Genomic DNA, 57,671 nt, shown 5'->3' on the forward strand with positions numbered 1-57,671 from the left:
TGGACGTACTGGAATTTACGGAAGATGTGCCAGCCGCGTTAGCCCAGATCAAACAGGCCATTGTCGACGGACGTATCAGTCAGGCTTCTATCGACGCCCGTTGCCTGAAAGTATTAAAGGCCAAAGCATGGGTTGGACTGGATCAGTACAAACCCATTGAGATGGAGAATCTGGTTAGTGATCTCAATCCTGTACAGGACGAATTGCTCAACCGGAAGTTCACCGAAAGCAGCCTGACTGTTCTTAAAAATGATAAAGGGTTATTGCCTCTGCAACGGCTCGACACACTCCGAATTGCCTCGGTAGCCGTTGAGAGCGACAAAATCACGGCTTTTCAGCAAATGGCGAGCAACTATACGCAGGTCGATCACTTTAACCTGACATCCCGCACGCCCGATTCCACGCTGGCGATGATCCGCGATTCACTCAAAAACTACAACCTTATTCTGGTTGATGTTCACCTGAACAACATCCGCCCTGCCGTTAAATATGGTCTGCAAGCCAAAACCGCCGGGCTGGTTGGCGAGTTGGTGGCGACCGGAAAAGCCATTGTTACGGTGTTCGGGAATGTGTATGCGCTGGACAAGCTCACCTTCCCGATGGACACGGTCCAACCCAGCCGTAACATTGAACAGGCAAGGGCCATTATCATGCCCTATCAACTCACGAACTACACCGAAGAGTTATCGGCACAGTTGATTTTTGGGGCTATCGGCGCATCAGGCAAACTACCCGTCACCGTTAACCAACGCTTCCGATTGGGCGATGGCTTGCCCGTTAAATCCATCGGTCGGCTCAAATACACCATCCCCGAAGAAGTGGGTATCAACGGTAAATTCTTGGCGCAACAGGTCGACTCCCTTGTCAATGTGGGTATAAGTCAGGGTGCTTTCCCGGGATGCGTGGTGCAGATGGCGAAAGACGGCAAAGTGATTTTCCGGAAAGCGTATGGCAAACATACCTACGATGCTTCGCTGGGGGCCGAACCCCTGCCCGTTCAGCTGGACGACCTCTATGACATGGCATCGGTTACGAAAGTGAGCACGTCGACGCCGGCCCTGATGCACCTCGTTGACGATGGGAAGTTTAACCTCAACGGCAAAATGGCCGATTACCTGCCCGGTTTCAAGAAATCGAATAAAGCGGATTTACTCTGGCGCGATGTGCTCACCCATCAGGCCCGACTAAAAGCATGGATTCCGTTCTGGATGGACACAAAAAATCCCGATGGTACATGGAAACCCAAAACGTTCAAAGCGGAACGCTCCGGTCGTTACCCCATTGAGGTGACGGACAGCCTGTATGAATTCAAAAACTACCCAAAAACGATTTTCGAGCAAATAAAAGACTCGCCCCTGAACGCGAAAAAAGAGTACGTGTATTCTGATTTGTCGTTCATCCTATACCCTCAAATTGTGAAGCGCTTAACGGGAATTGACTTTGAGGATTACCTCAAAACAACGTTCTACAAACCACTCGGGGCCACTACGCTTACGTTTTTACCCCGTCGATATTATTCACTCAGCCGGATTGTACCCACAGAATATGACTCGCTGTTCCGCAAAACACTCATCTGGGGGCGTGTCCATGACGAAGGCGCAGCTATGTTGAACGGGCTTTCGGGACACGCGGGCTTGTTTGGTAATGCCAATGATTTGATGAAGGTGTATGAGATGTATCGCCAGAAGGGCAGCTACGGCGGTCAACAGTTTATTTCGGCCAAAACCATTGCCGAATTCACGCGCTACCAGTTTCCGGAGTTGGGCAACCGGCGCGGACTGGGTTTCGACAAACCCTCGTTTACCTATACCGGCAATGCCCCAAAATCGGCGACCAAAGCCAGCTACGGGCACTCAGGCTACACGGGCACCTTCGTTTGGGTTGAGCCCGATCCGGCCTATAAACTGACATACATATTTTTGTGCAATCGTGTGTATCCTACGAGAAATAACCCTAAACTTGGTAATCTAAATACCCGCACCAATATCGTCGAAGCATTGTATCAGGCAACGAAACGTGGACTGCAATGAAAGACCATTTGATTCAGTTACTGGATTATGAACTCTGGGCCAATCAACGGATAATCGAGTCGCTTGACACCCTCAACAGCCCGCCAGCGCGTGCCATTGCGGTAATGGGCCATATTTTGTCGGCTCAACATGTATGGTTTGGTCGGGTCATGCATGCGACGACCTTTGTTACTATCTGGGAAGACATTCCCGTTAGCTGGATGATCGAAACCGCCGAACGACAGCATCGGCAAATCGTTAGCCACGTACACGCACTCAACGACTCCGAGCTCTTTGAGTTGGTTGAGTATGTGAACACCAAAGACATGCGCTACAAAAGTTCGCTGCTGGATATCCTCACGCACCTGAGTCACCATGCGGCCTATCACCGGGGCCAGGTCGTGCAGCTTATCCGTCCCATGCTGAACGAAGCTCCCGTCACCGATTTTATTGTCTTTACGCGTGAGAATCAACGGGTGAAGTGATAGACTGATTTAGTGTAAACTAAATTTTATGGTATTTACCCCCAACCCCCTGAAGGGGGCTTAAGTTGAGAATAGTCAAGCTTAAGCCCCCTTCAGGGGGTTGGGGGTAAATACCATAAAACTTAGTTTACACTTTACCGACTCAAAGATGGGCTAGTTCATTACACATAGAAGAGCTAAATCTGGAACATACTTTACTGTCTGGAGAGAAGTCCCTTTTGACTGAAGCCCTCACTTCCAGACGTAATCTGGCGCCTAATTACCCCTGTTGACGCCACGATTTCCCAACTTGACGACCGATTTTCAGCACTACGAAAGCTAAATATGTAGGTTTGATGCCATAAACGTATGAGTTCATATACGCTGGTTCATCTAATCTATACCATTATGAGTTTTATCGCCCAACTGCTGTTGTCGTTATTTATCCTGAACATGAGCGTAGCCCTGGGTGCCGGGTTATACGAAGTAAGGATGATTGTCCATCTATGGTTTCCCGGATCAATCAAGTCCGGCTTTCAGATCAATAGCCGGGCTATCCGTGATATAGATTCAGGAAGAAAGTTCTGGGCATTTGTTACTACAGGACCTCTTACACTACTCACGATAGCGAATCTGGTGCTGGCATGGCAGTCTCAACTACCCGGTTGTGAGTGGTGGCTTACCGCAGCGTTGCTAATCCTGATCGAACGAATTAGCACCTTTTCTTTCTTTATTCCCGTCGCTATCAAGTTACAGGCGCCCAACCCGCCCCCCCCTGAACGGGTCAACCGTCTGGCTGCTCTATGGATTGGTTTCAATTACGTACGGAATAGCCTCACCTTGCTGGCCTGGGTGTTCGCGTTGAGAGCATTCGCTTTTGTTGTGTAACTGGTTTTGAAAGAGCCTATCTACTTCAGTTGCAGGAACCTAATAGAATCCATAATTAAACCCTTGACTGTTTTTGTACAAGTAGGTTTACAGTACGTATTCACGAATCAAAACGTCATTCCCATAATCGATTCGCAGCCGTCAGGATGATTGGCTGCTTGTCGGTAATGACAATCGTTTGTTCATGCTGTACAGCAAAACTATCCTTGGCAACTAATGTCCAGCCATCCCCTTTCTCCTGAGCATAGGTGGCTCTGGTGGATAGGAACGTCTCGATAGCCACAACCGAGTTCGTCCGGAAACGCGCTTTATTGGACCGATCATAATAACATAGAATCTCGAGCGGTTCTTCGTGTAAGCTCCGACCTATTCCATGCCCAGCCAGATTCTTAATAACCCGGTAGCCACTTCGCCTGGCCTCATTATCAATCAATCGCCCGATCTCAGCGATTTTCACCCCTCCCCGGATATGACTAATGGCTTTGGCCAGAATTCGCTTTGAGGTTTCCACCAAGTCACTATGCTGATGAATATCCTGCCCTAGAACGAAGGAACCTCCGTTATCTGACCAATAGCCATTCAGTTCGGCCGATACATCAATGTTAACTAAATCCCCTTCCCGAAGAAACCGTTTTGCAGAAGGAATGCCGTGACATACTTCCTCATTTAAACTAATACAGGTCCAACCCGGAAAGCCGTAGGTGAGCTTAGGTGCCGAACGGGCACCGTGCAGTTCCAGCAATTTTCCTCCATACTGATCCAACTCAAGCGTCGACATACCTGGCCGGGCATACTCTTGCATGCGCTTGAGGGTTGAGCCAACAACCTGGCTAATCTGCTGCATACCTGCCAGGTCCTCCTCCGATTTCAATGACATAACGTTGTGGTTTTGGTTTTACGATTGGCCATTAAGCCACTTATGTATGGATTAATAGAAGCACATACCCTAATATAATTCCCTTGGGAGTAAACTAACTAAACCAAATCTATAGACTTTAGTTCTTAAGCAAAAACCGGTTTTCCGGGCTCTTTACTTACTCAACACATAACATGAAAGCAGCCGTATTTCACAAAATAGGCGACATTCAGGTCGATACCGTCGATGATCCGCGCATTGAACAATCCCGGGATGCCATAATTCGGGTAACGTCGACGGCCATCTGCGGGTCAGACCTGCACATCTACGACGGGTTCATCCCCCAGTTAAAAAATGAAGTTCTTGGTCATGAGTTCATGGGCATCGTTGAAGATGTGGGCTCTGAAGTGACCAATCTAAAAAAAGGCGATCGGGTCGTAGTGCCGTTCACCGTAGCCTGCGGCAAATGCTACTTCTGCGAGAAGAATCTGCAAATGCACTGCGAGAATTCTAACCCCGAACATTACGGCCCCGATGGTGGCCTGCTTACCGAAAAAGGGGGTGGCCTGTTTGGCTACACCGATTTATATGGCGGCTACAACGGTGGTCAGGCAGAGTTTGTCCGGGTACCCTATGCTGATTATGGCCTGCATACAGTGCCCGAATCACTCAAAGATGAACAGGTTCTGTTTCTGACCGATATTTTCCCTACTGGCTGGAGTGCTATTGAATGGGGGGAATTGAAAGGGGGCGAAACCGTCGCCATTTTTGGCTCGGGCCCGGTTGGGCTGATGGCCCAAAAATCGGCATGGATTCAGGGGGCTGCCCGCGTTATTGCTATCGACCCGGTAAACTACCGGCTGGCCAAAGCCAAACGCGTTAATAATGTAGAAACCCTTAACCCCAACGAAGTCGATGTTGTCGAGGCCATTCGACAGATGACCAACGGACGCGGGGCCGACTTGTGCGTCGATGCGGTTGGGATGGAGGCAGACCGGTCATTTCTGGAGAAGGCAAAGGCCGTTATCAACCTCGAAAAAGGTACGCCCAAGGTACTGGAATTGTGTTTTCAGGCCGTTCGGCGGGGTGGCATCGTATCGGTCGTTGGGGTATATGGTACGCCCTTCGACAACATTTCCATTGGCCGCATGTTTGATAAAGGCATCACCGTTCGGTTCGGGCAGTCATTTGTCCATAAGAACATGAGCCATTTGCTGGATCTGGTGGTGCAGGGCAAAGTCGTACTGGACGATATTATCTCGCATACCCTGCCCCTTGCCGATGCAGCAAAGGCGTATGATATGTTCAAAAAGAAAGAAGACGATTGCACCAAAGTAGTATTAAAACCCTAGAAATCAACCTGCGTTTCTCAGGAATAAACTAGTACCTCAACGAGAAAATGGAACAGCCAATTTCACGAAAACAGCACGGAATAGCCGACTATAGTTATGTTCCTCTGGTAGCAGCAGCCCCTTTTCTGGTCGGTTTCGAGAACGAGCCAACCGCTACCCAGCTGGCGCGAGTTATAAGCGGAGGGGTATTGGCAACCAGCTTATTAACCCGCTACGAATGGGGCTTTTGGAAGGTTATACCCTTTAAAGCACACTTAGCGGCTGATGCGGCAGTAAGCGCTTTTATGTTAACAGCCCCCTGGCTCTTTGGCTTTGGCAATAATAAACGCGCCCGCAATACCTTTTTATCCATCGGTGCGTTCGGAGTCATTATCAGCTTACTGACAAAGCCAGATAATATGGATTAAACCAGGTTGGCTAAACACGTCAACCATTACTTATTGATTTACCAACTCAACTATGGAAAATACAACCGAAAAAACAGTTCTTATCACAGGCGCTACCAGCGGTATCGGCCGCGAATTGACAAATCTTTTTGCCAAAGAGGGGTACAATCTGGTATTGGTAGCCCGTTCGGGCGACAGCCTCCGGCTTATTGCGGATGAATATGAACAGCAGTTTGGCATTAAGGCAACGACGATAGCGCAGGACCTTGCCGACCCAAAAGCGGCAGACCTCATTTACGAACAGACTCAGCAACAGGGCATCACGGTGAATATACTGGTCAATGATGCCGGTATGGGCGAGTACGGCAAGTTTGCTACCGAAACCGATTTACAAAAAGAACTGGACATCGTTCAGATCAACGCCGTGTCGCTTATGCACCTGACCAAGCTTTATTTGAAAGATATGGTGAGCCGCAACGAAGGCAAGATTCTGATGCTTGGCTCAGAGGTATCAGTCGTACCAAACCCAATGATGGCGGTTTATGGCGCTACGAAAGCATTCATCAAATCGTTTTCGGAGGCAATCCGCAATGAGTTGAACGACACCAACATAACCGTAACGGTGTTGATGCCGGGTGCCACCAACACCGACTTTTTCAACAAGGCCGGTGCCGCTCACGTGAAAGGAGCCGATCCGTCAAAAACCGCTGATCCTGCCGATGTGGCGAAAGAAGGGTACGAAGCCCTGATGAAAGGAAAAGATCATGTGGTAGCGGGCTGGATGAATAAAGCCAGAGTCGCTATGGCACACGTCCTGCCCGATCCCATCATTGCGGCCAACGCCCGGAAAGACATGATGCCCAAAGATGAATCGGAGGATCAGACGCAGCAATTCACCAACATTGTTGTCACGGTAAGCGTGATTGCGGGAATCGCTGCCGGACTTTATCTGGCCTTCCGCCAGAGTAACCCGGTCGACCGCGCGGTTTATCGGTACAAGGCGGATAAGGCGCTTAGTTCGGCTAAAAAAACGTCGAAATCTCTTGGCAATTCCATTAAAGAGTCGGCAAAAAAAGCACAGGAAACGCTGGAAGACGCACTGGCGTAGATTGGTGGAGTAGTTAAATGGTGAGTGGTGGAGTGGTTTACTTTACGCGAGTTGATAAACCATTTAACCACTCCACCAATTAACTATTTCACCAATCCACCAACAGTCTTTATCTTCGTGTTGACTTTCCATTTATACAGATGGTTCAGTTCTCTACCCTGACAAGTCGACTCAGTATGAAATACACCTTATTACTTTTTTTCGCTTTCTCACTCCACTCATTCGCTCAGGTCCGGCTGCCAACCAATGAAGTAGGTCAGGTTCAGTATCAGGAGCTTGTCAAGCTACCGGATAGCAAACGGCCGGCCCGTCAGATTATGGAGCAAACACAGGCTTGGTCTGAGCAGCATTTTTCTGATGTACCAACTACGGAACAACAGCACGATCAGCAGAATAACATTTTATTTATTAAGTCGTCGTACCCAATAAATAGCCAGACAGTACGCTATACGCTCACTATTGAAGCCAAATTCGGGCGATATCGGGCAACCATAACTGATCTCATAGCCGAAGGTGACGGACTCACGCTACCTGTTCAGGCCAGCAGCAGCACGGCGAACGAAATAAACCGGTCGGCGGGGGGAGCCACTGCGAGCAAGACCCTTGTTGAGCAAACAGCCAAACAGCAAGCCGACCTGTATCGACAAATTGACAAGTCCTGCCGCGATACGCTGGCCAGCCTGAAACAAACACTTACAGGGAAGTAATTACCGGTGCCGCTCCACCCCTACCTGCTCGCACCAGGCCAGCACCGGGCACGTTGAGCAGTGCGGCAGTGTACCGGTGCAGATGTGTTTACCGAACGGCATGAGGAGCCGGTTGATGTTTACCCACTGCTCATGAGGCACCTGAGTTTCCAGCACTTTCAGGGTTTGTTCGGGTTGTTTGGTATGCACATACCCCCACCGATTGACAACCCGATGCACATGAACATCGACGCTTATAGCGGCCTGTCCCGTTGCCACCCCCAACGCCAGATTTGCACACTTCGGCCCAACTCCTTTCAGGGAGGTCAATGTTTCATAGTTGGCGGGTAACTCCCCATTGAATTCATTCACAATCCGTTCGGCAATGCCCAGCATGGTATAGGCTTTCTGGTCGGGGTATGTTGTGCCATACAGCAATTGGGTCAGTGTGGCAACATCGAGGGCAAGGAGCTGTTCGGGTGTTCGGGCGCGTTCGAACAGGCGCAGTGATACCGGAATGGTCGTTTCATCGAGCGTTCGGATCGACACGATGCACGAAATCAGTTGCTCGAACAGGGTATTATAGCCGCGTTCAAACAAATCGAACATAGCCGCTTTTGGGTAAGGCCGAATGGCTTCGTCGATATGGGCCAGAACAACGTTAAGGTCGAAGTTGGGTTTCATATTGTGTAAACACAGAGATAACGGAGTTGTCACGGAGAACACAGAAATTTCTTCATGCACTCCGTGACAACTTCGTTATCTCCGTGTTTAAAAACGTTTATACCTTCACAATCACCATTTCCACCCGCCGGTTTTCCGGGCGTTCTTTCAGGCTTTTGTTAGTATTGATGGGCCTTGACGGGCCATAGCCGACGGTCTCTATCCGACCGGCACTGATCCCTTTATCGACCAGATACCGTTTCACGGCGTTGACCCGATTGCGGGACAGTTCAACATTGGCGTCGAATTCACCAACGGTATCGGTATGGCCTTCGAGCCGGATTTGCATGGTCGGATTGGCGCGCATCACCGTTACCAGTCGATCCAGTTCGGGGAACGACTCGGCTTTGAGATCGTATTTCGAAGCATTGAAATAGATATTCTTCAGCGTAATTTTTGCACCGGCTTCTATTGGTACCAGATCAAAATCGCGAACGACATCCACCCGATTCGTCGCCAGCGTATCACTCTGACTGAAATACCCTTTTGCTGAGGCTGTTACGGCATATACCCCCCGCCGGTCAATAGACACCTTGTATTTACCGGTCGGGCTGACACTCCGTACCGAATCGGCTGGTTCATCGCCGGAGGCTTCGGCACCCGATATCAGACGATAGGTAATTGTTGCGACAATCGGCTCTTTCGTTTTCGCATCGCGCGTGACTCCGTTAATGGCAACGGCAACGGGCATCTCTTTCGGCTGAACAGGAACAGGCGTTGCTTCTGGCGGTGTAGTCGATTCGGCAGGCGGTTCGCCAGCACCCGGTTTTGTTCGGGGCGTGTATCGGGGTTGCTGCGGTTTGGGTGGTACAGGGGTTCTGGGCGTACGCTGCGAATACCTGTCTTTTCGAACTGGGTTGTTGATGTGAACGCCCCAGAAATTGAAACAGATAAACCCCCGACCGTCTCTGCATTCAAACAAATCGAAGGTTGTATAACCAGGGTCAATGCGCTCAAAGTAGGCGACAAAATCAACGCGTTCACCGGGCTGCACTTTCCTGCGCACCTCAAGCGGAATGTTTTCGGCCCGAATAAACTTATACGACCGCTCCCCCTGATTCACATATAGCCGCGATGATGGTTGGAACCCGATGTTATTTGTTGATTCGAGTTCCCCCCTTTGCCCTCTGGGCATAGGAATCTGAAACGGTAACTGCCGACCATTGATCCCTTCTTTTCGGGCCTGAAATTTCATATACACAATGGTGTATTGCGCCGTTAATTCAACGCGCTGTATGCTCACATCGGTGTCGTTAACGTCATCTACACGCGGACTTTCGGTCGTAAACTGTACCTGAGCCTGTAAACCCGAAGCCAGCAGCAATGAAAATAGACAGGCAAGAAATAGGGGTTTCATAGTCGTTTTTTTCACTTGGTATTCAGTGTATAAACGTTTGACTATGCTGAGTAGTTTAAGGTTTAATAAATAGCGATAGAACAAGCCACTTACTTTCTTAAGACTGTAAATTTGTAAGGTCTCTCAGACCTTACAGGTTTATGATACCATTATAGGGCAAAACAAGAATAGCCCGAACAAGTATGTCCGGGCTATTCTTAATTGTTATATCGCCCTAATACCCGGCATTCTGTATCAATGCCGAATTGGTTGTTATTTCCCGTAAGGGAATTGGCAGTATCAGTTTGGGCGAATTGTAGGCTAGCGTGCCAACGTTGGTTTTTGTCCGCTTCAGGTCGTGGATGTACGTTCCTTCAAAAGCAAGTTCAAGCCGACGCTCTTTCAGAATATTGGCCAGCGTTACCTGAGTTGCAGTCAGGGCCGTTGCACCAGCGCGGGCACGAATGAGGTTGATGTCATTCAATGGCGAATCGCCAACCGATGTGCCTGCGCGGAAGTTGGCTTCGGCACGGGTCAGATACATTTCTGCCAGTCGCAGCACCTGGATATTGCCGTACTGATTCACGAATTTAATCGTCCGAATTGGGCCGCCATCATCATAAAATAACGTTGCCCGCTGGTCATTGGCGGCAAATTGATTCAGAAACGTTTCGGTAATTTCGATATCACCCCGGCCACCCGTATCCGTCGAACCGTAAAATGTATTCAAGTCATTTATACCGTCCTGATCTGTGATTTGAACCGCAAAAATTGTTTCGGCAGTATTGGCTCCGTTCACAAATTCACGTGTATCGAATACACTCTCAATAGGTACCAGCTGATACGCTTTACTGGTTATAACCCGGTTAGCCGCATTGGCCGCGTTTGGGTAATCGGCTTTTTGCAGATACACGCGTGAAAGCTGCGCACCGGCGGCACCCTTCGTGGCAAAGAAGCTATTCGAGGCAGGCAGTTTAGCTTCGGCATCCGTCAAATCAGTCAGCACCTGTGTATAAACAGCCGCTACAGTACTTCGGGGTATATTCGAGTTCGCATCCAACACTGCCGTTGGCGTCGTTACCAGCGGCACGCCAGGGTTGGCATTTGGATCGCCATCACTATAATCTTTGGCAAAGAATCGTACCAGTTCAAAATACAGCGATGCCCGAATAAACTTCGCTTCGCCTTCAATCCGGGGTTGATCGGCAGTAGAGACCAGACTTAAATTTGCCAGTACCGTGTTGCAGATGTTAATTGTGCGATAGGCATCTGTCCAGGTAACATCGGCCTGTCCATTATTAACCAATATATTTTTGGTATAAATCTGCTGCGGAGCTACGAACGTTCCTGTCCAGAGCACATCGCCCGTTGCGGGTACCGTACCCAGTAGTTCGCTATCCCTGATGATGTCCCCACCATACAGATTTACACTGCTCAGGCCATCATAGGCACCTACCAGAAGCGCCTTCAGGTCATCGGACGTCGTAAGGGCCTGGCTGGTTGCCACGCTGTTAACCGGCTTAATATCTAATTGGTTGTTGCAGGCCGTCAGCCACAAGCTAACCGTCATTGCCGACGCCAGTATGATTGATTTATTCGTTTTCATAAGTTGTGTGTCGTCGCTTAAAAACCAATTTGTAAACCACCAATGATCGTGCGCGGCTGTGGCGCTGAGTAGAAGTCGATACCAAGGTTGACCGGATTCGAGGAGTAAGCGTCCGAGTTGACTTCGGGGTCCCAACCGGTGTATTTGGTGAATGTCAGCAAATTCTGTCCCGTAGCAAAAACTCTGACTCTCGTCAGGTGAATACGATTCAGCAAGGCTTTTGGCAATGTATAGCCAAGTGTAATGGTCCGAAGGCGCACATAATCCCCTTTTTGCAGATAGCGGGACGATTCGCCGGTACCATTTCCGCCCAGCAAACGAGCCTGGGGCACGTTGGTAATGTCACCTGGTTTCTTCCAGCGATTCAATTGGTCGACCGACTGGTTATCGAAATAATCACCGTTGGCCGACTGGAATTTACCGCCCCCATTGTAGATGTAGTAATCAAACTGACCGTTGAACAACACGCTCAGGTCGATACCAGCAAAGCTGAAGGTGTTGGTAATACCGCCAATGAACTTGGGCGTTGGGCTTCCCAGCGGCACATAAGCCGCACTGTTATAGTCGTTTGTGGTTGTGCGATCTAGTGTACCATCGGCATTTGTCGAGTTTTTGTAATAAAGCGCATCACCATTCTGTACATCAACACCCGCATATTCAGGGCCAACAAACACCCCTATCGGCTGGCCTTCCTGCGCCCGGTTCAGGAAGCTACCCGTAATGGTAGTACCGCCCAGATCGGTAATTTTATTTTTGTTATAGGCGATGTTGAGCGAGGTCGTCCACTTAAATGGTCCGGTGAAGTTATTCGAGTTGAAAACGAATTCGAATCCTTTGTTCTCCAGTCTACCCACGTTGCGCAATTGCGTCCGGAATCCCGACGAGCCCGGCACGTTTACGTTGAGCAGCAAACCACTCGTGTTTTTCTGATAGTAGTCAATTTCGCCGGTAAAACGGTTGTTAAGGAAACCAAACTCCAGCCCAACGTCGGTTTGGAGCGTTTTCTCCCAGGTCAGGTCGGGGTTGGGAATCTGCGAAGGAGCCTGCCCCGGCACGCCGGCATACCCAGCCGATGTACCCGCATTGTTCGTGGCCGCATACAGTGCCAGCGAGCTAAAATTACCGATTTCAGCATTTCCGGTTAAGCCATAACTGGCCCGCAACTTTAGAAGGCTCAGTGCCTTGACATTTTTCAGGAATGGTTCTTCGGTAAGAATCCAGCCTGCTGATGCTGCCGGGAAAAAGCCATATCTGTCATTGGCACCAAACCGTGACGACCCATCAATCCGTGCCGATGCTCCCAGTAAATAGCGGTTATTGAATCGGTAATTGACCCTGGCAAAGTACGACAGGAAGCTGAAACGGGTTTCCTGCCCGTCGCCCGCCGTGATTTTGGCGGCTGATGTAACTTGCTTATAGGCACTACTTGGAAACTGCTGACCCGTTACCGAATTGTAGTTGTTCCGCGACTCCTGATACGACATACCCAAGGTAGCATCGACATCGTGTTTTTCGGCAAAGGTCCGCCCAAACGAGAAATAGTTGTTAGTGGTGTAGTTGGATACCTGACGGAATGTATTCGAACCCAGACCGTTGGGTGCGCCGGTATTAGCCCGCGTTTCACGACCATAATATTCTTCTTCCTGCTGGCTCAACAGGTCGGTTCCAAACTCGGTGCGGAACGACAAACCCGGCAGCAGTTTATAATCGGCATATACGTTCCCGATCACACGGTACACCCGCGCCTGCAACGCGGCATAATCGCGGTTGATCAGCGGATTATAATACAGCGGATAACTTGGAAACAAATCAGGATCGGCACCACTAAGGCGATTGGTGCGCGGGTCGATAACCGGTGACATCGGCGACAGGGCCACAATCTGCATCGGTGTCGAGAAGGCGTTGTCGTTTGAAACACGGTCGTTGATCGAGTGCGAGATGTTCATGTTTACGCCCAAAGTCAGTTTTTCGGTGGCCGTATGGTCCAGATTGACCCGACCGCTCAACCGGCGAAAACGGTTCTTGATGATAATTCCGCTCTGGTCGAAATACTGTCCCGAAATAAAGAACCGAGTTTTGGCATCACCACCCCGTGCACTGAGGTCGTATTGTTGCGAAGGTGCTTTTTGAAAGGCCTCCTGCTGCCAATCAGTATTGTATTTTGGGTTGGCACCCTGCCAGCCCGTTGCGTCACCAGCGGCATAGCGGGTAAATCGGTTGGCCAGTGAAGTGGCCGAAGTAGCGCCTGTATTTTCCCGCGCTTCCTGCAACAGTTCCACATATTGCTGCGTGTTGAGCCACTGACGCAGGTGCGTAGGATTGCTGGCGCCCATCTGTGCCGACGCGTCGAACGTCGTTTTGGCCGCACGTCCTTTTTTAGTCGTGATCAGCACCACGCCATTCGACGCCCGCGACCCATAAATAGCCGCCGATGAAGCATCTTTCAGGATTTCCATCGACTCGATGTCATTGGGATTCAAATCGGCGATGGGGTTGGTTGGCGCTGTTGTCGACGACTGATCGGCCGATGTCATGGGAATACCGTCGATAACATACAACGGCTGACTACTGGCCGTGAGCGACGACGCACCCCGCACCCGAATTTGCAGCCCCTGCCCCACTTTACCATTCAGAGATGTAATTTGAACCCCTGCCACCTTCCCCTGCAGAGCTTGTTCAACACTCGGAACCGGAATATTTTCAATATCGCGGGCACCCACTTTGGCAATATTGCCAGTCAGGTTTCGCTTCGATTGTGCGCCGTAACCCGTTACGATGACTTCATCGAGCGAACGGGTATCGTTGCTCAGTGTCACATTCACAACCGAGCGGTTGCCGATGGATACTTCCTGCGTAACAACGCCCACGAAGCTATACACCAACGTACCAATGTTGACAGGAACAGACAATTCATAGTTCCCATCGGCATCCGTCTGCGTACCTCGGCTTGTGCCTTTCGCCACAATCGACACACCCGGCAAAGCGGTGCCGTCCTCAGCTGAAATGACCTTTCCTGTCACCCTTCGATCCTGCTGCGCACTGACGCTCGTGCTCAATGCACTGCAACAGACTACCCACAGAAGTAGTAGAAAATTTTTCATTTGTTGAATATTAAATTTATAAAACATCAAAAATACAAATCAATATTTTGCAATATCAATCGTAAACTTAAAAATTATAAAATATAACTTAAAAATACAAGCTTTAATGGAGGTTTTACTATCCATTGGTTAACCTTCACGCTAACCTATATGTATGTAGATGAATCAATATCTTATCTAGTAGCAATAGTAACAAAACAAGCGTTAGGTAAGGAGCCAATTGGCTCCTTACCTAACGCTTGTTTTGTTACTATTGCTGTTAAGTGGGACTGTACTACTTACTGCTTCACCACCCGTTTCCTAAACACATCCTCCCCTAGCCTAATCTCGACAAAATATACACCCGTTGGGGCATATTTAATGTCGAGTGTTTGCTGGAAGGTATCGCTTGTTTTTTGATGACTTTGCTTCATTAGTTCAACGCCGGTAATGCTACGAACGCCCAGGGTGAGGGCACCCCGCTGCGGGCCGCTGAAGAGCACCATCATCTGCCCATCGCTGGGGTTAGGCGTTACTTGAAGCGCCTGTTCGGCCAGTGGCGTTGATGCCGTTACGGTGCCAGCCCGAACGTTAACCGTAACGACCGCTGTGGTACTGCACAAATCCAGTCCTGATCCTACCACAGTATACGAAGCGGTTTGGGTTGGCTGGGCAATCACCTGCGGCCCCAGGGTCGTATTCAAACCGTTGCCCACCCAGGTAAAGACGCTGGCTCCACGGGCATCCAGCGTAACGGTTTCGCCGGGGTTTATAAAGATTGACGATGCCGCTACCTGCACCGATGGCTTCTGACCCACGCGGGCCACAATATTGTGCGCTACATTCAGCCCCAGACTATCGGCATACCGAAGCCAGTTGCCCTGCGAATTTCTCCGCCAGGATGTTGCGTCCAGCGATTCCCCGTTTTTCGTGGTCACTACCGCAACAGTATCGCCCGAGGCATAGGGGAAGGCCACGCCCACATGGTAAGCCAGACCGCTTACCGGTACGTTCTTATCGAAGGTAACGGTGGTTGGGCGGTTGGCGGCCACGTCGGCCAGAATAACCCGCAGCGGCACATCTTTCTCGCCCAGAATCGCACCGGGACCACCCTGAAAACCACGTCCGTTCCAGACAGTAACCGTCACAACCGATTCGCTGGTGGCGCCTTTAGCGGCTTTGGCAACACCAAACTTGATAGATGCCCCGGCCAGATTGGTATAGGCCAGTTTATTGGCAAAAAACTCCGACACAGCCTGACTCCGATGACTATTTTGACCCGCTACATAACCCGTGCCGTTTACTTCCCGCAACACGCTGGGAGTTCCGTTGAAGTTGGTGATCTCGTTGCAGAGTCCCTGATTCAGTACTTCAATGTATTTTGTACGAACCAATGGCGTCGACTGGCCGATGGCATTGGTGGTGACCAGCGTTACAGAAAATATACCCGGCTGATTATAGGTAACCGTAGGATTTTGCGCGGTTGACGTAGCTGGCGTGCCGCCCTCAAATGTCCATGACCAACTCGTCGGGAATCCGTCTGACAGGTCCGTAAACTTGATCTGTCCGCCCAATAAAACCTGTTGATTATCAGCCCGGAAGTTTGATACCGGGCGGGTAGCCACCTGCGTGCCGCATACGTTGGATGATAACAGACTGAGCCGTCGGGGACTAAGCGCCATAACAGCCCGGATACGGTCTTTCTGATTCAGGGTAAAGATATTCATGCAGGCATCGTTGGAGTAGTCCATGTAATTCTGCACCATGTTAGTGGACCCGCAACTCACCCGCCCCAGGGGGCAACCGCTGCTGGCCGATGCCTGCGGGGGCGTATCAGCACAGAAATCATCACCACAGTTGGCATCGCCCCAAATATGACGCAGACCCAGCCAGTGACCGGTTTCGTGCGATAGTGTGCGCCCCAGGTTATAGGTAGCCCGCATGGTTGGAAAGTTGCCTTTTTCGGCATTACCAAACGAACGATAGTCGATCACAACACCATCTGTACTGGCCGGACTGTCGGTTGGAATACCCGCCAGATTTGACTGGCTCGGAAACTGTGCATAGCCCAGCAACTGCCCGCCACCCGACACAACATCATTGAGATCTACTACCCAGATGTTGTAGTATTTGTCGGGATTCCAGTAGGTACTGGGCTTCAGTACGCCTTCAATATTGTTCTGGTTCCAGTTGGCCTGGTTCCCATTGTACCGGTCAATACCCGGCTCGGCCATTGCCTGTCCCTGTGGGTTGACCACCGCCGAGCAAAATTCGATTTCTATATCAGCTCCAAGCGGGTTGTCATTAAACCCCCGCGTACCGGCTTTACGGCGATAATCTTCATTGAGTGTTACCAGTTGCGCCTGCACTTGTGCCTGACTGATATTTCGCCCTGAACCTACAGCTTCGCCGTTATGCACCACGTGAACGACAACGGGAATGGTGATAACGGTAGCCAAACCCGTTCGACCATTCGCCATTTGTTTTTTGAGGTCAACCATTTTCTTCTGCAAGGCCCGCTCAAAATCGGCGAGAGTGCCCAGTTCAGGATGCCGGGCACGCAACACGCTATCCATTTGCATGGTTGCGCACTGCTGAGGTGTCTGCGCCTGTAGCTGCGAAGTCAACAGAACGAGCAATGTAAGGCTGAGTAGTAGTCGAAACATACGCCTATTTGGTAGTAGTCGAGTTGAACGTAAACTGGTAGCTGGCATCAATATCCGGGAAGTAATACTGAACGGTCATCGTTGTAGCCGTCAGGTTTTTAATTGTCCACGGGTATACGCCATTCAAAAGTGGAATATAAAATTGCAGTGTTGCATTGGCATTGACGAGTACCCAGGTATCGGTCACATAGAGATCAGGTTCACCCGAGTAACAAATACTTGCGCCCTGGCTAGCCTCAAACTTATGCTCAGCATTCGCATAAAATGTAAGCACATCATCTGTACTGCAATCATTAAGCTGCGAGACAGGAATTACGCCTGATGCCGTACCCTTATCAATAATCTGAATGGATACCATTTTCCAGGATTTCTTTTCCGTACCTGTCAGCAGTTGCGAGTAGGTTGCGGGCTTAGGCTCTATCTTTTCAGAACAGCCCCCAAGCAGCCACCCTACAACACCCGTAATAAACAATAAACGTATAAAATGTCGCATGATCGAAGTTTGTCAACTAGTTACCTAGCTATAAAATTGTCGGTTAACTGATTTCTGATAACGAATAATTCAATAACCAGTAACTAACAACCAATTACTGAGGTGTATATGTTTGCGTGTAAGTTACAGTCGTGTCTTTAGTTGCACTCAGCGCCAGTTTGAATTGAAGCGTTAGCGAAATTTTCCGGTTCGTGGGATTCCAGGCCCCCCTCCCCGTCACGGTATCTGTAGAGCCAAGGTCTGCACTACCCTGCGATGGAACGGTTAGCGAGTTATCGCCATTATCAATGAAGGTAAGTGTAGGCGTAATAGCGTCGAATGAGAAAAAGGGAATACCAATATTCCAGTTGCTGAGTATATACTGCTTACAATCGGTACTGGTAATTTCTACATCGGGCACCGAATACGTCCGCGTCCCTATTTGCCCGCTACCCGTATATAGGCCCCCAAGCAGGCAATCATCCTGAATAGTCACTTTCACCTGTTTCCCAACAACTCCCTCCTGCCCAAACCCTACCTGTAGCGTACTGGGTTGAACCCCGGTCAGGGTGAACGTGAGCGATGTCGACTCCAGAATGTTATTGGCGTTGTTGATAAGTTGCAGCATAATAGTACCGGTGCTCGCTTTTGCCGGGATAATTACGGTGCCTTTTGTGCCGACAATGCTGTAGTCTTTCCCCTCACGAGCGGTTCCGGTAACGATATAGTTGACTGTGATGGGTTGGTCCAGAATTGGGCCAGCATTGTGAACCTGAATAGCAATCGGTTTGCTACGACTTTCCTTGTAAGTCAGTGTGGTATCTGTAAACCGCACGAAGTAGGGACCGTCAAAAGTGCGGTCCAAATCCTGTGGTTCGCAGGCACTTGTTCCCCAACCAACAAGCGCAACAGCCAGCAGGCCAAACAACCAGCGACCAATTGTACTCGTATAATTCTGTATAATCTGGTTTTTCATGATAACCAATAACTAGTTAATAGCCAGGATTTTGCGTGAGGGCCGTATTTTGTTGAATTTCCCGCTGTGGTATTGGCCAGAGTTCATAGCGACTATTCCAGTTGGCAGTAAACGCCGACATAACCGCCTGTGCCCGCCCGGTCCGAACCAGGTCATACCAGCGTTGCCCTTCAAAAGCCAGTTCATATACGCGCTCCCGCTCAACGGCCAATAGTACATCAGCCTGAGCGGCTGCTGTGATGGCCGGAGCCTTTGCCCGTGTACGCAAAACATTTAAATCGGCAATTGCACCGGTTGTACCCGTCAGTTTGCCCTGTTGCGCCCGGGCCTCTGCCCGAATCAGGTACATTTCGGCCAGGCGTATAAGAACGATGTTGTTATTATCTTCCGATGCCGTACCATATTTGCGTACCGTCCAGCCGTTGTCATTGCCACGTTGTTGCTGTGCGTTGAAGGTAATGGTAGTATTGCGCGTGCCCGCTTCGGCAGAGGTCAACAAGACAATCAATTGGTTCGATGGAATCACCTCCCGACGGCCAACCAGTAAATTGTTCAGGCTATAGGCCGTTGTACCCGGATCATCTGTCAGGTTATAGCCAACTTCAAGAATGGCCTCATGCGTAAAATCTTTCGAAACAAGGTCCGAGTAGTTAGCCTCCAGCGTATAAACGCCGGAGTTGATCACCACTGTAGCGAGGGCTTCGGCTTGTACCCAGTTTTTCTGATACAGGTAATACCGGGCTAAAGCGGCCTGACAATTTACCTTGTTCATAAAAGACGCATTGGTTATAGCGTTGGTCGAGGCAGATGTCACCGCCGGAAGATCGGCCAGAGCCGCCTGATAGTCAGCCAACACAGATGCCAGCATATCGGCTTTGGCGGTGCGTGCAATCGTCGTATTGGCTACCTGATTTGTGGACGTAACCTTGGGTATATCGCCGAAGGTGTAAACACCAATAAAATTGGCCCATCCCCTCAGAAAGTGCGCTTCGGCCAACACCTGCTTGCGGGTAGCTTCGGGCACTGTAGTTAGTAAAGGCAAACGCTCCATGATAAAATTGGCTACGTATACCGTATTATAGATAGTAGCCCAGAGCGCATCCACAGCGCCGTTGGTGGCTGTAATGCGCTTCGTCCCAAGTTCAATATTGTCGGTAAACGTGCCGTTTGCCTGGATGTAATCGGCCGTAAAATCGCCGGCAATAATGTTAGGCGAAGCCATTCCCCGAAACGCACTATAGAGTCCAATCCGAACCGGCTGCACATCATTGGGTTCGTTGAGCACCAGCTCATCTACCAGCAGGGTAACGGGTTTAGGCTCCAATACCTCCTGACAGGCTGCCAGGCTAACCAGTGTTATCAATATACTATATCGGAAGAAACGAATCATAGTAAAGCGAATTAAAAACTAAGCGTTGCCCCTACAACTACGGTTTTCACCTGAGGAAACGTAAAAAAGTCAATGCCCTGCGAAGTCGTCGAACCATCAAGGGTACTCACTTCAGGATCTGCCCCTGAGTAACGGGTCCACGTCAGGATATTCGTAGCCGATACATACAGACGGGCATTGGCAACCTTGTATTTGTTGATCCATTTTTTAGGGAAGTTGTAGCCAAGTGATACGTTCTTCAGCCGTAAATAGGATCCATCTTCCACGAATCGGCTACTGGTATAGTTGTTATACGTATTCTGATACACATAGCGGGGCACGCTTGTGATATCACCTTCTTTTCTCCAGCGTTTGAGGGCCTGCCGTACCTGATTATTCTGAATATCAGCACCGGAATTAAGTAACGTCTGGTTAGAGAAGTTCAGGATGCTATTGCCGTATGAGAATTGAAGCAATGTACTGAGGTCAATGCCTTTCCAGGAGACTTTGTTCGTTAAGCCGCCATAGAGTTTAGGCTGTGCATTGCCAATCACCTGTCCATCGGCAGGCGTAATACGCCCATCCCCGTTTTTGTCGTCGTAGATGGCATCGCCGGTGGCCGGGTCAACGCCCAGAAACTTCAAGCCCCAGAACGTTCCCAACGGCTGGCCGGGTAGTACAACATTGGTTCTAAATACGCCATTTCCCTGATACCCCCGAAATACCGGTTCGGTACTGGCCAGTTCCACCACTTTATTACTATTGTGCGACAGGTTCAAATCGGTACTCCAGCGTACAGCCTTATTTACATTCACCGTCGAAATAGTGAGTTCAATACCTTTGTTCGATACTTTCCCGATATTTCCCTGCACAGTGCTGAAGCCTGTCGTTTGCGGAATGGGTTGTGCAAACAGGAGTTTGTCAGTGAGGTTGTCATAGGCATCCAGAATTATATTAAGCCGCCCGTTGAAAAAGGAAGCATCCAGGCCGATATTGGATTCTCGGGTGCGTTCCCATTGCAGATTGGCATTGGCCAGTGCCTGCGGAGCAACACCCGTTGAACCGCTGTAAGTAGCTGATGCCCAAGTACCCAGAAATTGAAAATCCCCGATGCGTTCATTCCCGGTAAAGCCATAACTCGCCCGTAGTTTCAGGTCGCTCAGGAAACGAAACTGCTCCATGAACTTTTCGCTCGAAATGCGCCAGGCCAACGATGCCGATGGAAAAACACCAAACCGGCGGCTCTGTCCAAAGCGGGATGAACCGTCGTAACGCGCGGTTATCGTGGCCAGGTATTTCTCCTCATAGCTGTAGCGGGCTTCGCCGAAGGTAGATAACAGTCCACTATTCACGACACTGGAACCGCCCTGGTCAACCACACCGGCTGAACTTATGTATGTAAAATCGTCACTGGGAAACAACCGACCCTGAACATTACCACTCCGCTGTGTACGCTGCAAGGCTTCAAAACCGGCCAGCACATTAAACTGGTGTTTTTCTGCGAGCTGAAAATTATACGTCAGTGTATTGGTGTTGACAAACGTAGAATACGACTGATTGATGAAAACACCATATCCCTGTCCGCCTACACTGGGCAAAAAGCCGCCAATAGCCGTTGTCGATGGTTCAAACTGGTCTTCGGTTACGTTGTTATAGTCGATGTTCACTTTCGACCGAAAGCGCAGATTTTGCAGAATTTCATACTCAGCATACAAACCGGCCAGAATCTTAACCGTATACGCATTGAAACGGGGCAACAGAGCCTGCGCTACCGGATTGAAGTTAGGGAAACCTGCATATTCCGTATCGGCCGGACCATAAAGACGGCCCTGTTCGTTGTAAGGCGAATAATAAGGTAAGCTTTTGATTGCGCCGGAGTAAACGCCATCCAGAAAGTTATCGCCTTTGACGCGCTTGTTCAACGCCCTCGACAATGTGATGTTCGTGCCAAACGAAAGCTTATCCGTAGCCTTATGGTCCAGCTTCATCTGGCCTGTTAGACGGGTAAATTGATTGTTCAGCTGAACGCCCTGTTCATCGCGGTAACTGCCACTCAGGTAAAATTGCGTGCGGTCGTTGCCGCCCTGCGTCGATAACTGATATTGCTGATAAACCCCCTTTCGAAGTACAGCATCAATCCAGTCGGTATTTTGTCCATCGGTAACGCCTTTGATCAGGCCCAGTTTATCGGGGTCCAGTCCGGCATTGGTAACGGCTTCCCGCTGTAGCTCCAGCAACTCCGTTGAGTTGAGCAGATTTGGCCGACGAACAACGTCTGTTATACCCCGTTGCACATCGGCCGTAAAGGTCGTTTTCTGTGCTTTCCCCCGTTTGGTGGTGATGAGCACGACACCATTCGCAGCCCTCGATCCATAAATTGCTTTTGCCGAAGCATCTTTCAATACCTGAATGGATTCAATGTCGTTCGGGTTAAAGAGCGCGAACGCATTATCCGTTTGTCCGCCAAAATCGCGACTTGACAAGCCATCTGTCCCCCCATCTTCCACGGGTACGCCATCGACAATAAACAACGGTTTATTACTGGCCGTAATGGACGTATTGCCCCGAATCCGAACGGTAAGCCCACCACCGGGTGTACCCGATGACTGCGTTACCTGCACACCAGCCGCCTGCCCTTGCAGGGCCTGATCGAAACTGGCAACGGGAATATCCTTGAATTTGTCGGGCGAAATGGACGCAATAGAGCCGGTAATGTCTTTTCGCTGGGTCGTATTATACCCTGTAACAACAACCTGGGTCAACTCGTTGACCGCTTCCTTCATCTGCACATTAACAACCGAGCGATTACCAATGGCCACTTCCTGCGAAACCAGTCCTATCGAGGTAAGCAACAGAATAGCCGAACTACCAGGCACCGTGATGCTGTAATTACCATTGGCATCGGTACTAACGCCATTGGTTGTTCCTTTCACTACGATGTTGACTCCGGGGATTGGCAGTCCATCCTGCGTCGATGTGACCCTACCGGTTATACGCTGGCCTTGAGCAAGCAAATAGCCGGGCAACATGACCAGCAACGCTAGCCAACTAATTATACCGCAATATTTTCTCATGTATAGGTTATACGCTAGGCAAAAGTTTTTGAGGTAAATACACTATTGAAGGAAACAAACGATTAGTCAACGTAGCAAGCTACTATTTTTTCAAACGAAAAATCAACCTTCATCGTATAAATGTATTGTCTGGCCAACTGGCTCAAATTAGCCTTTTTTCTGTCAGAACAAGAAATTTAACCGGCGAAAAAAGTTCTCCATCTATTTTTAATGCTGAAGCTGTTTAAACTTTTACGTAGCAGTTTACCTTTTTGCCAGCAGTTTCAGATTTTACAGAGACTAAATACCATAAAAAGAGGCTCCCCGTATGTACGGGGAGCCTCACTGACTGGATTTGGCAGGATTAGAAACCTGGTGTGGCCTTAAAAATTAGGGTTTTTAATGGCAGCACCGGTTGTTGGGTTCAACACTGTTTCATCAGCAGGAACATCCCAATAATCCATGAAGTTGTAGTCGATCGTTACATTCTTGTTAATCAAAGCCCCGGCATTCGTGATAACCGTATTGCCATAGCTACCGCCACCGCTGGCAATAGGATATGTCCAGCCCCAACGACGCAGATCATAGAAAGCCAACCCACGGCTAAACAGAGAGACTCTTCTTTCTTTGGTTAACTCGGTAAGCGCTTTCGATAGGGTAAGGCTTGTACCGGCAACGGCTGGAACACCAGCACCCTGATATGTCCGTACGGCATCGACAAAACCTAAACCGGTTTCGATATTGCCCAGACGCATATTGGCTTCAGCCAGCATCAGTGCGTTTTCTTCGTAGCTACCAGCGATGAAGACTTCATGCGCACCTATATCCTTAGACCCGTATACGTATACGCCAGTTACGCCGGTGCCATTAGGTACCATGCTATAACGCGTTGTAAACGTATAGTTGTTTTTGTAGGTCGTTTTGGTATTGAAGTTGTTAACTACCCGTTGGTCGCCAGCATTGAACGACTGCATAAAGCGTTCGCTGATCTTGAAGGTCGAGCTGGTATTCACGTTTGACGTTAATGCCGCAACCGTTCCACCCGTAGGCGAGAAAGGCGAGTTAGAGGCAGTGCTACGTTCCGTGAAGACGATATCCCCTTTCTTGATCCCGTTGGTAGCCAGCGTCAATACACTGGTCCAGTCGGCAGCGGTCATGGCAGTTGTCGACGACTTGGAGATCGTAGCTGCCGGATTGCCGTTTACAAACGGAGCCAGTTTATTAACCAGAATATTCCGCGCCAGCATCGTGTTGATGTTGCGTTTCCACATGTCAACTGTTGGCACACCGCCGTTGCCTACCTGCATAAATGAAGGAATCAACTGGCCTAATACAGCCTGATAATCCGACGCACTGGTAATGGAACCCAGGGTAGTAGCCGCCAGGTTGAAATACTCGTTCGACTTAGTGATCATTGCATCATGCAATACGTAGCCACCATCCGTTGCACCTGTTTTATCGGCAATTAAGCCAGCATAATACATCGAACCGATAGAGGCATAGGCATAGCCTTTCCACCAGTAAGACCAGGCTTTGATCGTATTGGCCCGGCTGGTCTTATCACCCGAGAATGAAATGGTGCTTACCAGATCCAACGTCTCATTACAGACGTTATTCAAGGCATACATGTTCAGCCATTGGTAGTACAATGGGTTGTTGCCAGCACCCGTAGCGGCCCGACTGTTATAAGCCCGAATGATTCCTACTTGTGGAGCCGGGTTGGTCACTTTCGTACCATCGTCCAGAATAATATAGTCGGGAACACCAATGGTTGTCACCTGGTTGTTGGAAGCATCCGCCCCCACGTTATCAGCCATCAGTTCGCTATAGCCCCAGGGCAACGAAAAGTAGCTATTACCCAGCCAGCCATCGCCGTTCAGGAAACCGTTGACATAAACACCACCCTGCGCAAATGCAATCAACCCAGTCTCGGTGTTGACATTGGCAGCTGTGGTAGGCTGGTTGGGGTTGCCCACATCCAGTTGTTCTTTACAAGAGACCCCGGCAAGCATGAGGGTCGCGAAAAGAGCGGTGGAGAAAAATTTATTTTTAGTGATACGTTTCATCTTAAAAGAAATTAAGTTGTAAGTACTTAGTATCCAAGCAGTAAGTAATTAACTCACCTGCTGCTCCTTATAACTTAAGTGATTAGAAACCAATGTTCAGACCCACCTGATACGACTTAGTGTTCGGCAGTGTGCTGTGATCGACACCCCGGTCAAACGACGAGTTCGACGAACCTGAGCTAACTTCAGGATCATAGCCCGTGTATTTGGTGAAGGTCATCAGGTTGCGGCCCGTAAAGACGATCTGTGCTTTGTTCAGGTAGGGTAGTTTAACAATCTTGGCGATATCGAAAGCCAGCGAAATGTTCCGTAACCGTACAAACGACGCATCTTCTACGAAGAAATCTTTGGTGGCGTTGTTACCCGCGCCCCGTGTGCTACCCCATAAGTTATAATACGCACCCGACCAGTACGCTGGGAAGGCACCCGTTTTGCCATCAATAGTAACCTGTTTGGTGAAGTCTCCGCTGATACCATCACGATACATCCATTCTTTCGTCTGGTTGTAAAGTTTGCTGCCATAAACCCAGTCAAACTGGAAGTTCAGCGTCACGAAGTTTTTGAAGCTAACCCCATTGATAAACGACATGTTGAACTTGGGGTTCGGGTTCATTAACGGATAGGTTTCGTTGGTGAACTGAGGCTGGTAAGTCGTTTTGCTGACAACACGTCCATCCACCAGCTGGTAGCCCCCTTCGTTTGCAGCGCTAATGTACCGTACGCCTTCCTGATTGACATAGTCCAGGCTGGTTAAGGCTTTGTAGCCATACACCTGACCAATTGGCTGACCGGGCGTTAGAACCAGTGCGGTGCTACCGGCAAGCGATGTCAGGATAATGTCGGCACCTCCCGAAATAGCATCAATTTTAGAGATCTGATGACCGAAGTTGGTCGTGAAATCCCATTTCAGGTCTTTAGACCGGTAAATTGGCAAGCTAAGCGAGAATTGAACCCCGTTTGACGACATGTCGATAGCGTTGGTCAACTGCCCTGTCGAACCCAGCGATGGTGGTACGCTTACGGTGTAAATTACGTTGGCACTTGAGCGTTTCCAGTACGTAAACGCACCCGAAATCGAGTTAAACCATGTACGATTCGAATTGCCGCCGATGGTAAAGTCAGTACCAATTTCGAGCTCTTTCGACACCTCCACTTTCAGGTTTGGATTCTGGGTCGTTGTGGGAATGGTATACACCAAACCTGAACCCAGATTCCGCTGGCTCAATACAGGGTAGCGGTCAAATGCACCCGGCTGAATACCCGCTTCGCCATAAGCTGCCCGTAATTTGAAGTATGGTAAGGCATTGGCAATGCTGCTGTTCTTGAAGAACGACAATGGAGAAACGTGACCATCGAAGTGAGGAAAGGTGAACGGCGTAGACCCTGCACCAAAGGCCGACGACCAGTCAGTCCGGAAACCAGCCGTGATGCCACCATAATCACCAAAATCAACTTTCTGGTTTACCAGATAGCCGTAAGTAATGAACGGTGTCACAATATCCTTATCAACTGCCTGTGATGCAGTAGCCGCCACGTTGAAGGGTGGCGCTGTACTCAAGCCTACACCGTAGGTATCGTATTGCGTCGACTTGTTCTTGCGGTAATCGAACGATACCTGCGTGCTGGTCTGGATAGGCAGATTTATATGGAAATCATTCTGAAAATCAGTCCGGATAAAGGCCGTACCCAGAAAGTTCTGGAATGTATTCGTGTATTGGAAGTTGTCGATTTCACCCTTGTTGTCAGGGGCGTAGTTGCTCGCATAAGAGCCGTAATATTCTGAGGTGATATTTTGCGACTGATTTAAATAGGTCCAGCGAGCCGTTTCATTCCGGTAGTTGATACCATATTTACCATCCAGCGTCAAAAATTTGTTGATCTTATATTCAGCCTGGAAATTCTGAAGAACGTCGATTTTATTGTTGATCGCATCCGTATAGGCTGCCTGGTAGTAAGGGTTACCGGCGTTAACGCTCAAAAAGTCAGCCGTTGGGTAAACCGGATAGGTTCCATCAGACAGTTTACGAGTCAGGTCAAAAAACGGCGATGTATTCAAAAAGCCATACACCTGTCCCACATTACCACTTCCGCCATTAAAAGGCGAGTACATAGCCCCTAAACCTGGCTTCAGGGTGTTTTTAGTGTAAACCAATTGGGTAGTCGAACGGATGGTGAAGCCTTTGAAAATCTCGGTGCCGATGTTAGCCGACAAGTTACTACGGTCAATATACCCATTCTCTTTCGTCAGGATTGGCGACGTCGTGTGGTTATTAGAGGCAGCAATGTTGAAGTCGCTTTTTTCTGAAGCGCCCGACACATTGACGTTGTTGTTTGACGTGATCCCCGTGCTAAATACCTGTTTGAAATGGTCATAATACTTCAGGTTGCCACTGTAGGGTGTATTGGCATCATTGCGGATATCCTGAATGGCATAACGCGTTGCACCACCATATTTATAGGAAATACCCGTAATAGCGCCATTCTCGGTGTAATCCAGAATATTACCTTTAGCATCAACGATGTTATTGTTGCCGTCGGTCAAATACGGATGTAAATCTGCTTTACGGACATTTCCCGTATTTAGGAATTCATTGGCTGAGAAGCTGGACGAAAAATTAACTGAGGTGCGGCCTTTCTTTCCTTTTTTGGTGAACACCTGAATTACGCCATTAGCTCCCTGCGCCCCATAGATCGAAGCCGAAGCCGCACCCTGCGCAACCTCGATACGCTCTATGTTGCTTAAATCAAGCGAGTTGATGTCGGTAGCAGCTACCTGTACGCCATCCACCATGATCAGGGGTTTGGTACCGCCCTGTACGCTGTTGATACCACGTAGCAGGATGTTGACGGGATCGCCGGGGTTACCGCTGGTGGAGGAAATTTGTGCACCCGGAATTTTACCAACAAGCGCCTGATCAATCGAAGCCGTTGGTGTTTGTGGCAAATCTTTTGCCGAAACGGATTCAATGGCAATGCCCAGTTTGGCTTTGCTGGTAGCAACACCGCTACCCGTTACAACAACTTCGGTAAGTAAACGAGAATCGGAGACTAAACTCACATTCACTTCCGATTGATTACCGACAACTACTTCCTGTGTCGTAACACCCACAAAGCTGAACACCAGCGTGGTGCCCTTAGCAGGCACGGACATATCAAAAATACCGCTCGCATCAGTGCTGGTTCCTTTCGACGTGCCTTTCACAACAACCGAAACGCCTGGAAGAGACGACCCATCTTCTGCCGACGTAACCTTGCCGACAATTCTTCTTTCCTGAGCCCAAGCTGTGGACCAGAGTGAGCTTACCAGAAGGAAACTCAACAATAGAATTCTACTCATAGGTAATTTAGTGTTAGGTTAAGAAACTCCTTACTTTCTACAAAACTATGTAATCAAAAAATTCATTGCAAATTTTTTGTACAAATAACTTCAAACCAAAAAAAAATCTATAAAAATCAACTATAAGCGAATAATATTTTGATTTAAATGACAACCTCCTGCTCAAACAAATAAAATTATTTTAATTTAGGCTAATAAACAGAACATTGTACGTATAAGTAATTCTAACATATTCATCTGATATAGCAGAATAATTCAACTTCTTATAGACGTATTCTTTTATGTACGATATTATTATTTTTTCAAAAAAGAGTATTTTCCCTTAATTAAGAAGAGAAGCGTTTTCCGAAACAACTGGATAGTAATGTATATCGAAGAAGGTCAGAACTACCAAAAAGGCTACATTTATACCATATAGCCGCTATTTAATTATATTTTTCCGTGTAAGATTACTGTGCTTCACATGTATATAGTTACTACATATACTTACTATCCATTTCACATTAATACTTAAGTAGTAAGTCAATTATATTTTTGTCAGATGACAGCTAAAAATAAGTTTGTTTACCACATTAAAATTATTTAATAATTTTAGAACTAAATAGCTTTATAAACAAAAATTAGTTTTTAGTATACAATAACGTATTGGCTAAACAACCTGTCCACCTTACTTCGATATAGACACGCAGGAGTTTTTAACAACAAAAATGCCGGACTGTGAAGTCCGGCATGTGGTTAGCGAGAAGTCTGTAAGTTAAGGTCGCATCAGAGTTGCCTGATTAAAGGCTTTTTCGATATCCGAAGCCATTGAGCGCGTATATTGATACCCCACGCGATATAAATCGCGAGCTTTTCGAATATCGGTTGTGCCATATTGTGCCAGTTGAGGAGGTTCGATGACAACGTTGCATTTAGCAAATCGCTCTCTGGTTTTGCTCTGTACCGCCAGCACCAGACTACGCTCTATTACCCCGCGCATGGATGTGATGGGTTTACGCGGCCCTAAAACATTGCAATGTGAACCAATGATAAAGTCAACTTTGTGCTCAATCACATCGACAGGCAAATTATTAAGTACGCCACCGTCTACGAACTGTCGTTTATGAATAAGCATGGGCTCAAAAATTCCCGGCAAACAACAGGACGCAAGCACTGGCCGAACTAGTTCTCCTTTTTCAAACACGACCTGCTCCCCGGCATTTAAATCAACGGCAACTACATGCAACGGAATTTTCAGTCCTTCAAATGAATCGTGGGGGATATACTTTTTGTATAAATCAATAGCCGTATCTATTCGAAGGAGACCCATGCGGTTCCAGGCGGGCCGCAAATGACGCATAAATGAAGATGATTCAATTATTTTCAAACTTTCGTCGGGTGTATATCCTTGCGCTACCAACGCCCCAGCAATAGCCCCGGCACTGGTACCGGCAATCTGATCGAAGGCTATACCCATCTCCTGCAAGGCTTTTATAATACCCAGATGTGCTATCCCGCGTGCTCCACCACCTGATAATACAAGACCGATTTTCATAACTCGTTAACAGCAGGCATAAAGGTTTGGTTTTTGGGGAGGTAAATAGGACGGGCTTCTGTTATAACGGCAAACCATCCGCGCTGCTTGTGTTATAACAATTCTGCCAGGGTCCCCTTGTCCTTTACCCGAATTCCTTTTTCGGTTCGCTCCACTGTGGCCGCTTCGACTGTTGGATCGTGATCGAACACCAGCAGCCACTCTTCATCGGCAGCCCGATTAAGGAAATTTGTCTTTTCATCCATCGTTATGAGTGGCCGGACGTCATAACCCATCACATAAGGAATGGGTATATGAGCAACCGATGGAATTAGATCGGCGCAGAAAGCTACCGTGCGCGGTTTACCGTTCCGCTCGCCAAGCTGAAAGGTTGGTAAGGTCATTTTTTCTGTATGCCCATCCACATAGAGCAACTCGATTCCCGGCAGGTTCAGGCTTTCGCGGTCAATGAATTTCAGCTGACCATTCTCCTGTAAGGGCATGAAATTTTCGCGCAGGTAAGTAGCCCGTTCGCGGGGGTTAGGGCTGGTGGCCCAGTCCCACTGGCCGCTATGGCTCCAATAGGTTGCCTGCGGAAAGGTCGCTTCGAGTTTGGTGTGGCTGGCATCGGTATACCGTACAGCCCCACCGGCATGGTCGAAATGCAGATGGGTCAATAGCACATCCGTTACATCGTTGATAGAGTAGCCCGCCTGTTCGACAGCACCCGTTAAGGTTTTGCCATTAGGCAGATCATAGTAGCCGAAAAATTTAGCATCCTGTTTGTCGCCGGTACCGGTATCGACCAGCATAAGCCGTTTTCCGTCTTCGATGAGCAAACAGCGTAATGCCCAGTTGCAAAGGTTTCGCTCGTCGGCCGGATTTTGTTTTTGCCAAATCGACTTAGGTACTACGCCGAACATAGCTCCGCCATCAAGTTTGAACAGGCCGGTATCAAGGGTTTGGAGAGTCATAAACGCGTTTTTTGGCAAGTTAGGCTTTTATAGCATTGCCAAAAAACGCACAATTCATAAAGTATCCTGATCACTCCATGAAGAGACAATAAGGACAACCGTTATATTATTCCTCGCTGCTATCGTTCAACAGACGCAGTTGGTTTACAATTGTTTGTTGACTAGCCTGCGTTATTGCCAGATGCTGTAAATGCTCTTGAATGGCAAGCTCGTTTCTATTCATCAGGATAGACCGCCCAGGCTCCCCATAGATGCTATCCTGAAATCGCTGACGCTGTAGCTCCAGTAGTTTTATAGCCTGTTCAAGCTGAGCAATACGACTCTCATGCGTCTTGGCCTGTTGCTGGGCAACACCAATAAGGTGCTGATTAGTAGCACACGACAGACTTGCAGGAACACTCAGAGCTTGTTGCCATTCTTGTTCTAACTGCTTAATATCGCCTGAACAAGCGTTGCCATCAAAAGCATTGACTGGCAGTTGAGTACAATGGCCCTGGTCTACAAATTCGGCCCTGATAAGCTGGCTTCCTTTAGCCACAACAGAGTTTAATACATCACAGATAGTTTCCAGATTAGTGAACCACCAGGAGTATTCTCTAAGTCGATAATTAGGATCTAATGACGTAAAAATAAGTTGCATCTGACAGGCATTACGGATATGGCACAATAATTAGACATTGTTTCCCAAAAGCCAATTTTATTTACTTTTTGGTCAGCTAAAATAGACATAGGAGACTACAATACATTGATAACCAATGAAAATAAATTAATAAATATTAAAAATTATAATACACAGTAGAAAAGTAAATTTAATGTTCCCTAAAACGACGATAAACACGAATCCCAATCATTAGTAAAACGATCAGCGCCAAAAGGCCTAGCATTCCCCATACCATACTCAGGGCATCTTTCAGAACAACCAGGAATACGATACCGAACAAAAACAACGTAGCTACTTCATTCCAGATACGCAATTGAGTAGACGTGTAGCGAAACTCTCCCCGCTGCTGCTGACGAAAAACAACGTGACACAGAATATGATAAACGTACAGCCCCGCTACCAATACCAGCTTATAAATCAGCCAGTCCGGTGTTGAACCGTAATTATACCATGTGTTCAGGCCCAAGAGTAACGTGATCACTGCCGACGGCCAGGTGATACCATACCACAGCCGACGCTGCATGAGTAGTAATTGGTTTTGGAGAATACTACGCCCTGGTTCAGGCTGTGTTTCAGCTTCGGTAACGTAGATCAATAAACGGGGAAAATAAAACAGCCCGGCAAACCAGGTTACGACAAAAATGATGTGCAGGGCTTTACTATAGAAGAATAGCATGGGTAACGGTAATGATTTTATGAAGCAATATAGCTACGACTTACCAATTACGATAGTTCCGTTTATCCTAACTTCTTTCTTCGGTCGATGGCATCGCGCACACGGGCGGCACTTTCGTAGTCTTCTTTTTTAATAATTTTGGCAAGCAGTTCTTCCAGCTCAGCCATGGTGTACTCGGCGTAGGAGCCTTTCTTGTCGCGGGTTTTATCGTCAACAAAATAGCCGGATGTATCCACAACGTCGGCATTGGCGCGAAGTGGGCAATCGAAGCGCACGGATAGCGCAATGGCATCAGATGGGCGGGCGTCTAGCCTGAGGATTTCTCCAGCGGGAGTCAGGAGACAAATAATGGCGTAAAAAATTTCGTCCTGAACCCGTGTAATGACGGCTTCTTTCAGGAGAATACCTACCTGCTTTAGGGTTTGATAAAACAGGTCGTGGGTGAAGGGGCGCAGGGGCTGCATCTTCTCCATCGCTACGGCAATAGCCTGTGCTTCATTGGCACCAATGATAAGCGGTATGCGTCGTTTACCCACTGTATCTTCCAGAATTAGTGCATAGTTACCGGGTTTCGACAAGCTTTCCGAAAGGGCAATAATCGACAGATCAATCATCATCTTTACTCGCGTTGTTTCGCTGAATAAACTGGCACAACACGCCCATATCATCGAACGGTGAAATCACAAAACCATCGACGCTCAGTCGATATAAATCGCGTTTTTCAACCTCAATCTGATACCCATTGGCCAGCGTAATATGCTTACCGGTATGTTTCAGCACCGGAATTTTCATTTCGGCCAGAGCGTAAAGTACAAAATCCGTTTCGTTATATGTGTCCATTACGTCAATGCATTTTCATAAACAACCATTGCCCCAAGGCCAATACAAACCATTGACGACAGGACGACCAGACCAGTACGAACCGCGGGATTCGTTAATAACCGGACAGAAAACGGTACACTGAATACGCCAGCCGCCACCATCATACCCCCTATTGACCCAATGCCGAACAACACTAAATACAGCATACCTGCGCCCGTTCCTTTAATCTGAGTCAGCACTGATAAAATTAAAGCACCACTACCCGCCAGACCATGAATGAGACCCACACCATAGGCCAATCCGTGAGCGTGTCCGTCTGTGGTATGTGTATGCCCGTGTGAAGCGGTAAGTTCTAACATGGGTAGATGCGCCAGCTTGTATAACCGTAAGCCTCCCAGTGTAACGAGCATCACGCCAACGCCCGCTTCGAGAAAACGAAAGTCCGATTCGTGCAGGGTCAATTTTCCCAGCATAAAAATACTGCCCACGATCAGGATGGTGGATGTGTGACCAAGCCCCCAGAATACGCCGTCTTTCAGCGCCAGCCGGATGTTATTTCGACGGGTCACGATGTTGCTCACCGCTACTAAATGATCGGCTTCAAAAGCGTGCATGAAACCGACACCCAAAGCCAATAAAAGAGGAAGCAGTGTTTGCATGCTGGTTGTTTATTTATTCGTTTGATAAACTACCGATGATGATCCGGTGGTTGCCTGTGTCGGCAATGACGAGTTGATTGCCCTCCGTACTAATTGAGAATGGCCAGTACAATTGCTTATCCGTACCAAAACGGGTATTGGCATTCTCACTACCGGTAGCAAAACTGGCGTGACCAATCAGGTTGTCGGCGGGTTGGTTATGTTGCGTGGGTACGGTGTCGAACCAGAGAATACGGCTGTTACCCGTATCGGCCACCAGCAGGCCATCGCCGTGAAAATGGGCATCGTACGTCCAGCTCAGCGTTTGTTTTGCCGGGAACAAGCCGTACTGATTTTGACCATTTGACTCAAAATCAGCTTGCCCGATCAGTACATCGGCCTGCTGGTTGGCTGCCGTGCGCCAATCGTTCCAGATCAGGGTTCGGTAGTATTGCGTATCAGCTACGGCCATCTGTCCCTGCTGGCCAATTTTGACAGAATAAGGCCAGATTGGATTTGCCGATTCGTAGTCCCTTTCGGTAAAATCAGGTTGTCCAATTACTGCTGTGGCCGGGGCAAAAGACTCGGTTGGGATATGGTCGAAATACAGCACACGCCGGTTGCCTGTATCGGCAATCCAAAGATGTTCACCATCAGACGTCACGCCATACGGCCAGTTCAGCGTTTTACTCGTTGGTGTGACTCCAATACCTTTCCCGTTGGGCTGATTGCTGGTAAAATCTGCTTGCCCTACTACAACATCGGCGGGTTGACCATGTCGGGTTGGGAAGCTGTTCCAGATCAGGACACGATGATTCCAGGCATCTGCTACGATAAGCCGCTCCCCATCTGACCAAAGTCCCGATGAGTATTGCAGCGTATCGGCGCCAACAAGTCCACCAGAGTTTCGTCCTGTTTCTTCGGTATCCAGTTGACCAAGGATAACATCCGGCTCAGCGTACTCAGTAGCAGGAAGCTGATTCCAGATAAAAACGCGATTCTGGCCCGTATCAGATACCATCAACCGCCCGCCTACTGTCCATACGCCACGCGGGGCCAGAAATGGATGACCCGCACTCCCCCGAAAGACGGTATTTAACCCCACCACTGGGGGAAGGCCGGGCAAGGATTGCGTTAAATTGGGCGTAGTGAGTAGCATAGAATTAACAAATTCTCGGCAGTTGTTCGCCGACCAGCATATTTACCACCCGGCGACCGCCGATGCGACTTGTCAGGACGACCTGCCCGGGGTGTTCAGCAACGACTTCGCCAATGATGGCGGCCGACTGTCCATAGTCGAGTGTTTGTAGTTTTTCGAGAAAAGCATCAGCTACTTCCGGCGCGATAATAGCCAGAAAAACGCCTTCGTTGGCTACGTAGAGCGGGTCTAGCCCTAGCAGTTCGCAAGCGCCCGCTACCTCATCGAGTACCGGAATAGCCGCTTGTTTCAGGTCGATACCTACACGGGTGGCTCCCACATTCCGGTCGCGGGCAATTTCATTCAACACGGTTGCCACGCCCCCACGGGTAGGGTCGCGCAGGAGATGAATATCCTGACCAAATTCGTCCAGCAACGCCAAAACGGTGTGGTTCAACGGTGCCGTATCACTGGTCAGACTGGTTTCAAATTCCAGCCCTTCGCGCACCGACATGATCGCCATGCCGTGCGTAGCAATATGCCCGCTAACGATAATTTTATCGCCAGCCCGAACATTTTTTATGCTGATATTGGCCTGTGGATGCAGTTCGCCGATACCGGAGGTATTGATAAAAATCTTATCTCCCTTTCCGCGTTCGACCACTTTGGTGTCGCCCGTAACGATCTGTACACCGGCCCGTTCAGAAGCACCTTTGATACTAACCAGAATATCCCAGAATTCGGCCATCGTCAGGCCCTCTTCCAGAATAAACCCCAGCGACAGATACTTAGGGATGGCCCCGCACATAGCCAGATCATTGACGGTTCCATTTACGGCTAGTTCGCCAATGTTGCCGCCGGGAAAGAATACGGGCGAGATAACGTAACTGTCTGTAGTGAACGCCACGCGGCCCGTCAGGTTCAGCATGGCTCCGTCGTGGTGGGTATCGAGCAACGGATTACTAAGCAGGTCAAACACGCCCGCTTCGAGCAATTTATTGGTCAGAATGCCCCCGCTGCCGTGACCGAGCGTAATGATGTCGAAATCGAGTTTCGGCATAGGACAGTGAAGTTGCATATATATAGAATGAGTGAATGACTGAATGAGTGAATTGCTGATGTGTATAGTTAGAACGGCATCCCAGCCATTCAATCATTCACTAATTCACTCATTGAAAAATGATAATAAGCCGCGCAAGCGCCCTCCGACGAAACCATGGGTGCGCCCAGGGGCCGTTCGGGTGAGCAGGCCCGTCCGAACTGACTGCATTCGCGCGGCTTTTTGATGCCTTTCAGCACCAGACCTGCTATACAATCGGAGCATTCGGGCACTTTGGGAATAGAAACCGAGAACTTCCGGTCAGCATCGAAGTCGGCTAGTTCAGCACGTACCGCCCAGCCACTGCCGGGGATATTTCCGATGCCCCGCCACTCGCGGTCAACCACCTCAAATACCTGCTCAATGATGCGCCGGGCTTCGGGATTGCCTTCGGGCCGCACGATGCGGGTATACTGGTTTTCGAGCTTGTAGTCACCCCGCTCCAGTTGCCGTACCACCATCAGAATACCCTGCAACAGATCGACCGGCTCAAAGCCCGTTACAACCATCGGCATTTTATAGCGCTCGACCAGCGGGCCGTACTCGCCCGTACCCATAATGGCACAAACGTGGCCAGCCGCCAGAAAACCTTGAATATTAGTGTCGTCATCTTGTATGACAGCTTCCATAGCGGGCGGCACCAGCACATGCGACGCCAGAATCGAATAGTTTTTGAGTCTCAGTTTCTGAGCCTGTACTACCGAAAGCGCATTGGCCGGAGCCGTCGTTTCGAAGCCAACGGCAAAAAACACTACCTCACGGTCGGGGTTTTCGCGCGCCAGCCGAACGGCTTCCAACGGCGAATACAGAATCCGAACGTCGGCCCCGCCCGCTTTCGCGTCGAGAAGGCTTTTGGTTGACCCCGGCACCCGGATCATATCGCCAAAGGAGCAAAGTATTACGTTCTTTTCTTCGGCCAGATACACCGCCTTGTCGATCAGGTTAACGGGCGTTACGCAGACCGGACAACCCGGCCCGTGTACCATTGTAACGAGGTCGGGAAGCAGGTTCAGAATACCATTTTTTACCAGCCCATGCGTTTGTCCTCCGCACACCTCCATGATCGTCCAGGGGCGGGTGGCGGTTCGGTGCAACTCCTGAATATATTGTTCTACCAGTTCGGGGTCTCGGTATTCGGTGAGGTGTTTCATACGGCGTGGCGGTCAATTTGGCTACTTTCCGTTAGTTCATCCAGATCGCCGATTTCACGCAGGTAGGCAAACGTTTTCTCGGCTTCTTCTTCGTCTACAATACTGATGGCAACGCCCACATGCACCAGCACATAGTCGCCTACTTGAGCACTCGGAACCATGTCTAAACTCGCTTCTTTAATGATACCCCCGAAATTCACGCGGGCCATACGAACCAATCCATCGTATTGATATTCAATGGATTTTATTTTACCGGGAATGGCTAAGCACATGGCTGGTTTCAGTTTTTAAACGTGACGTATTCTGTCTTATCGATGTATGATGGGTCAGTTGGCCAAACGAGATGCACTCATCGTTGGGTGAAAGCTGACAATGGAAATAGAGTTGATAGGTTGGTTCCAGTTCGTGCCTGAGCCAGTCTACGAGCAGCGCGTTCTGAAAAACGCCCCCACTAAAGGCCAATTGCCGAATACCCGTTTGCCGGGCAACAGCACCCACGGCCTGCACCAGTGTATAATGAAAGTTGGCGGCAATCTGGCTAGTGGACTTGCCGGCCTGAATATCGTGGACTATACCCGCAACGATGGCTCGCGTTGGCACTTGAGTCGTCGGTAGCGTGTCAGGCAAGTAGCTTTGGGACGTTTCGTAACCGTTCGTTCGAACGTATTGAGCGGCAGTATTTTCCAGTAATAACGCGGCCTCGCCTTCATAACTAACCCGATCAGCCAGACCCAAAAGAGCTGCGGCAGCATCGAAAAGCCGCCCAACACTGCTGGTTTTCACTTTATTCTCCACACATAGTTTACGATACAGACTCCACTCTTTATCCGTGAACTTCGAGCGAAGAATTGTGTAGGCTTCGGGCAGTTCAGCAGTCAGCGACAGAGCCGAAATCCGGGGTTCGCGCGGCATTTTATCCCCTAACAGCGCGTCGAAATAATCGAAGTGCCCTACCCGATCGAAGAGGCCGTTCTGGTAGGAAATAAACTCCCCACCCCAAATTTGCCTGTCTGTTCCGTAGCCCGTTCCATCCCAGATAACACCCAGAACAGGCTCATCTTGATTTGTTAACTCGTTTTCGGCCAACACAGCGGCCAGGTGTGCCTCGTGATGCTGAATCGCTATGAGTGGAACACCCCAGATTACCGCTAACTCACGGGCCAGTTGCGTTGAAAAATAGCCTTCATGTTGATCGGCCAAAATAACCTCAGGTGCTGCCGCAAAAAGCCGCAAAAAATGGCCGAGTGTGGCCCGAAATCTGGTTTGTGTGTCATAACTTTCCAGATCGCCGAGGTATTGACTGACGTATGTATTGCTACGTAACTGCCAGGCGAACGTGCTTTTGATCGACGCACCAAGGGCGAGGATATTGGTATTCGGGTTCACGAAACCAGGCCGTAGAAAGGTCGGAGCCAGACCCCGCGAACGACGCAACACAATAGGCTGACGATGGGTTGGCGACAGGCGCATGACCGAATCATCCTGTGGCACAACAATATCCCGATTATGTGTCAGAATAAAGTCCGCAACGGCGGGCAGTTGCTCCAGCGCCTGCTGATTTGTGTAACAAATTGGCGATCCGCTTACATTGCCGCTTGTTGCTACCAACGGCAAATCGAACATTCCGGCAATTAGGGCCAGTAATGGTGCGTAGGGTAACATGACACCCAACTGGCTAAGTCCCGGCGACAGTGAGTCAATGGCCAGCCGGGATGCAGTTTCGGGACGTCTATCGAGTAATACAATAGGCGATTCCGGACTCATCAGCAAAGCCAGTTCGTCGTCGCCAGCGCAGCAATCCCGTTGTACTTGGTTTACGCTCGGGTACAGAACAGCCAGCGGTTTGGTGGGGCGATGTTTACGTTCGCGGAGTTGCCTGATGGCCTCTGCATTCGTCGCATCGCAAACTAACATATAGCCACCAACGCCTTTCACCGCCACCGTTTGACCCGCGTCGAGCGCGTCAATTATATAGCCAATCAGTTCAGCCTGCGAACCAGTCACACACTGTCCCGAAGCCAGAAATAGACTCAATTCGACAGGGCAGTTGGGGCAGGAGTTTGTTTGGGCGTAGAATCGCCGATTTGTTGGGTCATTGTATTCCCGCTCGCAATCAACACACATGGCAAATGGAGCCATTGTCGTCATTGGCCGGTCGTAGGGCACTTTTTGTAAAATAGAATAGCGCGGCCCGCAATGCGTACAAGTTGTGAAGGCATAGCCAAATCGCCGGTTGGTCGGGTCAGTTACCTCTTCCCGACAGGCATCACACATAGCAAGATCTGGGGTGAGTTGCAGCGAGACCAGACCCATAACCTGGCTATCAACAATCGAAAAATCAGTAACATTGATCGGTTCTACTTCACTTAATTCTACTGCCTGAATCCGGGCTATTGTCGGCGCTTCGGCCTGAACGCGACTTGCAAATATCTGCGCCGTAGTAGAGTCGGTATCGATATAAATATGCACCCCATCGGCTCCGTTGCTCACGGTTCCTTTCAGTTTCATCGACTGCGCCAATTGCCAGACGAAAGGCCGAAAGCCCACGCCCTGAACCTGGCCGGTAAGATGAAGATGATATGTCATGAGTGAATGAGTGAATGAGTGAAAGCTGCTTACGCCGGTATCACTCTTTCACTCTTTGCTTCTACTTTGGCCAGTAGCCAGTTACACCATTCATCCAGGCCCTCGCCGGTGGTGCTGGAAATGGTCAGTACCTCAATATCGGGATTTACATCGCGGGCGTCCTGAATTACGTTCTCAACCTTGAACGGTACATAGGGAAGCAAATCCGCCTTTGAGACGACCATTAACTCGCTGGTCAGGAACATGCGCGGGTATTTTTTTGGTTTATCGTCGCCTTCGGTTGTCGCCAGCAACGTTACGCGCAGGTCTTCGCCGAGGTCAAAAGCCGCCGGACAAACCAGATTGCCTACGTTTTCGATAAACAGCACGTCCACGCCCGTCAGATCGATATGGTCGAGCGCCTGATAGATCATCTGCGCTTCAATATGGCACATGCCCCCCGTCACGATTTGCAGAGCGTTGATTCCCACATCCCGCATCCTGATGGCGTCGCGTTCGGTTTTGGGGTCGCCCACCAGCACAGCCATGTTTAGCCGACCGGCCAGCCGCTTTCCTGTTTCCTGCATGAGGGTGGTTTTGCCGCTGCCCGGCGATGAGCAGACGTTAATCACCAACACATCGGGCAAACGATCCCGGATGGCTTTCGCCACAAAATCATTGACCTTCAGCAGATTCAGCGTTGTATTTTCGCACTGCACGGCTCCTACAGAAGCCTGATTTGATTTGGGTCTGGCAGTTGTCATTGGTTAATCGTTATTAGTCTTCAAACTCCACTTTGCTTATCAGCAGCTCTTCTCCCTGCACGACGTTTCGGCTGGGTTTTCCACACGAGCACACAAACCTATACTGCTGCACTTCGGTCGTTTTATCGCAGTCGTCGCAATGAATCAGAATTGGCAGCACTTCTACATGCAGGCTCGTTTGCTGATACTTCGGCTCATCATCCAATACAGCCGCAAACGCATTTTGCATCAGTATTGGCTGCACATTTGAGAGTAGCCCGGCTTTCAGGTAAATACCCCGAATCCGATTCATATCGGTGGGAAACTCCTCCTCCAGCGTTCGGAAAATATTACGGACCAATGAAATCTCATGCATGGTCGTTATTCGTTACTAAGGACCAATTCACCCAGTCGTTCCAGATGCAGATCGGCATCCCGAATAAGGGCTTCGTCGGCTACCAACGACCGGACTTCATTCGCTTTATTAACCATATCGTTGAAGAGTGCCCGCTGGTTTTGCGGGTCGTCTTCGCCGACGTACCAGCCCGCTTCGAGGTAGTTCAGGATGGTTAATGCCCGTTCATACGGATAGGCTTCGGCGGTGCGAACCCGCAAAGCATCCCGGTAATAGCCAATGGCCTTGGCATAGTTGTCGGACTTCCGGGCCAATGGATATTTCGTCAGCGCATTGGCATAGTGGTTGCAAACCGTGGCATACTCATAAGGAAACTCCTCACGGGTGAAATACGCCAATGCCTGTTGAAACGAACTGGATGACACGGCTGCCCAAATGCTTTTCTTCTTGACTTCGTCGGGGATTTCGGCAAAAATAACCCCGAGGTGGTGCTGAATTTCGGCAAAAATACCGGGGGCACTTTCCTGCGTAAATACCTTGAGGGCTTGCTGGTAAGCTTCCATAGCCGGGCGGTAAAACTGCGGGTTTCCGTTTTGCGCCCAGGTGTAGAGTAGTACACCCTTTCGGTACTGCGCGTTGGCCAGTAGTTCGGGCATATCTTCACTATCGAAAATGGTAACCGCACGACTGATATAGCCAAGGGCTTCAGAAAAACTATTGGCAAACGTGGCCACCTGTGCAGCATCGACCAGCAACAAACCTACCTGAATAGAGCGCTGCTGGGCTTCATAATATTGCAGTACCTGCCAAAGCGCGGTTTTCGTCTTTTCCAGCAATCCGGTATCGTAAGGAACGACTAACTGTTGAAGCCAAACGGCATATTGAACAGCCAGCAATTCGTGTTTGGCCGTGTCGCTTAGTTCAGAAACGCTTGCTTGTTCCAGTACATGGTTAGCCTCAGTTAGTTGCCCCGTATCGAGCAGCAGGGTAGCGAATTGTTTGGCGGTATAAGCCTGATAATCAACATTAGGCGCAAGTTCTACTGCCGATTTATAGGCTTTCACCACAGCTTCGGCCACATCGTCGTTTGCACTGCTTTCGAGGTTACCATAGTGCAACGCGACAGCCCGGTTGTGCCAGCGACGATAGGTTTCAAACGTACCTACCCCGTTGACGGGCCGCACGGGTGCAACCAGCGATACGCCCGACTGCAAGCGGTTTGTAAGGTCGATGGTGTCGGCAAGCAAGCGATCGCGCCCGGCATCTCTATACCGGGCGTAGGCATAGGCTTTCTCCCAGTTGTCTAATCGCATAAATACAAACGACAGCAGATTATCGGGCGAGAAAGCCAGTGGATGCGGGAGTAAAATAGGGGGTAATGTTTCACTCCAATCGAGCGGCAATTGAATAGTGCCCTCGGTAACAAGTATCGTACCTGAGTCTGACCGGGTATCGGTTAGCGGGCTAATCTCTACCAGTTCGTCAAGCCGAAATTCGGAATGAATGGCCTGTGTAACAGAAGCTATATCGTCGGTTTGTATAGTCAGGTAATACATAACGTGGGGTTAGAGCGTAATACTCAAAATGCCAGTTGTTTTTAACTCGTATGCTAAGTCGCGGTCAGTATCATCAAGGTCGTTATCAATCAGTAGTTCGCGAATGTTCACCGACTTGTCGCCCAACAGATTTCGATCTTTCAGAAGTAGCCAACCGGTTTTGTGTAGCTTCTCAAAAAACGCTTTCGACTTACCCGCCACCAGCAACGTTTGCCGCTCGGTATAATACACGACACTTACCTGAAAATCGTCGCCAAACGCAACGCTGGCAACGGATGCCTCGATAAGCAAATAACTATTCTTCAGGCGAACGGCACTCATACGGTTCGCAGGATATCTTCACGCATTAAGGCTACGACACGATCACCGGCGTCCTTCACTACATCGGATAGATTTACTTCCAATTTGAGATTATCGACCGCAATCAGATACACCTGTATATCGTCAGGGTAATCGTTGAGCAAAATTTTGCGGGCATATGATAGTGCCTGATCCCATTTCAAACTGTGCAGAAACACCATCGGGTCGTCCTGAATAGCCGCTTCTACTTCATGAGCCGGCAGTTTGTAGAGCGTACCGGGAGTCTCGCCCGTATTGATCACCGCATCGACAATCAGAATCCGTTCGTGACCACGCAACTGAAACAGTACCTCGAACGCCGACGTACCCATATCAAATAAATTAACTCCGGGTTGCTCACCAAGTGATTCCCGGAGTTGATCGATTACATAACAACCCACGCCGTCATCGCTGCGAACGGGGTTGCCAAAACCCATAATGGCGGTCTTTTTCATGTGAATGATAGAATGAGTGAAAGAATGAAAGAGCGAATCAGCGGGCGGTCCGATTTCGCTCTTTCACTCATTCACCCTTCGCTCTTTATAATTTAAACTTCGCCATTTCCTTGCCCGATTTTCCATCGTGGGCGTGGACGGTGCAAACCAGGCAGGAGTCGAACGAACGAGCTACCATGCCTACTTCGACAGGATCGTGTGGGTCTTCAATTTCGGTACCTTCGAGGGCCGCTTCAATGGGGCCGGGGTTTCCCCGGTCGTCGTTCGGGCCAACGTTCCAGGTCGTGGGAGCCATCACCTGGTAGTTTTTGATAACACCGTCTTCGATCTCAATCCAGTGCGCCAAGGCACCACGGGCGGCTTCGGTAGCGCCAAACCCTTTGCCGTCGCGCTCTTCGGGTTTGATATAAAACTCATCGTTGAGGTCTACCTGACGGAGCCACTCATCAATTTGGGTGTACAGGCGGGCCGCTTCATGAACGCGGGCTAACGTACGGGTAAATACGTTCGTCCCTAACTTTTCGATCACATCGCCAAACAGGGGGTCAAAGACCTGGTGCGGCAGCAGGTTGTCCGGGTTAGCGTTCATGAGCACACGCGCCAGCGGACCAGCCTCAGCAGCCATGTCCATGTAGCGGGGTGCTTTTGACCAGCTGTATTTTTCGTTAAAATTCGAGTCGGCCAGGGTATGCGACTGCAAGGGCGTCGGCATGGGTTCATCCCAGGGGTGAGCTGCCGGAACGTCGGCATACCAGGCATGACCTACGTGTTCTTTAATGCTCAGGTGGTCGAAGACGTGGTATTTTTTACCATCGAAGAAGCCGCTCCGGCTAATCAACGCTGCATTTCGGCCTTCTACAGTCGGTTTCTGGTAATGATCTTTGTGCAGGTAGGTGCCATACGCAATAAACTTGCCTACCCCCTGCCCGAATTTGTGCAGACCAAATTCCAGACTTGCCCGGATGAACAAGCCCAGGTCAGAGTTACGCTGCGAATCGTTTTCTTCTACCCAGGCCATAAGATCGTCCCAGGTTTTGATTTGCATATAGCGCTCAATCGAACAGCCTAACCAGAGTGATTCGAGCCAGTCTTTGCGGAACTGGTTCATGATGGCGTGCGCGCGGGTGATGTCTTTAAGTGTCGGGGCGCACATTACGCCCCCCGGCACCATGTAGCTCGAATGCGGCCACTGACCGCCAAAGAGGGCATACACTTCTACCGGACGCCCACTGGCCGAAACTCCCTGTTGAAACGAGGTGCCCACATAGGCGGCAAAGCGTTTTACGACTTCATCGTAAAGCGGCTTGTTGGCGAATTTTTTATTTGCCATATCGGTAGCGAAAATGGCATAAAACCAGCGCGGAATACTCTGGATAGTTTCGGTAGCCTGCCCAATAGCCCGCAGCAAGAGTGCGTTAGGCGGCAGGGTCGTTTTCCAGGCTGTGTCCAGTGCCGATGAGGCACAATAGAGGTGAGAACCGCCACAAATACCACAAATACGGGGTGTTACAATTAGACCCGCCTGCGGATCTTTGCCCTGCATAATTTTTTCGAAGCCCCGGAACATGGCCGCCTGCGTATGCGCCCGCGTCACGACACCGTCTTCCATATAAACCTTTACGTCGAGGTCGCCCTCAACCCGCCCAACCGGCGATATATTTAATTCTTTCTGCGTTGCCATGTGTAGAGTGGTGAAAGGGTGAAAGAGCGAAAGAGTGAATGCCATCTTACAAAAAAGCAATGCATCGGCGGTTCGCTCTTTCACTCTTTCACTCATTATATTATTTGGAAGAGGAAAACTGGGGTTGATCGACGCCAACAAGACGTTCGCTGCCGGAAATGACTTTCTCAAATCCCGCCCGGAGATAATAGCCTAGTTTTGAGGTACCTTCTGGCACTTCTTTAGGCAGGAAACCCAGGTAATGCATCGTTTTAAAGATGCTGCCTTTTGCCAGGTCATGGTGCGGAAAACCCGGCTCCGTACAGCCCAGGCAAGGGTGATTGGCGCGGGTCTTGCTCGAATGCCGGTTCCACAGAATCCGGTTGCAACTGGCGCGGGTCATTGGCCCACGGCAACCTACCTCATAAAACAAACAACCACCTCGCTTACCAAAGCCGCCATCAACTTTTTGAGCGAAGCTGATCACGTTGGTACAGCCCGTTTGCACAAAGTCGGTGAAGAACGTTTTGGGGCGATGGTATTCGTCAATTAATATATCGCCGATGCGGCCTGTAGAAATGGCCACCAGAATTTGCGTAATCCAGTCGGGGTGAGCCGGGCAACCGGGAATGTTGATCACCGGCAAACCGCCCTTCGATACATAGTCAGATCCCAGGAAACCACCTTTACCCTTCCGCAAAAACTGCATCCCTGTCGATTCGCTGGGGTTAGGTGCCACAGCCGGAATACCACCCCAGGTGGCACAATCGCCCAACTACTTTCGACAGATCCCGAACCCAGTCCTGCATGGGACGATCAGCAAAGAAATTCATGGTACCACTACCGTGCGGCCCCTGAATAATACTGCCTTCATACACGAGTATATCGCATTGCGTACGGCCGCTGACGATATCGTTGAGCAGATCTGTTACCTGCTCGCCGATTTCGAGGCCAATAGACGGGTGCCAGAGGATGTTGACACCAAAATCGGTAACTAATTCGACAACTGTGGGCTCCTCAGCATTAAGGAACGACATCGTGTTGCCGCTGCACGCTCCTCCCTGAAGCCATAAAACGTTAGCCATGCGAAACGGGGGTGTAAAGATTCGGGATTTTTGAATTATAAGAAGTACAAATGTAATTATAATTCTGAATTAGAAAATTTTTTCTAATTTTTTTCTAAGGTTAGTGCAAGGTTGACTCCATCAATTTATAAACCGATGACGCAAAACAGCCAAATAACTGATTGTTGACAGGAAAGAAAGAGAAATTTGTACTGGGTGTAACCTTTTTTGAGCACTAAGCCAACATGGGTAGCACTAATGTTTCGAATTCAGCGATACCTTCTGTGGTAAAGTATGGGCGCAGGTGTTCCCAAACGGCTTGTTTGTAGCTTAGCTCGGTAGTCGTCTGCCCGCGCATGGCAGCAAATGCGGGCAAAAATACGAGCGTCATCCAGAGTGACTGCGCCAGTTGATCATACTGCTCTGGACTATCCTCGGGGCGTAACATAGTCCGCTGAACGTGGAAATCGAGCCAACTGCGAAGCTGGATCAGCATTTTGTTGACTGCCCGTTGCCATTGAAGTTGCTGTCTTGTTTGTTCAGGGTTCGTTTTGAAGAATTCGGCCAGGTAGAATTGGTAGTTTTGAAAAAACTGGTAATACAAGCTGATCTGCTGATCGAAGGCGGCTAGTTCCGGTGCCTGAAGGTATTGGCGAAAGATATGAGCAAACTCATCGAGAACCTGCTCATAAACTGACTCAACAATGGCATCTTTTGTCTTAAAATGATACGCCAGATTCCCTACACTAATGCCTATCTCTTCAGCTATCTGCTGAAGGCGCACCGCATCGACCCCATGCTCGTTGAAGAGTCGGACGGATGCGTTCAAAATGCGTTCCTTAGTCGAGACGGGCATATAGAATCAATTCAGACAGACATTCTTTAGTTGATCGGCTGAGACGGTGAGCGTTCCCCGTTGATCTTTGGCCGCCAGGCGACGCATATAATGGGCTTGCTGTGCGGCTCGTTTCGGACAGGAATGAGACGTTATCCGGCGTTTTATGAATTTGAGAGGATTCCCGGTATGGGCAAAAATCAGCTCCACCTCCCACTCTCCCCGATACAGACGCAGATTTTCAATCACAGCCGTGTCAGACAGCCATAAGTCATCGTAATACAGCCGAAAGTCGGTCAGGTTTCCTTTCCGCTCCGTAAAGTGTAGACTATTCAGGCCAGCCAGCATGTTAGTATAAGCAGCCTTGTCCATCGTAAAGTGCAGATTCATAACGTTTTTAATAAGGCGACACATTCACTAACCCGAACGAAAGTAATGTGATTAGCAATCCAAAGCCACTTTTTAAGCAAAAAAGTATTGGCTTTGCCTTCGTATAACGATTCAATAACCAGCTTGTTCGATACAAATACACAAAACCAGATAGTCTGTCAACGCACAACCGATTTGACGTAATTTCAATACAACCTCTGCAACAAAGCATCTGGCAACTCGGCGGTTACATATTATTTTTAATCGTAATCAGGAAAAACGAACACCTTACCGCTTTACTGATTTGTACCGGGAATTATCACCAACATTATTGCCGCCGGTTCCCTTTAGATGTAATGACCCGCTGGCCAGTCGCAATCAACCGGCTATTGTTTAATTTGCCTTAAACGCTATTTACTCTTTATGAATACGAATCGCAGAGCTTTTCTACAGCAGGCAACAGGCTTACTGGGATTAACCACTTTAGCAAGCCTGATAGAAACAAAATCCTTTGCTGATGCCTTATCCCATGCTTCATCAAAAGCGGCCAAGCCCTATGTGGTATTCGTTACGGGCGACCATGAGTACAGTGGCGAACTCACCTTACCGTTCATTGCTGCCGAACTGGAGAAAAACTACGGTATGCGCACGAAAGTCTTGAAGGCGTATCCAGACTACAATGGCGAAAAAGATATTCCTGGTCTGGAGGCCCTTAAGGAGGCCGATCTGGCCGTTTTTTACCTACGTTGGCGTCAACTTCCGCAGGAACAACTCAATTACATTGATGACTACCTGAAATCAGGAAAACCGGTCATGGGGTTCCGAACCACTACCCACGCCTTCAACTATCCGGAAGGTGACCTGCGACAACGGTGGAATTCATTTGGTGAGTTTGCCTTTGGCGCCCCGCCGGGCTGGGGCGGAAAAGCGCAGCATACGCACTACGGTCACAAAAGCACGACCGATGTTACCATCGTTCCAGAGGCCTCGAAAAACCCAATATTAACAGGGGTAGCGCCAAGTTTTCATGCGTCGTCGTGGCTTTACCGCGTCTTGCCCGATTATCCGGCCAAAGGCTACGTGCCGCTGTTGATGGGTAAATCGGTTAACCCCGACAAGGACGCCATCGACAACCCGGTGGCCTGGACCTGGAAAAATGAATGGGGCGGTAAAGCCTTCATGACCACTCTTGGCCATCCGGAAGATTTTCAGGTAGAATCCTTTCAGCGACTGGTTATCAATGCTATACACTGGGAGTTGGGCCTGCCCGTTCCCAAAAAGTGGAAAGGCAAACTAGCTATTAATGTTCCCTATGGCCACCCTAAACCATAGCCAATACACGTCCCCTTATCTACCTGTTTATGTCATCTTTACCGATAACACCAAAGTCGATGTCGCCCGTTGGATTTAATGTTTTGGCCTGGTCGGCCGTTATGTCGGAAAAATTGAACCCCATAACCGAACGGCTGAAAACCATAGGTTACGACGGCGTTGAGTGTTTTATAGGCGATCAGCCGGTTGCTGCTTATCAGAAGTTTGGCGGGCATTTGGCCCAATTGGGGTTAAAAAGCACCTGCGTCATGGTTGTTGGTCCCGATCAAAACCCGGTGAGCGAATCAGCTAAGGTGCGCGAACAGGCCGTCGATTTTATAAAAAGCGCTATCGACCGGGCTCAGGCCATGAACGCGTCGGTTATTTGCGGCCCCATGCACTCCGCCTTCGCCACCTTTAGCCGACGTGAACCCCAGCCTGACGAATACAAGCATAGCGCCGAGGTGCTGCATGCTGTCGGAGAGTACGCCAAACAGGCAAACATTATTCTCGCACCCGAAGCTCTGAACCGCTTTGAATGTTACCTCTGCAACACCATGAGCCAGTTGCTGGATTTGATCCGCCGAACCGACCACTCAAACGTTCGGGCCATGTTCGACACCCACCACGCCAACATGGAAGAGAAACGGTTTCCGGACGCCATTCGCACCATTGCACCGGTACTGGCCCACGTTCACATCAGCGAAAACGACCGGGGCACACCCGGCGATGGGCATATTCCATGGGATGATACGTTTAAAACCCTGGCCGAAATAAACTATACTGGCTGGATGACCATAGAGGCCTTCACACGCAATGATATTGATTTCGCCAATTCGATCAACGTCTGGCGGGAGTATAACGACCCTTGGGACATTGCCGAAAATGGCCTCAAGTTTATCAAAAAGATGCAGGCTCGATATGCAGGCTGATTGGGCCATGTTCATTGTGGTTTCTGAAAAGCATAGCTATAATGAGACACCTTATATAAAGGAGACACCTACTGAATCAAATTAACTTTTTTTTAATCAAACCTATTTATAAAAGGGATAGGTTTAGGTGGACTCTCGTCTATATGTTATTTTGTTCAATAAAATTAGGTATAGTAATACAAAGCCCGATTACGCTGTAATCGGGCTTTTTAAATTTCCCGGCTCTTCGTTGATCAACAGCTATCTGTAGCTTATTTTAACTATTTTGTACTAACCTATTTATTGGTTGCAGGGTGCGTGAGAATCCCTTTAAAGGGAATCAGCCCTACTTTCAGTGGGGTCTAACTAACCCACATACTATACCGTATTACTGTAAAAGCTTGCCAATTTTGGAATCAGTCATACGTGCATCAACTTATTTCAACCGTTTAGGGTTTACTATAAGGTGGGGCGGCTAGATCCGCATTATTAATCAGGTTTTCAATCTCCTTAATCCACCTCTTTCGATAGCACTATGCTCAACAAAGGCATGTAAATCTCACAAGAATAAACCTCAGGAATGGAGACATTTAGTAAAAAAGAAAAAGAAAAGGCAAGACAAAAAAAGAGAAAAGACAAGGAAGAAAAGAAAGAAGACCGGAAAGCCAACGCCGTGAAAGGGCAACGCCTTGACGAAATGTTGGCTTATGTCGATGAAAACGGAAATATTTCGTCGACCCCCCCCGACCCAAGAAAAAAGAAACGCATTGATCAGGAAGACATCCAGATCGGCGTAGCCAAGCAAGAGCCGGGCGCACCACAGGATTTGATCAGACAAGGGGTTGTTACCTTCTTTAATGATTCCAAAGGCTATGGCTTTATCAAAGATCTTCAAAGCCAGGAGAGTATCTTCGTTCATATCAATGGGTTGAAAGACGCCATAAGTGAACACGACAAGGTATCATTTTCTATCGAGATGACGCCTAAAGGTCCAAACGCAGTTGACGTTTCCAAACAGGTAGCTGAGGCTCCAAAGCCGGTCGTTGAGGCCCCAAAACAGGCAGTATAGCTTTTTTTGACTTATTCTAAGAGCTATTTGACTCTATATGACACTAATTAGGGAAAAATAGGGTTGTCTGAATAGACATGCCTCCATGAGGACGCATGAACTCATTATTATCCCCTAGGTTATGAGCCAACAAACGTACACCTCCATTCCCCCTACCACTGATAGTGTCTACTGGATGCTCAAATCTTCAGACGGCAAAACCAGCATCTTCGTACCTCGCGATAAAGAGCTTGATCGGAAATTGAAGGTTAAGTTCCAGGCCGAAGTTGCAGCCAGAACATCGCTCAAGCGGAAACGGTAAGAAACGGAGCTCGTGACTTATTTGTTTGTAATAACATTGCCCGGCCCACAAAGCCGGGCTTTTTTTTACCCATTAATCAGGCAATCTACCTAGACACAGTCGACGTCAGGCTAAATCGACTCATAAGCCAGTATCAATTATTTTACTATCTTATTCATTAAGTTAACCTAAAGGAGTAATTTTTACGGCTTGGCCAGTACAGCAGTTCTTATGAAAACAATCCTGCTTGTTGAAGACGACCGGCGTATTGCCCAAAATATAAGTCGGGGTCTGACAGATGAAGGCTATGCGACGGATATTGCCTACGATGGCATTCATGGCCGGGAAAAAGCGTTCTCGAATGACTTTGATTTAGTGATTCTGGACGTGAACCTGCCGGGCCTCAATGGCTATGATTTGTGCCGCGAGTTACGAGTCAAAAATCCGCACCTGCCTGTGTTAATGCTCACAGCCCTCGGCGAGATCGAAGATAAAGTGACTGGGCTGGGTGCTGGTGCCGACGATTATTTAGTAAAACCCTTTGATTTTCGGGAGTTGCTGGCGCGTGTGGCTGCCTGCCTGCGCCGGGTTGACCTCCGCCCTGAACCGGACGACATTATCCAGGTAGCCAACCTGACATTGAACCGGACCAACCGCCAGGTTCACCGGGATACAACCCTTGTTGACTTGACAACCAAAGAGTTTATTCTGCTGGAGTACCTCATGCAACATGCCGGTCGAGCGGTATCGCGACTCGAACTGACCGAGCATGTCTGGAGTATGCCATTCGACACGGGCACCAACGTGGTGGAGGTTTACATAAACTATCTGCGTAAAAAAGTGGATCGCGACTTTTCACCCAAACTTATTCATACGCGCTCTGGCTATGGGTATGTTCTGAAAGACGAACAAACATGACCATTCACAACCGAATATCTGGCCAGTTCACGATCATTGTCGCGTCAATTTTAATTGGGTTTTCGTTACTGATCTACTTCGTTTCGGCTACGTATCGGCGCGAAGAGTTCTACGAACGGCTCAAAAGCAAAGCCCGTACGACGGTCCGGTTTTTGGTTGAAGTAAAAGAAGTAGACCACGACCTGCTCAGGATCATCGACCGGAATACATTGACGGCTATGATTGATGAGAAAGTACTCGTTCTGGATGAACGAAATCAATTGGTGTACAGCAGCGTCGATGATCATCCGGTTCGCTACCAGCCCGATTTGCTCGATGCCGTTCGCCGAAATAAAGAAGTGGAAACAACCAACGGCGACAATGAACTGGTTGGTATTCTATATGAAGCCAATGGACAGCGGTTGGTCGTTCTGGCGTCAGCCTATGATCAGTTTGGGCAAAGTAAATTAGCCAATCTATACTTAACGCTCGTTTGGGGTTTGTTTGGTGGCATTGGATTAACTGTAGTGCTGGGCTTTTTCTTTGCCGGGCAGTCGCTGCAACCCATCGGCCATATAAACCGCCAAGTGCAAACTATTACCGCCCGAAACCTGCGGCAACGGCTTGATGAAGGCAAACGGCAGGATGAGATAGACCAGTTGGCTGTCAACTTCAATGCCGTACTACAGCGGCTTGAACAGGCTTTTGAGCAGCAGCGTAGTTTCGTGTCGCACGCATCGCACGAACTCCGAACACCGCTGGCCGCTCTCAAATCAGAAATTCAGCTTGGGCTTCGCAGGCCGCTTTCTACCGATCGATATACTGAAATACTCCAAAACCTGCTGTTCGATACCGATCGGCTCATTGCCCTTTCCAATAGCCTGCTGCTATTAGCCCGAACACTCGAAAATCTGGAAGCTGTAACCATGACCTCAGTACGACTCGACGATGTATTATTTGCGGCTCAGGAAGAATTGCTCACTTCGAATCCCGACTATATTGTCCAATTCCAGTACGACAAACCTCCCGAAACAGAAACCGATATGCGGGTACTCGGCAACGAATCGCTGTTAATACGAGTTGTGCTGAATTTGCTCGAGAACGCCTGTAAATACGCAGATGACCGCCGGGCTCAGGTTCGTATTGGCACAAAGCCACAGCACGTTTGGCTTAGCGTGACCGACACAGGCATTGGCCTGAGCGCCGACGAGCAAACCCATATTTTTGAGCCTTTTTACCGGGCACCGGCCGCCGTTACATATGAAGGCTTTGGAATCGGACTCGCTGTTTGTCAACGAATTATGGAAGTACATAATAGCTCCATCCGTGTAGAAAGTGAACCCGGACAAGGCAGCACATTTACAATAACATTGCCTCAGTTTTAACTACTATTAAAGAAATCTAATTTTTTTCTAATCGCTTCTCGTCGGTCTTCCTGATTAGCCTGACCAACTTTGCGGCTGGTATCAACAAAACCACCCGTAATGCGTTCCTGGATTTTACTTTTACTCCTGCTTCCGGCCAGTCAGGTCGGTGCGCAGGACTCACTACGACTTACCCGACAGCAAGCCGATAGTCTGTTTATCAAAAATAACTTGCTACTGCTGGCTGAACGATTTCGAATCGACGTGAGTCAGGCACAGATTCTACAGGCCAGCCTGCGCGACAACCCCACAGCCAACCTTGAAATCAGTGCGTTCAACAACCAGACAAGCCGGGTGCTGGACGTTGGGCGCGGGGGTGAAAAAATCATATCCATTCAGCAACTACTATACACCGCTGGCAAACGAAACAAACGGATTGCCTTAGCCACCGAAGCCGCTCACCTGACCGAATTAGAGCTCCTCGACCTGTTACGTGGTCTTCGGTTCGACCTCCGCAGTCGGTTCTACGCCATTTATTTTCAGCAGCAAACACTGGCTCGTTACGACCGGCAAATTGCCACGATACAGACAACCGTAACAGCCTATGAACGCGAATATGAGCGAAATAACGTATCGCTGCGGGAGTTACTTCGGCTCAAAGCCTTGCTGTTTCAGTTGAGCAACGACCGTACCGAAATCCGTTTTCAACTCGCCGAAGATCAGCGAAATATCCGAACACTGCTCTCGGTTAATCAGCCCATAAAGCCCATTGTTCTCAATGAAGCCCTGACCCGCTATCATATCCCCACGCAACCCGAGGATACACTTCGGGACCTTGCCCTCCGCAACCGCCCTGACCTGCTGGCGGCTCAGTCGCTCAACCGGCAAGCTGAATTGAATTATACACTTCAAAAAGCACTTGCCAAACCCGACCTGCGTGTGGGCGGCACCTACGACCAGAATGGCAGTTACATTGCAAACTACGTTGGCCTGTCAGTTGGTATGGATTTACCGGTGTTTAACCGCAATCAGGGAGCGATCCGGGCAGCCCGCAGTCAGATTAGCTACCAAAGTCAGTTGCAGAAACAACGTGCCATGCAGGTAACCAACGAAGTTTCTACCGCTCTTCAAAAAGTTCGGGATGTAGAACAGATGGTTCAGTCGGTAGAAGGTCGCTTTACGGACCAGTTCGAGTTGCTGAATCAGGGTGTCGTTACGAGTTTCCAGAAGGGCAATATCTCCCTGCTGGAATTTGTGGATTTGATTGAAACCTACAACGAGAGTGTCCGGCAGCTTAACCGCCTGAAAGCCGACCGCGTCAACGCCTACGAAGAACTCAATTACCTCATCGGCGACGACTTATTCAACTAATGCCCTCTCCTATTCTATCACTAATGAAAGCTTTGCCATACATACGCCCATTTGCTTTTTTTTGTGCGGTAGCCCTCACTGGTTTACTACCTGCCTGCCACCCGAAACCGGCCCCACAAGAAGCAACCGCCTTCATGCTGTCAGACACTATGCTCAGTCGAATTCGCATCGACACCGCCCGAACGCAGCCATTACGCAGTGAGCTGACGCTGGTAGGGCGCATCATCGCCGATGAAAATCGGGTTATCGAGGTGTTCCCGCTGGTAGGTGGAAACGTCGAAAACGTTAAGGTAGAACTGGGCGATTACGTCCAGAAGGGCCAAACGCTGGCGACCATCCGCTCGGGCGAAGTTGCCGATTTTGAACGGCAGAATACACAGGCGCAGGCCGATTTATTATTGGCCGAAAAGAACCTCCGTGTGGCGCAGGATTTGTTTGAAAGCAAACTAAACTCCCAGCGCGAAGTCATTGCCGCTCAGAAAGAAGTGGAACGGGCACAGGCCGAAGTAAGCCGCATTCGGGAAGTGTACCGGATTTATGGCGTTGGCAAGTCGTCGACCTACACCGTCAAAGCGCCGATAGCGGGCTATATCATCGCAAAAAATGTCAATCAGGGAACGCAGCTCCGCTCCGATAATGCGAACAGCCTGTTCACCGTTGGGCAGATCAGCGAAGTGTGGGTGCTGGCAAACGTTAACGAAAGCGATATTGGGCGCGTAAGACCCGGCATGACTGCCGACATGCAAACGCTGGCCTACCCGGATGAGCTTTTCCAGGGAAAAGTCGATAAGCTATATACCGTTCTCGACCCTGGAACTAAAGCCATGACTGTGCGCATCCGGCTGCCAAATCCGGGACTGAAGCTCCGCCCCGAAATGCATGCCACTGTTACCATTCGCTACGATGATGGCGGTCAGATGGTTACAGTACCTGCGGGGTCGGTCATTTTCGACAAATCCAAGCACTATGTAATGGTGTTCCGGAGCCGCACCGATATTGAAACCCGCGAGGTAACGCTTCAAAAATCGCTGGGTAATGTGGCCTACATCAGCGTAGGTATTAAACCGGGCGAACGGATCATCGCCAAAAATCAACTTTTGGTGTACGACGCCCTAAACGATTAACCCGCCTTTTTTTAGTATGAATGCTTTCATCCGTAACGTAGTGGGTTTTTCATTGAGGAACCGCTTTTTCATATTTTTCATGACGGCCGGCCTCATTATTGCCGGTATCGCCAGTTACCTGACAACACCCCTCGAAGCCTTTCCCGACGTTACCAACACGCAAATTATCGTGGTGACAGAATGGAATGGCCGCTCAGCCGAAGAAATTGAACGTTTCGTAACCGTGCCCATCGAAATTGGTATGAACTCGGTGCAGCGCAAAACCAGCGTTCGTTCTATTACCATGTTTGGGCTGAGTATCATCAAGATCATTTTTGAGGACGATGTCGAAGACTTTTTTGCCCGCCAGCAGGTCAATAACCAGCTTCGCTCGATATCACTGCCCGATGGTGTTTCGCCCGATGTACAACCTCCGTACGGCCCCACCGGCGAAATTTTCCGATTCACCCTCAAGTCGCCCAACCGCGACAGCCGCGAGTTACTCACGCTGCATAACTGGGTTATCGACCGCCAGCTCCGCAGCGTATCGGGGGTGGCCGACGTGGTGGCCTTCGGTGGTCGTGAAAAGAGCTATGAAATTCGCGTAAACCCTACTCAATTAGCTAAATACGACATCACCCCGCTGGAAGTTTATCAGGCCGTAACCCGCAGTAATATCAACGTGGGGGGCGATGTGATCGAACGAAACGGGCAAGCCTACGTGGTGCGGGGCATTGGCCTTTTAACGTCTATTCCCGATATCGAAAACCTGATCGTCGAAGACCTGGGGGGCAATCCGGTACTTATCAAAAATGTAGCCGAAGTAGCCGGATCAAACCTGCCCCGCGTGGGTCAGGCGGGTCTGGACAACGACGACGACGTGGTGGAGGGTATTGTGGTTATGCGTAAGAACGAAAATCCCAGCGAGGTGCTGGAACGTGTGAAAGCCAAAATCGAGGACCTCAACACGCGCATCTTACCATCTGATGTAAAGCTGGTTACCTTCTACGACCGTGACAACCTGATCTCGTTCTGTACCAAAACCGTACTGCATAACCTCACCGAAGGTATTATTCTGGTTACGGTGATCGTGTTTCTGTTCATGGCCGACTGGCGGACTACGATCATCGTGTCTATTATTATTCCACTTGCCCTCTTGTTTGCCTTTATGTGCCTCAAACTGCGGGGTATGTCGGCGAATTTGCTATCGATGGGCGCAGTCGATTTTGGCATTATCGTTGATGGTGCGGTCGTCATGGTCGAGGGCATTTTTGTAACGCTCGACCACCAGGCGCATCGCGTTGGCATGCCCAAATTCAACCGCATGGCGAAATTGGGTCTCATCAAAAAGACCGGTGGCGAGTTGGGGAAAGCCGTTTTCTTCTCTAAGTTGATCATTATCACGGCCCTGTTGCCTATTTTCTCCTTTCAGAAAGTGGAGGGAAAAATGTTTTCACCTCTGGCCTGGACATTAGGCTTCGCCCTGCTTGGTGCGCTCCTGTTCACTCTGACGCTAGTGCCCGTTTTATGTTCGATCCTGCTTAAAAAAGACGTTCGGGAAAAGAATAATCCGCTGGTCAATTTCTTCGACCGCACAGTTATGGCTGGGTTTAGCTGGTGTTATTTGAATCAGAAAATTAGTTTATTGGCGGCAATAGGCTTTATGGGTGCCACGTTCTTCTCGGCTACACTGCTAGGCTCGGAGTTTCTGCCGACCCTTAACGAAGGAGCATTGTGGGTAGAGGCCAAACTGCCCATGAGCAGTTCGCTCAACCAGACAGTAGGCATGGTGCGCACACTTCGCCAGAAGCTAATGGACTTCCCCGAGGTGAATGGGGTGCTGTCGCAAACAGGCCGATCCAACGACGGCACCGATCCCTCTGGATTCTACTACGTACAGATGCAGGTGAACCTGAAGCCCAAAGACGACTGGACGCGCAAGATTACAACCGATCAGTTGATTGAGGAAATGGACGGGCGACTCAAGCAGTTTCAGGGTATCAACTATAACTATTCGCAACCTATCATCGACAACGTAGCCGAAGCCGTAGCAGGTATGAACGCCAGTAACGCCGTTAAAATCTTTGGCGATGATCTGGAAACCCTCGATAAACTGGCCAATACCGTCCTTGGTGCCATCCGCAATGTGCCGGGGGTGAAAGATGTTGGTATACTGCGGAACATTGGTCAGCCAGAAATCAGCGTGTTGTTCGACGACCGGAAAATGGCTCTCTACGGCGTTTCGACAGCCGATGCCCAGTCTGTTATTGAAATGGCTATTGGCGGTAAAACGGCTTCTGTTTTATACGAAGGTGAACG

The 57,671-nt window shown here is 49.3% G+C and carries 50 protein-coding genes (2 of these 50 only partly in view); 16 read left to right on the plus strand and 34 right to left on the minus strand.

Features of this window, described 5'->3' with window-relative positions; translation table 11 throughout:
- From CWM47_RS28760 to CWM47_RS28770, 3 genes are all read left to right on the plus strand, one after another.
- Window positions 1-2,030 carry the 3' portion of a glycoside hydrolase family 3 N-terminal domain-containing protein gene (locus CWM47_RS28760; RefSeq protein WP_100994097.1) on the plus strand. The gene continues 982 nt to the left of window position 1, outside the view, so the window shows 2,030 of its 3,012 coding nt (coding positions 983-3,012); the start codon falls outside the window, past its left edge; its stop codon occupies window positions 2,028-2,030.
- Window positions 2,027-2,494: a DinB family protein gene (locus tag CWM47_RS28765; RefSeq protein ID WP_100992043.1), complete on the plus strand. Its 468-nt coding sequence runs from the start codon at window positions 2,027-2,029 to the stop codon at window positions 2,492-2,494. Before CWM47_RS28760 ends, CWM47_RS28765 begins: the two co-directional genes overlap by 4 nt.
- Before the next feature lie 387 nt (window positions 2,495-2,881).
- Window positions 2,882-3,361: a DUF1772 domain-containing protein gene (locus CWM47_RS28770; RefSeq protein ID WP_240625510.1), complete on the plus strand. Its 480-nt coding sequence runs from the start codon at window positions 2,882-2,884 to the stop codon at window positions 3,359-3,361.
- A gap of 115 nt (window positions 3,362-3,476) precedes the next feature.
- Here the strand turns inward: CWM47_RS28770 and map are convergent, their stop codons facing one another.
- Entirely contained in the window at window positions 3,477-4,238 is a 762-nt protein-coding gene (map, locus tag CWM47_RS28775; RefSeq protein ID WP_100992044.1) for a type I methionyl aminopeptidase, read from the minus strand.
- Between the two features lie 173 nt (window positions 4,239-4,411).
- Between map and CWM47_RS28780 the strand changes: the two genes are divergently transcribed.
- The 4 genes from CWM47_RS28780 (at window position 4,412) to CWM47_RS28795 (ending at window position 7,770) form a co-directional block, all read left to right on the plus strand.
- Entirely contained in the window at window positions 4,412-5,569 is a 1,158-nt protein-coding gene (locus tag CWM47_RS28780) for a zinc-dependent alcohol dehydrogenase (protein WP_100992045.1), read from the plus strand.
- A 47-nt stretch (window positions 5,570-5,616) separates the two neighbouring features.
- Window positions 5,617-5,976, plus strand: coding sequence for an SPW repeat domain-containing protein (locus tag CWM47_RS28785; protein WP_100992046.1), 360 nt, complete (start codon window positions 5,617-5,619; stop codon window positions 5,974-5,976).
- Between the two features lie 52 nt (window positions 5,977-6,028).
- Window positions 6,029-7,063 (plus strand): SDR family NAD(P)-dependent oxidoreductase, encoded by a 1,035-nt coding sequence (locus tag CWM47_RS28790; RefSeq protein WP_100992047.1) that lies wholly within the window; start codon window positions 6,029-6,031, stop codon window positions 7,061-7,063.
- A 140-nt stretch (window positions 7,064-7,203) separates the two neighbouring features.
- A complete protein-coding gene (locus CWM47_RS28795) occupies window positions 7,204-7,770 on the plus strand; it encodes a hypothetical protein (RefSeq protein WP_240625511.1) in 567 nt (188 codons plus the stop codon).
- Here CWM47_RS28795 and CWM47_RS28800 read toward each other — a convergent pair whose 3' ends face one another.
- From CWM47_RS28800 to CWM47_RS28955, 33 genes are all read right to left on the minus strand, one after another.
- Window positions 7,771-8,433, minus strand: coding sequence for an endonuclease III domain-containing protein (locus CWM47_RS28800; RefSeq protein ID WP_100992048.1), 663 nt, complete (start codon window positions 8,431-8,433; stop codon window positions 7,771-7,773).
- Between the two features lie 97 nt (window positions 8,434-8,530).
- Window positions 8,531-9,829 (minus strand): OmpA family protein, encoded by a 1,299-nt coding sequence (locus tag CWM47_RS28805; protein ID WP_100992049.1) that lies wholly within the window; start codon window positions 9,827-9,829, stop codon window positions 8,531-8,533.
- A gap of 214 nt (window positions 9,830-10,043) precedes the next feature.
- A complete protein-coding gene (locus CWM47_RS28810; protein ID WP_100992050.1) occupies window positions 10,044-11,414 on the minus strand; it encodes a RagB/SusD family nutrient uptake outer membrane protein in 1,371 nt (456 codons plus the stop codon).
- Between the two features lie 17 nt (window positions 11,415-11,431).
- Complete coding sequence (locus CWM47_RS28815) at window positions 11,432-14,515, minus strand: SusC/RagA family TonB-linked outer membrane protein (RefSeq protein ID WP_206170551.1); 3,084 nt, start codon at window positions 14,513-14,515, stop codon at window positions 11,432-11,434.
- A 278-nt stretch (window positions 14,516-14,793) separates the two neighbouring features.
- Window positions 14,794-17,160, minus strand: coding sequence for a M43 family zinc metalloprotease (locus tag CWM47_RS28820; protein ID WP_100992051.1), 2,367 nt, complete (start codon window positions 17,158-17,160; stop codon window positions 14,794-14,796).
- Between the two features lie 4 nt (window positions 17,161-17,164).
- Complete coding sequence (locus CWM47_RS28825; RefSeq protein WP_100992052.1) at window positions 17,165-17,653, minus strand: hypothetical protein; 489 nt, start codon at window positions 17,651-17,653, stop codon at window positions 17,165-17,167.
- Between the two features lie 94 nt (window positions 17,654-17,747).
- On the minus strand, window positions 17,748-18,608 hold the full coding sequence (locus CWM47_RS28830; RefSeq protein ID WP_100992053.1) for a hypothetical protein: 861 nt from the start codon (window positions 18,606-18,608) through the stop codon (window positions 17,748-17,750).
- 16 nt (window positions 18,609-18,624) lie between these two features.
- Window positions 18,625-19,998, minus strand: a complete 1,374-nt coding sequence (locus CWM47_RS28835; RefSeq protein WP_100992054.1) for a RagB/SusD family nutrient uptake outer membrane protein — start codon at window positions 19,996-19,998, stop codon at window positions 18,625-18,627.
- A gap of 11 nt (window positions 19,999-20,009) precedes the next feature.
- The gene (locus CWM47_RS28840; protein ID WP_100992055.1) at window positions 20,010-23,051 is read right to left on the minus strand and encodes a SusC/RagA family TonB-linked outer membrane protein; all 3,042 of its coding nucleotides are present in this window, start codon (window positions 23,049-23,051) and stop codon (window positions 20,010-20,012) included.
- A gap of 362 nt (window positions 23,052-23,413) precedes the next feature.
- Window positions 23,414-25,096: a RagB/SusD family nutrient uptake outer membrane protein gene (locus CWM47_RS28845; protein WP_100992056.1), complete on the minus strand. Its 1,683-nt coding sequence runs from the start codon at window positions 25,094-25,096 to the stop codon at window positions 23,414-23,416.
- 82 nt (window positions 25,097-25,178) lie between these two features.
- On the minus strand, window positions 25,179-28,433 hold the full coding sequence (locus CWM47_RS28850) for a SusC/RagA family TonB-linked outer membrane protein (RefSeq protein ID WP_100992057.1): 3,255 nt from the start codon (window positions 28,431-28,433) through the stop codon (window positions 25,179-25,181).
- 754 nt (window positions 28,434-29,187) lie between these two features.
- Window positions 29,188-29,967, minus strand: coding sequence for a patatin-like phospholipase family protein (locus CWM47_RS28855; protein ID WP_100992058.1), 780 nt, complete (start codon window positions 29,965-29,967; stop codon window positions 29,188-29,190).
- Between the two features lie 92 nt (window positions 29,968-30,059).
- A complete protein-coding gene (locus CWM47_RS28860) occupies window positions 30,060-30,920 on the minus strand; it encodes an MBL fold metallo-hydrolase (RefSeq protein WP_100992059.1) in 861 nt (286 codons plus the stop codon).
- A gap of 106 nt (window positions 30,921-31,026) precedes the next feature.
- Window positions 31,027-31,560 carry a hypothetical protein gene (locus CWM47_RS28865; RefSeq protein ID WP_157816081.1) on the minus strand — a complete coding sequence of 178 codons (534 nt, stop codon included), beginning with the start codon at window positions 31,558-31,560 and terminating at the stop codon, window positions 31,027-31,029.
- A gap of 169 nt (window positions 31,561-31,729) precedes the next feature.
- A complete protein-coding gene (locus tag CWM47_RS28870) occupies window positions 31,730-32,257 on the minus strand; it encodes a CopD family protein (protein ID WP_100992061.1) in 528 nt (175 codons plus the stop codon).
- Window positions 32,258-32,319: 62 nt separating this feature from the next.
- Window positions 32,320-32,874, minus strand: a complete 555-nt coding sequence (locus tag CWM47_RS28875) for a bifunctional nuclease family protein (protein ID WP_240625512.1) — start codon at window positions 32,872-32,874, stop codon at window positions 32,320-32,322.
- Window positions 32,864-33,097: a hypothetical protein gene (locus CWM47_RS28880; RefSeq protein ID WP_100992062.1), complete on the minus strand. Its 234-nt coding sequence runs from the start codon at window positions 33,095-33,097 to the stop codon at window positions 32,864-32,866. The genes CWM47_RS28875 and CWM47_RS28880 overlap by 11 nt, the downstream gene beginning before the upstream one ends.
- Window positions 33,097-33,738: an urease accessory protein gene (locus tag CWM47_RS28885; RefSeq protein ID WP_100992063.1), complete on the minus strand. Its 642-nt coding sequence runs from the start codon at window positions 33,736-33,738 to the stop codon at window positions 33,097-33,099. The genes CWM47_RS28880 and CWM47_RS28885 overlap by 1 nt, the downstream gene beginning before the upstream one ends.
- A gap of 13 nt (window positions 33,739-33,751) precedes the next feature.
- Window positions 33,752-34,876 (minus strand): NHL repeat-containing protein, encoded by a 1,125-nt coding sequence (locus tag CWM47_RS28890; RefSeq protein WP_100992064.1) that lies wholly within the window; start codon window positions 34,874-34,876, stop codon window positions 33,752-33,754.
- Between the two features lie 4 nt (window positions 34,877-34,880).
- Entirely contained in the window at window positions 34,881-35,915 is a 1,035-nt protein-coding gene (gene hypE, locus CWM47_RS28895; RefSeq protein ID WP_100992065.1) for a hydrogenase expression/formation protein HypE, read from the minus strand.
- A gap of 89 nt (window positions 35,916-36,004) precedes the next feature.
- Complete coding sequence (gene hypD / locus CWM47_RS28900; protein ID WP_100992066.1) at window positions 36,005-37,105, minus strand: hydrogenase formation protein HypD; 1,101 nt, start codon at window positions 37,103-37,105, stop codon at window positions 36,005-36,007.
- Window positions 37,102-37,377: a HypC/HybG/HupF family hydrogenase formation chaperone gene (locus CWM47_RS28905; protein WP_100992067.1), complete on the minus strand. Its 276-nt coding sequence runs from the start codon at window positions 37,375-37,377 to the stop codon at window positions 37,102-37,104. The genes hypD and CWM47_RS28905 overlap by 4 nt, the downstream gene beginning before the upstream one ends.
- Window positions 37,355-39,691, minus strand: a complete 2,337-nt coding sequence (gene hypF, locus CWM47_RS28910) for a carbamoyltransferase HypF (RefSeq protein ID WP_100992068.1) — start codon at window positions 39,689-39,691, stop codon at window positions 37,355-37,357. The genes CWM47_RS28905 and hypF overlap by 23 nt, the downstream gene beginning before the upstream one ends.
- A gap of 29 nt (window positions 39,692-39,720) precedes the next feature.
- Window positions 39,721-40,434: a hydrogenase nickel incorporation protein HypB gene (gene hypB / locus CWM47_RS28915; protein WP_100992069.1), complete on the minus strand. Its 714-nt coding sequence runs from the start codon at window positions 40,432-40,434 to the stop codon at window positions 39,721-39,723.
- 13 nt (window positions 40,435-40,447) lie between these two features.
- Entirely contained in the window at window positions 40,448-40,789 is a 342-nt protein-coding gene (locus tag CWM47_RS28920) for a hydrogenase maturation nickel metallochaperone HypA/HybF (RefSeq protein WP_100992070.1), read from the minus strand.
- A 5-nt stretch (window positions 40,790-40,794) separates the two neighbouring features.
- A complete protein-coding gene (locus tag CWM47_RS28925) occupies window positions 40,795-42,324 on the minus strand; it encodes a tetratricopeptide repeat protein (protein ID WP_100992071.1) in 1,530 nt (509 codons plus the stop codon).
- A gap of 9 nt (window positions 42,325-42,333) precedes the next feature.
- On the minus strand, window positions 42,334-42,645 hold the full coding sequence (locus CWM47_RS28930; RefSeq protein ID WP_100992072.1) for a hypothetical protein: 312 nt from the start codon (window positions 42,643-42,645) through the stop codon (window positions 42,334-42,336).
- Window positions 42,642-43,118, minus strand: coding sequence for a hydrogenase maturation protease (locus CWM47_RS28935; protein ID WP_100992073.1), 477 nt, complete (start codon window positions 43,116-43,118; stop codon window positions 42,642-42,644). The genes CWM47_RS28930 and CWM47_RS28935 overlap by 4 nt, the downstream gene beginning before the upstream one ends.
- 85 nt (window positions 43,119-43,203) lie before the next feature.
- Window positions 43,204-44,799 carry a nickel-dependent hydrogenase large subunit gene (locus CWM47_RS28940; RefSeq protein ID WP_100992074.1) on the minus strand — a complete coding sequence of 532 codons (1,596 nt, stop codon included), beginning with the start codon at window positions 44,797-44,799 and terminating at the stop codon, window positions 43,204-43,206.
- Window positions 44,800-44,899: 100 nt separating this feature from the next.
- Window positions 44,900-45,553, minus strand: a complete 654-nt coding sequence (locus CWM47_RS39425; protein ID WP_262511981.1) for an NADH-quinone oxidoreductase subunit B family protein — start codon at window positions 45,551-45,553, stop codon at window positions 44,900-44,902.
- On the minus strand, window positions 45,507-45,863 hold the full coding sequence (locus tag CWM47_RS39430) for an NADH-quinone oxidoreductase subunit B family protein (RefSeq protein ID WP_262511982.1): 357 nt from the start codon (window positions 45,861-45,863) through the stop codon (window positions 45,507-45,509). The genes CWM47_RS39425 and CWM47_RS39430 overlap by 47 nt, the downstream gene beginning before the upstream one ends.
- Window positions 45,864-46,077: 214 nt before the next feature.
- Window positions 46,078-46,698, minus strand: coding sequence for a TetR/AcrR family transcriptional regulator (locus CWM47_RS28950; protein WP_100992075.1), 621 nt, complete (start codon window positions 46,696-46,698; stop codon window positions 46,078-46,080).
- 6 nt (window positions 46,699-46,704) lie between these two features.
- Window positions 46,705-47,067 (minus strand): hypothetical protein, encoded by a 363-nt coding sequence (locus CWM47_RS28955; protein ID WP_100992076.1) that lies wholly within the window; start codon window positions 47,065-47,067, stop codon window positions 46,705-46,707.
- 402 nt (window positions 47,068-47,469) lie between these two features.
- Here CWM47_RS28955 and CWM47_RS28960 point away from each other — a divergent pair, with 402 nt between their 5' ends.
- The 9 genes from CWM47_RS28960 to CWM47_RS29000 all read left to right on the plus strand — a co-directional run.
- The gene (locus tag CWM47_RS28960; RefSeq protein ID WP_100992077.1) at window positions 47,470-48,378 is read left to right on the plus strand and encodes a ThuA domain-containing protein; all 909 of its coding nucleotides are present in this window, start codon (window positions 47,470-47,472) and stop codon (window positions 48,376-48,378) included.
- A 59-nt stretch (window positions 48,379-48,437) separates the two neighbouring features.
- Complete coding sequence (locus CWM47_RS28965) at window positions 48,438-49,289, plus strand: sugar phosphate isomerase/epimerase family protein (RefSeq protein WP_100992078.1); 852 nt, start codon at window positions 48,438-48,440, stop codon at window positions 49,287-49,289.
- Window positions 49,290-49,848: 559 nt separating this feature from the next.
- Complete coding sequence (locus CWM47_RS28970) at window positions 49,849-50,337, plus strand: cold-shock protein (protein ID WP_100992079.1); 489 nt, start codon at window positions 49,849-49,851, stop codon at window positions 50,335-50,337.
- Between the two features lie 121 nt (window positions 50,338-50,458).
- A complete protein-coding gene (locus CWM47_RS28975; protein ID WP_100992080.1) occupies window positions 50,459-50,638 on the plus strand; it encodes a hypothetical protein in 180 nt (59 codons plus the stop codon).
- Between the two features lie 210 nt (window positions 50,639-50,848).
- Window positions 50,849-51,535, plus strand: coding sequence for a response regulator transcription factor (locus tag CWM47_RS28980; protein WP_100994102.1), 687 nt, complete (start codon window positions 50,849-50,851; stop codon window positions 51,533-51,535).
- Window positions 51,532-52,899 (plus strand): sensor histidine kinase, encoded by a 1,368-nt coding sequence (locus CWM47_RS28985; RefSeq protein WP_100992081.1) that lies wholly within the window; start codon window positions 51,532-51,534, stop codon window positions 52,897-52,899. The genes CWM47_RS28980 and CWM47_RS28985 overlap by 4 nt, the downstream gene beginning before the upstream one ends.
- A 99-nt stretch (window positions 52,900-52,998) precedes the next feature.
- Window positions 52,999-54,249, plus strand: coding sequence for a TolC family protein (locus tag CWM47_RS28990; protein ID WP_100992082.1), 1,251 nt, complete (start codon window positions 52,999-53,001; stop codon window positions 54,247-54,249).
- A gap of 23 nt (window positions 54,250-54,272) precedes the next feature.
- Window positions 54,273-55,373, plus strand: coding sequence for an efflux RND transporter periplasmic adaptor subunit (locus CWM47_RS28995; protein WP_240625513.1), 1,101 nt, complete (start codon window positions 54,273-54,275; stop codon window positions 55,371-55,373).
- 16 nt (window positions 55,374-55,389) lie between these two features.
- Window positions 55,390-57,671, plus strand: partial view of an efflux RND transporter permease subunit gene (locus tag CWM47_RS29000; RefSeq protein WP_100992084.1) — the 5' portion only. 823 nt of this gene lie beyond the right edge of the window; 2,282 of the gene's 3,105 nt are visible here — the first part of the coding sequence; its start codon is at window positions 55,390-55,392; the stop codon falls past the right edge of the window.

This window comes from Spirosoma pollinicola, from assembly GCF_002831565.1.
GTDB classification, from domain to species: Bacteria; Bacteroidota; Bacteroidia; order Cytophagales; family Spirosomataceae; genus Spirosoma; species Spirosoma pollinicola.

Bases quoted from the DNA above. Each gene is read 5' to 3' on its own strand.
- CWM47_RS28765 (WP_100992043.1), top strand. From the start codon at position 2,027: ATGAAAGACCATTTGATTCAGTTACTGGATTATGAACTCTGGGCCAAT.
- CWM47_RS28770 (WP_240625510.1), top strand. From the start codon at position 2,882: ATGAGTTTTATCGCCCAACTGCTGTTGTCGTTATTTATCCTGAACATG.
- map (WP_100992044.1), bottom strand. From the start codon at position 4,238: ATGTCATTGAAATCGGAGGAGGACCTGGCAGGTATGCAGCAGATTAGC.
- CWM47_RS28780 (WP_100992045.1), top strand. From the start codon at position 4,412: ATGAAAGCAGCCGTATTTCACAAAATAGGCGACATTCAGGTCGATACC.
- CWM47_RS28785 (WP_100992046.1), top strand. From the start codon at position 5,617: ATGGAACAGCCAATTTCACGAAAACAGCACGGAATAGCCGACTATAGT.
- CWM47_RS28790 (WP_100992047.1), top strand. From the start codon at position 6,029: ATGGAAAATACAACCGAAAAAACAGTTCTTATCACAGGCGCTACCAGC.
- CWM47_RS28795 (WP_240625511.1), top strand. From the start codon at position 7,204: ATGGTTCAGTTCTCTACCCTGACAAGTCGACTCAGTATGAAATACACC.
- CWM47_RS28800 (WP_100992048.1), bottom strand. From the start codon at position 8,433: ATGAAACCCAACTTCGACCTTAACGTTGTTCTGGCCCATATCGACGAA.
- CWM47_RS28805 (WP_100992049.1), bottom strand. From the start codon at position 9,829: ATGAAACCCCTATTTCTTGCCTGTCTATTTTCATTGCTGCTGGCTTCG.
- CWM47_RS28810 (WP_100992050.1), bottom strand. From the start codon at position 11,414: ATGAAAACGAATAAATCAATCATACTGGCGTCGGCAATGACGGTTAGC.
- CWM47_RS28815 (WP_206170551.1), bottom strand. From the start codon at position 14,515: ATGAAAAATTTTCTACTACTTCTGTGGGTAGTCTGTTGCAGTGCATTG.
- CWM47_RS28820 (WP_100992051.1), bottom strand. From the start codon at position 17,160: ATGTTTCGACTACTACTCAGCCTTACATTGCTCGTTCTGTTGACTTCG.
- CWM47_RS28825 (WP_100992052.1), bottom strand. From the start codon at position 17,653: ATGCGACATTTTATACGTTTATTGTTTATTACGGGTGTTGTAGGGTGG.
- CWM47_RS28830 (WP_100992053.1), bottom strand. From the start codon at position 18,608: ATGAAAAACCAGATTATACAGAATTATACGAGTACAATTGGTCGCTGG.
- CWM47_RS28835 (WP_100992054.1), bottom strand. From the start codon at position 19,998: ATGATTCGTTTCTTCCGATATAGTATATTGATAACACTGGTTAGCCTG.
- CWM47_RS28840 (WP_100992055.1), bottom strand. From the start codon at position 23,051: ATGAGAAAATATTGCGGTATAATTAGTTGGCTAGCGTTGCTGGTCATG.
- CWM47_RS28845 (WP_100992056.1), bottom strand. From the start codon at position 25,096: ATGAAACGTATCACTAAAAATAAATTTTTCTCCACCGCTCTTTTCGCG.
- CWM47_RS28850 (WP_100992057.1), bottom strand. From the start codon at position 28,433: ATGAGTAGAATTCTATTGTTGAGTTTCCTTCTGGTAAGCTCACTCTGG.
- CWM47_RS28855 (WP_100992058.1), bottom strand. From the start codon at position 29,967: ATGAAAATCGGTCTTGTATTATCAGGTGGTGGAGCACGCGGGATAGCA.
- CWM47_RS28860 (WP_100992059.1), bottom strand. From the start codon at position 30,920: ATGACTCTCCAAACCCTTGATACCGGCCTGTTCAAACTTGATGGCGGA.
- CWM47_RS28865 (WP_157816081.1), bottom strand. From the start codon at position 31,560: ATGCAACTTATTTTTACGTCATTAGATCCTAATTATCGACTTAGAGAA.
- CWM47_RS28870 (WP_100992061.1), bottom strand. From the start codon at position 32,257: ATGCTATTCTTCTATAGTAAAGCCCTGCACATCATTTTTGTCGTAACC.
- CWM47_RS28875 (WP_240625512.1), bottom strand. From the start codon at position 32,874: ATGATGATTGATCTGTCGATTATTGCCCTTTCGGAAAGCTTGTCGAAA.
- CWM47_RS28880 (WP_100992062.1), bottom strand. From the start codon at position 33,097: ATGGACACATATAACGAAACGGATTTTGTACTTTACGCTCTGGCCGAA.
- CWM47_RS28885 (WP_100992063.1), bottom strand. From the start codon at position 33,738: ATGCAAACACTGCTTCCTCTTTTATTGGCTTTGGGTGTCGGTTTCATG.
- CWM47_RS28890 (WP_100992064.1), bottom strand. From the start codon at position 34,876: ATGCTACTCACTACGCCCAATTTAACGCAATCCTTGCCCGGCCTTCCC.
- hypE (WP_100992065.1), bottom strand. From the start codon at position 35,915: ATGCCGAAACTCGATTTCGACATCATTACGCTCGGTCACGGCAGCGGG.
- hypD (WP_100992066.1), bottom strand. From the start codon at position 37,105: ATGAAACACCTCACCGAATACCGAGACCCCGAACTGGTAGAACAATAT.
- CWM47_RS28905 (WP_100992067.1), bottom strand. From the start codon at position 37,377: ATGTGCTTAGCCATTCCCGGTAAAATAAAATCCATTGAATATCAATAC.
- hypF (WP_100992068.1), bottom strand. From the start codon at position 39,691: ATGACATATCATCTTCATCTTACCGGCCAGGTTCAGGGCGTGGGCTTT.
- hypB (WP_100992069.1), bottom strand. From the start codon at position 40,434: ATGACAACTGCCAGACCCAAATCAAATCAGGCTTCTGTAGGAGCCGTG.
- CWM47_RS28920 (WP_100992070.1), bottom strand. From the start codon at position 40,789: ATGCATGAGATTTCATTGGTCCGTAATATTTTCCGAACGCTGGAGGAG.
- CWM47_RS28925 (WP_100992071.1), bottom strand. From the start codon at position 42,324: ATGTATTACCTGACTATACAAACCGACGATATAGCTTCTGTTACACAG.
- CWM47_RS28930 (WP_100992072.1), bottom strand. From the start codon at position 42,645: ATGAGTGCCGTTCGCCTGAAGAATAGTTATTTGCTTATCGAGGCATCC.
- CWM47_RS28935 (WP_100992073.1), bottom strand. From the start codon at position 43,118: ATGAAAAAGACCGCCATTATGGGTTTTGGCAACCCCGTTCGCAGCGAT.
- CWM47_RS28940 (WP_100992074.1), bottom strand. From the start codon at position 44,799: ATGGCAACGCAGAAAGAATTAAATATATCGCCGGTTGGGCGGGTTGAG.
- CWM47_RS39430 (WP_262511982.1), bottom strand. From the start codon at position 45,863: ATGGCTAACGTTTTATGGCTTCAGGGAGGAGCGTGCAGCGGCAACACG.
- CWM47_RS28950 (WP_100992075.1), bottom strand. From the start codon at position 46,698: ATGCCCGTCTCGACTAAGGAACGCATTTTGAACGCATCCGTCCGACTC.
- CWM47_RS28955 (WP_100992076.1), bottom strand. From the start codon at position 47,067: ATGAATCTGCACTTTACGATGGACAAGGCTGCTTATACTAACATGCTG.
- CWM47_RS28960 (WP_100992077.1), top strand. From the start codon at position 47,470: ATGAATACGAATCGCAGAGCTTTTCTACAGCAGGCAACAGGCTTACTG.
- CWM47_RS28965 (WP_100992078.1), top strand. From the start codon at position 48,438: ATGTCGCCCGTTGGATTTAATGTTTTGGCCTGGTCGGCCGTTATGTCG.
- CWM47_RS28970 (WP_100992079.1), top strand. From the start codon at position 49,849: ATGGAGACATTTAGTAAAAAAGAAAAAGAAAAGGCAAGACAAAAAAAG.
- CWM47_RS28975 (WP_100992080.1), top strand. From the start codon at position 50,459: ATGAGCCAACAAACGTACACCTCCATTCCCCCTACCACTGATAGTGTC.
- CWM47_RS28980 (WP_100994102.1), top strand. From the start codon at position 50,849: ATGAAAACAATCCTGCTTGTTGAAGACGACCGGCGTATTGCCCAAAAT.
- CWM47_RS28985 (WP_100992081.1), top strand. From the start codon at position 51,532: ATGACCATTCACAACCGAATATCTGGCCAGTTCACGATCATTGTCGCG.
- CWM47_RS28990 (WP_100992082.1), top strand. From the start codon at position 52,999: ATGCGTTCCTGGATTTTACTTTTACTCCTGCTTCCGGCCAGTCAGGTC.
- CWM47_RS28995 (WP_240625513.1), top strand. From the start codon at position 54,273: ATGAAAGCTTTGCCATACATACGCCCATTTGCTTTTTTTTGTGCGGTA.